The sequence below is a fragment of the Cardinium endosymbiont cBtQ1 of Bemisia tabaci genome (assembly GCF_000689375.1).
GTDB lineage: Bacteria > Bacteroidota > Bacteroidia > Cytophagales > Amoebophilaceae > Cardinium.
On the sequence record NZ_CBQZ010000004.1, the window covers coordinates 1 to 57,671 of the forward strand.

The following is a 57,671-nucleotide window of genomic DNA, read 5'->3' on the forward strand; positions in this document are numbered from 1 at the left end:
AATTGTCTTAAATACTTTATGAGCATAAGCTCTTTTTATATTACAAACCTTTATAGCGGTTGAATCCATAAAATAACAGCCTGTTCTCGTTTTAGAAAGACTTTGAAGAAAAAAAGTAAAATGGAACTACTGTTCTTTGAACTAGGGATATAAATCTACTATAGCTTACTAACTTGCAAAAGTCATTAGAATGAAATTGTTGTAAATGAATATAATACAACTTAAAATTTCTAAAGCCAATTACATGAAAAGCAATTAATATTGTCATTATTTCGCTCAAAGTCAGTGAACATGTTCTAGTAGGTTTTCTATCTGAAGTAGGTAACAAATGTGATTCCATATAAGGCATAAATTTTATAAGAAATTCATCAACAGCGTAATATATTTCAACTAATTTTGATACATTCATATCCGGCTCCTTTGGTTTTTATGATTATTTTTCAATCCCACAAATTTAAAACACAAAGGAGCTTTTTATACTCTTTTCTTAATTTCTAATCCAAAACTGACGTTATTAGCAGTCTGTTCTGTTATTAATAAATCATTTCCTTGCTTATAAAGCATAATATTTCCTATATCTATATCAATTACCATATGTTTTTCTATACCTGTAAAGGTAAAGATACTTTTATGTAAACTTTTATGACAAAATGGCATCAATGTTATTCCATTTTCTATCGCAAATGGGATAAAAGTATTATTATTTTGATCCATTAATACGATATGCTGATGTTCTTTACTTCTAAAATAATCTAGAATAGTAATATCCATAACTGGCGATATATGTAATATCAGATCATCAGTATCTTTGATTAGAATTATATCTATTGATATGAATGGCACACTCAATATATCAAGTTTGAAATCTCTAGCATAATTGTTAATGGATAAATTTAAATCCTTCTTTGTTTGAGTTACTACATATAAATCACTACCTTCTCCTCCTGATATAAATATGGTATTATCATCATTTTCTATGATATCATCAGCTACAGAACCAAATTTCCATAAATCATTATTTGGATATCTTACTTTACCAAGAATATTATAGTTATGTTCTGTATATGTAATATTATGATAATGGTTTACCAGCTCTTCAATTTGCATATTCCTATCTATACCAGCATTTATTAAAAAATTCTTTATATCATGGCTTGTTGTAAGTTTATCTAATATTAGTACAATATTATTACCATACCTATCTATTAATACATAATTTGTTATATTAGTAGTATTTGTAAGATAGTTTTCTAACGCTAATTCGTACTGATCATTTTTTGATAAAGGTATATTGATTATCAAGCGATTGCTTGAGGAATTGTATTTAATGCTTGTGGCGTCGTTTAATAACGATATTTCAGGAAATATTATGTTTTTTGTGCCAATGCCAGGTATATTTATATTAGACTCAGCATAATCGAGGTTAGAATTTTTCGATTTTATATAAATATTATAATTGGTATCATCTCCTGTAACTATAGTATTAGGTGATACAATTACATTTCTACATCCTTTTATGGTATCTTTTTGAGTATAGCTGATTCCACCACCACTATCTACTGTAATATGGTTATGCGATATATTAGCATCGTATATAGTGGAATCAGAATCTTTTTGATGCAATAGATTATTGCATACGATTTTATCTACTTTATTTGAATCACTATTATACCTAATCGTTACATTTTCTGACTGACCATATATCTTTGATACACTATTACTGGATCTGTCGCATCTACATTGAATTTTTCCTAGTTCTCCGGTTTGTCTTAAAAATTGGATATTATGCGGCCATAATCTTGGCAAAGTTTTCAAAAGTAGAATTCTGTTTTTTAGTTCCGATTAATTGTCCTTTTTGAATGATTCTAATATTTTCTATCCCTTTTATAGTAATGGCAGCAGCATGGAAATTCTTAAACCCTAGCATAGTCTTTATCCGTTTTTTGATAAACCTGTGGTCTTGCTCGACTCTATTATTCAGGTATTTGTTTTGAAATATTGGAATTTTATGATCTTGATCTAGTTCTGTATTTAAAGCATCAAGCGCAGCCTTATTACTACCGCTTTTATCAACTACCACTTTAGAAGGAATATTATTACAGCTGATAGCCTTACGAAAAAAATAAAGAGCTGCAGACTTGTCTCTACTTTCACTTAGAAAAAAGTACAACTGTATCTCCATAACGATCTACTGCTCTATATAAATAGATCCACTTACCATTCATCTTTACGTAAGTTTCATCCATTCTCCAACTACTACTAACTGGGCGTTTTCGTCTTCTTACTTCTTGATCTATGAGGGGAACAAACTTAATAACCCATCTTTGTAAAGTGGAATGATCAATCTTTGCGCCTCTGATATGCATCATCTCTTCCAGATCTCTATAGCTTAACGAAAAACGACATTTCATGTACACAAATAAAAGAATTAACTCCGGGGATGAACAAAATCCTTTAAAATATGGCAATAATCGAGGCGTAATACTAAACATCTAAACTAAAGTTTTAAACTAAAAATCTAAATTTAAGGCTTTCTTTACACACATGCGACAGAACCGACAAGGGGGAGAGATAGACAAAATTAAAGGTAGACGCGACAGAACCGAAAAAACTATCAATTAAATAAATTTATATAAATATAATATTTCAAGGTCGACTACTTAAACAGCCTCGTATACAATCGATTAATTTTTTTCTTTATGGGTAAAAAATGGATCATCTGAAAGATATTGTTTTTTCTTGTGCATCGCTTGTAATAAGCTATAAGCAGATCGATATTTTTTTAAATAGTAATAACTATAGTACAAAGCTTGTCCAACTGCTTGGTCTTTTTTGTCTTGTCTACGGGCTATTTTTAGGTAATCCATAGACTTTTTTAGATATTTTTCTAATTTTGATACCCTTTGTGCCCACTGATTACAGGCCAATATTGCTGCTTTTTTTTGGTTTATGTAGCTATATAAAGGGCTTGTATAGGATATATGGCCTGTTTTTAACAACAGATTTAAGATGTTTATTTTACTATGTTGAACAAGTTGATAATCATATACTACGCAGGTAGGGCGGGCAAATAGAAGTGGTTTAGAGAGCCAACGCCTTACATTAAAAATGGGCCATATACCGTGATGCGATACGGATCCCATACCATCGGGCAATGTATAGCTAAGCGTCACATGGATTAAGCCATACCAATCAGTCAACCTAGGATGGGCTAACGGCTCTTTTTGTCCAAATAATTGTACCGTATCGCTATGCAATTTTATGGCTTTATTGTAAAATACAAAACCTATTTGACACAACGCATCATATTGATGGGGCTGATCTTTTAAAACTTTCTTGTAATAAAAAACGGCCTCTTCTATACGTCCTTGATATTCTAGGAGATAAGCATATGCATAATAGGCATGGATTTCTTTATTTTGGAGCCCAACGGCTAAGCCATCTGCATAACTATCTAATTTGCCAGCAGCATCATAGATGCAACATTTTTCTTCTAATAACTCATTATTAAAAGGAAACTGAAGGAGTGCTTCATTGAGAATAGCTATAGCTGTATCAAAATTTTTAAGTTTATAGTAATGAATAGCAGCTATAGCACGCAAAACAGCAAAGTGTGGGCCTTCCACTCTTAAATAGTCTTGATAATAACGCAAGGCTTCCTCTGGCTTATCATGGCTATGATAGGCAATAGCCATATACAACAATGGCGTAGTTTCTTTAGACAAAATACGTCTGCAAATAGCAAATTGCTCTATGGCTTGATCAAATGCTTCTTGTCTATAGTAACCTATCCCTCTGTTTAAAAAATAACTCCATAGAGCAGTTAAGTTACCAACGGAAAAGCTATGAAATTGTTTGTGTTTAGATACACTTAATTGCTGCGCTTGAGCATAGGCGGTAAGAGCCTGATCCAATAAAGCGGGTGCTTCTTCTGAAGCCACATGATCCCTTAAAAGTCGATCATAAATAACCCCTCTATAATACCAGGTCGCAGGATGGCCTGCGAGCTTGCTATCTTTAATAGCTGCATCAATAGCCAATCGAGCTTGTTGTACATTAGACAAAGCAGTGGCTTGATCTGATGGAGGGTTATTATCTGTATCATCTACTGATGGAGATGGCACTTCACTATGCTTTGGCTTAGCACTCTTCTGCTTATTTTGACCCTCAAAGGTACGTAGAATCTGCGCTATGGATGGAGGAATCGCCAAAAGGGAATGGGGAATTACCAACCATACCAGTACACAAGAAAATCTATACCTACCTACTTTATAAAGAATCATTCTATATTTTTTATCCATATTTTAATCTACTATTGCACTAATTAATGGTTAAACAGAAGCTATAGCAGCTATAGCTCACTACTCCTTGGACGCATTTTTATATACCACAAGAACAAGGCAAAATAAAAGGCGTAAATGATCTGTTACCAGTTGCAAATTAAAGGCCTATTTTGAAAAATACAAATAAAGGAACTGTTTAAGGACAATATAGTCTGCTAAGCCATACGATACATTCTGACGGGTTCTGTCGCATGTGTGTAAAGAAAGCCTTAAATTTAGATTTTTAGTTTAAAACTTTAGTTTAGATGTTTAGTATTACGCCTCGATTATTGCCATATTTTAAAGGATTTTGTTCATCCCCGGAGTTAATTCTTTTATTTGTGTACATGAAATGTCGTTTTTCGTTAAGCTATAGAGATCTGGAAGAGATGATGCATATCAGAGGCGCAAAGATTGATCATTCCACTTTACAAAGATGGGTTATTAAGTTTGTTCCCCTCATAGATCAAGAAGTAAGAAGACGAAAACGCCCAGTTAGTAGTAGTTGGAGAATGGATGAAACTTACGTAAAGATGAATGGTAAGTGGATCTATTTATATAGAGCAGTAGATCGTTATGGAGATACAGTTGTACTTTTTTCTAAGTGAAAGTAGAGACAAGTCTGCAGCTTCTTTATTTTTTTCGTAAGGCTATCAGCTGTAATAATATTCCTTCTAAAGTGGTAGTTGATAAAAGCGGTAGTAATAAGGCTGCGCTTGATGCTTTAAATACAGAACTAGATCAAGATCATAAAATTCCAATATTTCAAAACAAATACCTGAATAATAGAGTCGAGCAAGACCACAGGTTTATCAAAAAACGGATAAAGACTATGCTAGGGTTTAAGAATTTCCATGCTGCTGCCATTACTATAAAAGGGATAGAAAATATTAGAATCATTCAAAAAGGACAATTAATCGGAACTAAAAAACAGAATTCTACTTTTGAAAACTTTGCCAAGATTATGGCCGCATAATATCCAATTTTTAAGACAAACCGGAGAACTAGGAAAAATTCAATGTAGATGCGACAGATCCTAAAATAGACCATACTTTGTCTGAAATATCATGACGGTGAATCCATTTAGACATCTTAGGAATATAATTGATCCTATTAATTTAAAAATATAATACGAACTACAAACCTAATATACAAAATATTTCATGACGACACTATCTAGACTCCCGAAATAGACAAATTAGGGATCTGTCGCATCTACATTGAATTTTTCCTAGTTCTCCGGTTTGTCTTAAAAATTGGATATTATGCGGCCATAATCTTGGCAAAGTTTTCAAAAGTAGAATTCTGTTTTTTAGTTCCGATTAATTGTCCTTTTTGAATGATTCTAATATTTTCTATCCCTTTTATAGTAATGGCAGCAGCATGGAAATTCTTAAACCCTAGCATAGTCTTTATCCGTTTTTTGTATAAACCTGTGGTCTTGCTCGACTCTATTATTCAGGTATTTGTTTTGAAATATTGGAATTTTATGATCTTGATCTAGTTCTGTATTTAAAGCATCAAGCGCAGCCTTATTACTACCGCTTTTTATCAACTACCACTTTAGAAGGAATATTATTACAGCTGATAGCCTTTACGAAAAAAATAAAGAAGCTGCAGACTTGTCTCTACTTTCACTTAGAAAAAAGTCAACTGTATCTCCATAACGATCTACTGCTCTATATAAATAGATCCACTTACCATTCATCTTTACGTAAGTTTCATCCATTCTCCAACTACTACTAACTGGGCGTTTTCGTCTTCTTACTTCTTGATCTATGAGGGGAACAAACTTAATAACCCATCTTTGTAAAGTGGAATGATCAATCTTTGCGCCTCTGATATGCATCATCTCTTCCAGATCTCTATAGCTTAACGAAAAACGACATTTCATGTACACAAATAAAAGAATTAACTCCGGGGATGAACAAAATCCTTTAAAATATGGCAATAATCGAGGCGTAATACTAAACATCTAAACTAAAGTTTTAAACTAAAAATCTAAATTTAAGGCTTTCTTTACACACATGCGACAGAACCCAAATTAGAGTCTGGGGACTTGCACCCCATTTGTTTCACAGCTGTACCGGCGTGCAGTCAGATAGAATATTACAGACATAGAAGTATACCTAATTTTATTGTCAATTTCATTGCTGGAATTACAGCTTATGGACTAAAAGAGAAAAAACCGGCTATAACTAATATATATGACTGGTTTACAATAACTCTAATCCAGAATTGACGTTAGTAGATTATCTCCCTCATCTACTTTTACAATGGTGCTGGAAAATAACCTAAGGGTAAAAGCATCTATCCAATTTAAGTTTTCTGCTGCATTAGACCTGTTATACAGAGGAGATAGATCCGCAAATCGTAACTTTTTTCGATTCGGTACCGATGGTCCTAACTTTAAGAAAAGTTAAGTCCAATTATTGATACTATTAGAGTAGTAATAAAGAATAATCGTAATATAGATATTGGTTCATTAAAGATCAATATACCTAATATTGCAGTGCCAGCAGAACCAATACCAGTCCAAACCGCATATGCTGTACCTATAGGAATTTTGTTCAAAGTTTTTGAAAGACATATAAAACTTAATGCTCCAAAGAAAATAAAAAAGATCGTTGGTTTTAGTTTTGTTAAACCATTAGAATATTTTAATGAAATAGAAAACGCTATTTCAAAAAGTCCTGCCATAATTAAAAGAATCCAGTACATAAGGTGAAGTATTAATACAAAATATGTTATTACAATAGGGTATTAAGGGTATTAGGCAAAATAGTACGTAAATACACGCTAAGGGTCTTACCATTTAAGGGCATATTCCTCCATAACATGTGCATCAGTAAAATTAAGGTAAATATTCCTTTTAATGTATCATTCCATTATGGAACAATAAAACTACTAAAATAGGAAACATTTTAACTCATTTTTTGTCCAGTTTTTTCGGTCCACTATAATTTTGATCTGTTACATCTTTAAGCAGTCCTTCTAAGATATTTGCTTTCGTAGGCCATTTTTCACCAAACCAAACAAAACCAGGTAATTTCATTTGCGCTTCTTTTAAACTTTCTGCTGGATAAAAGACCCCTATTGGTTTGGGCTGGCAAGTCATTTGCGCTAATGTGTTATCAACCATATTCATTTCCATACCATTACATTTGAGATGGTTCATACCTACCAGCTCATTGTTATCCCCAAGCGCAAAATATATACTCTCACTATTACCACTTATCGACATTTTCTCAATTACACCTTCTTTAAAAAGCCCAACTAGTTTATTCCCCTTTACTTGATTGTAGTGACCAACTAAATTTTCTGAGGCCATAAATAGATTTTTATCTACAAACATACGCACATGCTCTCCTTCCTCTATAGCCAAGTGTACTGCTTCTCCTGTAATTTGGTATTGACCGCACCAAATAATCGGCTTATTATGTAAATAAATTGTGTTTTTACTGGTATTGTAAACAGCGCCATCTGCAACACCCTGTAAAACTTCTTGGTAGAGCCTAACATGGTTTAAAGCATGAACTTCTTGCTCAGGTGGCTCATTTTTTTCCAAAAAAATAAAAGTATCTGCACGCAAATAGATCGTCTCATTATTTAATACTTTGGTTAATAATGGGCTATCTGTTATGACGCTTTTTTTCTCTTTTCTAGTATAACTAGCCTTACCACCGGTTATTAAGGCATCATGCTTTTGCGAATGAAGTGAGACATGGCCAGTAGCTGCGCAATCCTCTCCATTAACAATCTCTAAGTGGTCTGCAGCAAGCCTTATATTTTCTGTGGTAAGTACTCCTTGTTCAAAAGCAAGTTGTTTTTTAGGCAATGAATAATATCCCCCCTTAGGGGTCTTAAGTACTCCATCACGATAAATAATTTTGGTAGGGCCTCGAAAGTAAGCAACCTCTGATTCAGTCTTATAATCCAGCTGATCGGAATGGAAGGTATAACTAGGGTCTACTAAGACTACCTTATCGCAAAAGGTAACTTGATGATGGGCACCATCATAAAGACCCATACTACTGGTTAAAACCATTTGATCTTGTACCAACTTTCCCCCTTGCAAAAACTTACCTTGTTTTTTTTCCACATCGTAGATTAATTTAGGAGTATAAAATGTAGCTTTTCTAGATAAATAGCGTACATTTTTTTCGAAAACAGCTCGCTTTTGTAGTAAGTCATAGGTTAAGAAAACACTTTCTACAACGTTACCTTCTTGATCCATAATTTTGACATTGCCCTGCGCTTTTATAAGCTCTTGATCATCATATTTATAGGCCTTATCTGCAGTCAATACCATACCGTTCGTATGGAAAGTAAAGACCACATTCCCTTCTAGTTTCTTACAAGGCTTATTATCTATCACATCGCTTTCTAACCGATCCGCTTTATAGGTCATCGCTTCAGCCCAAATAGAAAGGGGGAAGGTAAGTAGATATGCCGCAAAATAAATAATTCGTTTACACACTTTTCTATCTTTTCAAAAACAAATCATCCAAACTTAATAAAAAGCAAGATAATGACCTCAGGGTTTGTTAAGTTGTGTTAGGTACACGTTACATCAGATCTGTTTTTTGCGCTCTCTTGTGTTTGTCGTTGATTGTGTATAGGCCTCTCTGTGGGGTATGGTGATCCACTTTTGTCCCTTTGATATGCATCATTTCTTCCAGGTCTCTATAGCTTTACAGGGAAACGGTATTTCATGTAGACAAAATAAGAAAATTACCTTTGCTGATGGGCAAAATCCTTTAAAATAGGAGCAATCTTGGCCTAATGGCAAACATTCTTATTAAGTTTTAAAACAAAACCTTAATTTAATGGTTTTTTTTAAATAGACGCGACAGAACCAAAGTTTGTCCTAATTTTTCGGGTTACTATATTTTTCAGTCCACTATACTTTTTATCTGCATGCTTTTTTTATTAAATTTGGTTCTTCGTGTAATGGCTACATGATGATACCTAACTAGTCATTTGTTATATTCTAGATATATATCCATCACGAAGATTTTATTGTCTAGCTTTGGAAGAAAAACCCCGCACTTGCAGTGCGTTGTTTCAACATATAGAATTTAGAGATGCAGTATAAAATGATAAAGAATCATATTGATAAATATAAATCGAAAGAACACAAACTTGGATATTTTAAAGTTGAAAACTAGTTGTGGCTAAGCCATTCATGCCGTAATCTTAAGCCCTGTATTTGCAATCGAGGGCGGGTTAACTTTTTATTAATCAGAAAGCACAAATATGAAAGTAATAGAGATTTTAGGGTATAAAAGAGCAAATCTCGGTAAGGCCGAATCTAAAAAACTAAGAACAGCTGCACAAGTCCCAGGGGTATTATATGGTGGTACCGAGCAAGTACATTTCCATGTACCTATGGTGCTTTTACGTGATTTGATTTATACACCTCATGCCCATTTTGTAGACCTCAATATTGAAGGATCCATCTACAGATGTATTTTACAAGAGATGCAATTCCATCCAGTAAGTGAAATGATGTTGCATGTGGATTTTTTGCAAATTTTTGATAGTAAAAAAATTAAAATGGATATCCCAACCGCATTTGTTGGGAAAGCAATTGGTGTAGCCAAAGGAGGGGTGCTTGCTAAGAAGCAAAGAAAATTGCCTATCTCAGCTTATCCAAAGAATATGCCATCGATCGTGGATATCGATGTTTCTCATCTTGATTTGGGACAAATTGTACGGGTGCATCAAATTCCAATGGCAAATTATACTATTTTAGCCTTGCCTAATACACCAGTCGCCTCTATTGAGATTCCAAGGGCATTGCGTAGTGCAGCTAGTAAAGAGGAGAAAAAAGGGAAGTAATCATAAATTGCCTTTTGGGGTGGTTTTGAAGCAGTACCATCAATAGCCATAGCGTCTAAAATAACCTATGAAATTACTACTAGTTGGATTGGGAAACATTGGTTCAGAATATGTTCATACTAGGCATAATGTAGGATTTTTAGTAGTGGACCATTTAGCAGCTCAACAAAAAGTTACTTTTCAAGTAAGTCGGTTGGCTGCTATCTCTTCTTTTGCCCACCATCCATATCAAGTATATATGATTAAACCTACCACTTATATGAATAATAGTGGTAAATCCGTTCGCTATTGGTTGCACTACTTAAAAATACCAGTTGAACAAAGTTTGACGATTGTAGATGACATCGCCCTTCCTTTTGGTAGAATGCGTTTGCGGACGAAAGGTGCTGATGCAGGCCACAATGGCCTAAAAAGCATTGCCCATGCTCTGGCTTCAAACCACTACCCACGTCTTCGAATAGGTATTGGAAATGATTTTCCCAAAGGTAAACTTTCGGATTTTGTTTTAAATAATTTTAATGAAAAAGAATTACAAACAATAGATGACCACTTGGATAAAGCTTGTGAAATATTAATGGCTTGGTGTAATAAAGGCATTGTAGATGCTATGAACCTGTTTAATTAAATAAAATATAGCGTATCTATTCAGATTAATTCGGTGTATCAAAAAATAAAATATAAATCAAGCCCTGTTAAAAAATTTTGAACCCAGTGCTTATAGATAGCACGCCAAGCCATTTGGTACGGAACCTAAGGAGTGGATTTTTCAACTCTAAGCAGGGCTTTCAAAACTTTTTATACAGGGCTATTTTTGTACTTCTTAAGAAGATGATGTTTACAGGTGATTGAACAAATATACCCTAAGCGCTACTAAAGTCATCAGGTTTATTTATGGTTTTTAGCGCCTAATAGGCCCACTATATTCACACCACCTTTTGCTTCATCAAAGCCACTGACCAAGTGAAAAGTAACACTAAGACTTAATCTTCTTTTGCAATAGCGTTTTGCAAATTTGTAAAGCATTGCAAGCTTAAAGCAAATACTATTTTCGTATTTAACACACTTCTTCACCTGACTAAATACCATGACATTTTTACATTATATTTCTTTATCAAGTTATCTTTCTCATATTAGAAAAAAAACTTGATCATTGTCTATCATTACAATAATGATGGTGTTATGTATCTAGCCTTATAAAGGTTATGTAGCACCAGCTGCTTTAATTTTTGCTGCAAAAAACTTAGAATGCTTAAAAAATGGAATATAGTGTTCCTCTACAACAATAGCTGTATTGGTACTAATGTTACGCCCAATTTTTTTAGCACGTTTCTTTTTAGAAAAACTACCAAAACCACTAAAATGTACGCGATGATCATCTATTACAGCATCTTGAATAACACGAAATAATTCATCGATCGTATTTTTAACATCTTCTTTATCAATCCCTGTTTTCCGAGCGATTGCTAAAATTACTTCTGATTTGGTCATGGTATATACAGATTTAAAAATTATATAGCCATTTATGTAGATGGGTGGGTTAGTGTTAAACCCATTCACACTATGCTATGATAACAAGTTCATTATTATGCTGTGAATTTACATGAGACAGTTTGAACTTGCAATTATTTTCCTGTATAAAACGATTATTATTTTTGATAAATAATAATTTATACATTAAATTTGTACTTCACCGTAGGAGTTTGTAGAAGTTTTACGGTCTGGTAGTTCAGTTGGTTAGAATGCCTGCCTGTCACGTAGGAGGTCGCGGGTTCGAGTCCCGTCCAGACCGCTTTTATCCGAGGTTAAGATAGAAAAATTGTTCTGCTAATACCTATAAAAGGTTGCTTATATAAATAAAATTATACGTAGATCTACTATAGAGCTATACATTAATAGCCTAATCGATGGATAAGGTGGTAGTTAGTTGTCTAAATATTTGGATGGACTATACGTATCGCTGTTTGACCTGCTACTTTCTTAGCTTTTTCTATTTTTATACCATTGCACATGATTCAAAGAATTCAATCGCTATATTTAGGTATAGTTTGTATCGCTATGGCTGCTTTTTTGAACGTTTCAGTTTGGGTAAAAGTAAGCTTAGACCGTATTTGTACCATGAAGTCCTATGGGCTTATTCTTTCTACAGATCAATGTATTATATTCCCCTATGGTTGTTGTGCTTTATACTGCTGTTGGCTTATGGGAACAGCAATGTATGCCATCACCCAGCATAACCATAGAAAGTTACAACTCCATTTAACTACCCACATCAGCTTGCTATTAATTGTACTAGGGGTGGGTATTTGGATGTTGGTTAACAAGGCTAATGCTGCCTATTTGCCAGATGGATATAGCAGCTATAAAATAGGCATTCTCTTTCCATTTATCGCTTTGATAGCCAATCTATTGGCACGGCATCACATTCAAAAAGATATCCAATTGGTTGATCAGGATTCCTTGCGCTAGGAGAAGAATATTACCCATTGAGCCATATTGGGCCTATTTTTGGGTTTATCTATACCTTATTTGTTTAGACTACTCGTGTGGCTTTCTTATAATTCGAATTGTGCGCTCGGAAGGATTCGAACCCTCAACCTTCGGAGCCGAAATCCGACGTTCTATCCGGTTGAACTACGAGCGCGTGACCAAAATTTATATATTTACAGTCTATTTTTTGCAGCAGAGTCTTAAATTTCAAGTAAAAATACAAAATTTTATGCATATATATGCTTGTAGCCAAACAAGTCTGTAAATCTTACCATGGATATAAAATCCTGAAACAGATCGATCTATCCATCCATACCGGGGAGATGGTGGCCATTATGGGGCCCTCTGGGGCTGGAAAAACTACCTTATTACATCTTTTATCTACATTAGACAAGCCAGATAGTGGCCTTTTAACACTGGATGGCATAGATCTTATAGCACTGAAAGGCCGTGCATTGGCGACATTTAGAAATAAAAAAATAGGATTTGTTTTTCAGTTTCATAACCTTTTACCCGAATTTACAATTTTTGAAAACATTTGTATACCAGGCTATATTGGTGCTTTTTCTAAAAAAGAGGTAGTCCAAAAAGCCAGTTACCTTTTAGATTTACTCGGTATTAGCCATCGAAAAAATCATTTACCAGAAGCTGTTTCTGGAGGCGAGCGACAGCGTGCCGCTGTGGCTAGAGCATTGATCAACCACCCATCTATTGTTTTTGCTGATGAACCCAGTGGTAATCTTGATTCGAAAAATGGAGAAATGCTACATGCGCTTTTCTTAGATCTTTCTAAGCGGCTCAAGCAAACTTTCGTTTTGGTAACCCATAACCAATCGTTGGCAACTATTACAGATAAAATTTTATTATTGCAAGATGGTATATTGAAGCCCGCTTAAAGCTGCAGCAGGTAATCCCCTAAACCATGGGGCGATTATGATCGCTTAAAAAGAAAAAAATAGTTCATTTTAAATGTAAAAAATCAATCCTATCATGCAATCTCCACAAAAGATTCTAGAAGATTTGCAAAAAAATAGCTATGCGCCTATTTATTTTTTGCAAGGAGAAGAAGTATATTATATCGATGCCATTACGCAATATCTCGAAGAAAAACTACTGACGCCGGCTGAACAAAACTTTAATCTAACCATTGTCTATGGCAAAGAATGCAGCATGGCTACACTGCTTACCCAGGCACGCCGTTTTCCAATGGCCGCTAGGCTACAAGTGGTTATCGTCAAAGAAGCACAAGAGATGGCAGACTTAAAAAGCGCTATGGGCCAACAGCTATTATTGCATTATGTGCACCATCCACAACCTACTACCCTGTTGGTTTTTGCACACAAATACAAAACAATAGATGGAAGAAGTGCTTTTGGGAAAGCGTTAAGCAAACACAATGTATTGGTTACCTCTAAAAAACTATATGATGCACAATTGCCTTCTTTTATCAAGTCCTTTGTACAAAATCTTCAGCTGTCTATCACAGAACAAGCGGTTTGCTTAGTAGAGGCCTATATAGGTAATGATTTAACAAGAATAGCTAATGAACTCCATAAGTTACGTATTAACCTCACCGCAAACAGTACAATTACCGATGATACCGTAGAAGCTTATATAGGGCTGCACAAGCCTTTCAATCTATTTGAACTACAAAAAGCCATTGTTCAGAAAGATTATCCCAAAAGTTACCAAATGATTGGTATTTGTGCATCTAGTTCCAAAGAACATGCTGCGTTACCTATTGTAACCATTTTATACAATTTTTTTGCCAAGCTACTGGTATTGCACCAAACCAAAGAAACTATTCCTACTAAGATTGCGCAACAAGTTGATATACATCCCTATTTTATAAAAGGGTACCTTAATGCGGTTCAAAAGTATACATTGCACCAAACCATGGATAACATAACCTATCTCCATCAAGCGGATCTACAATTAAAAGGCATTAATTCCAATATGAATGATTACCAAATTATGAAAGAATTAATTTTTAAATTAATGCACCCTTAGATTGACTTGTAAAAAGCCAATAAGTTCTATTCCGTAACTGCTATTTTGCATATAAAATGTAAAATAGCTATGCTAGCGTAGCAAGATAAAATAGAAATCCCTATTTTGGAGCTATAGAATGTACGAACCATTTTTATAAATGTAGTCCATTGTGGGCGCTTTCTTATCCAGTTTAGTGGTATACGCATATTGACCAGTTTGCTATAGGACCAAAACTGTTACTGTGGTTTATTGTCTCACTTTGGGAGAAAAACCCCGCACTTGCAGTGCGTCGTTTCAACATATTTGGCAATTAAAGGTTCAATTTTATAAAAAAGTAATCTGTTTGTAAAAAATTCTAGTACTTTTACAGATCAACTGATCAAGGATTATGTTGATAGACATGGATAAATAGAAGATCAACTTGGAGATTTTCAAGTCGAAAACTAGCTGTGGCTAAGGCATTCATGCCGTAATCTTAAGCCCTGTATTTGCAATGCAGGGTGAGTTAACTTTGAACCTAATATACTTATGATACAACCAATATATGCGGTTATGGCAATGGCCATTTTCTTAATGAGTATCCCTTATAAAGGATTTGCTTTAACCAATCATTCGTCTGTTGCATTTCCAGAAGCTATCTTTCATGAAGGGCTGGTGCAGTTTGACGAACAGCAATATGATACGGCTCAAAAGTACTTTGAAACTTATGCAAACCAGCAGTCTAAAAAATATAAGCAAGAAGAAGCTTCCTATTATTTAGTCTTATCTGCTTTAGAAAACAAAGATCCACATATAGTTATGCTATTACAATATTTTATAGTAAAACATCCTACCAGTCCACATCTAGAAACCGTGCGTTATCATTTGGCCCATTGTTTTTCTCAAGCAGGTTTGTGGGATAAAAGCCTCATCTTATATCAAAATATTAATCCAGATCGCTTAGCACCTAAAGCACGCGCAGCTTTTCAATATGCGATAGGACATACCTATTTGCAATTAAAAGATTGGGGAAATGCAAAAAAAAGCTTTTTAGCTATTAACCACAAAACCCATCCTTATTATTATCCTGCACAATTACAGATGGCTTATATAGCTTTTGAGCAAGGAGATTATGATGGTGCGCTGGTCGCGCTACAAATGGCCAACAAAAAATACAGACAAGAAACCCAAAGTTTGATTTTAAAGGTATATCATAAAGCAGGAAATTTTTCATCATTATTAGCCTATGTACAAAATTGTCCGGCCTCATCTTTTGGCAAACAAGATCAACTTCTTATTGCGGATGCCTACTTTTTCCTCAACCAATATCAAGCAGCTGTTCTCCACTATCAGGCAGCCTTAGATAAAGATACCGCCCGTATGACATGGGCTAAGCTGGGCCATGCGTTATATAAAACGGAACAATACCCTCAAGCAGAGACTTGTTTTCAGCAATTGGTAAAAAAGGAGGATCATGCCGGTCAAATTGCTGCCTACTATAGTGGCCTAATCTATGAAAAACAAGGAAATCTTCCAGCAGCAATAGCTGCTTTTTGCCAAGCTGGACGGCTAAAATTTGATCCGGCCATAAGCGATTTAGCAGCTATTAAAGGTGCAGGCTTACGTTACCAACAGGGCGCTATTGCAGAGGTTATAGAAACAATGACGGCTTTTATTCAAGCCCGACCAGAGAGTGAAAATCTTTCGGCTGCACAGACCTTACTGGTAACCTGTTACTATAAAATAAGGGCCTATCAACGGGCCATAGATTATATGGCCGCACTACCCTATAAAACAGAACCACTCTTAAGATTATACCAAAAAGTACTCTTTTATGAAGGATTAGCAGCATACAATGCAGATAGATTTGATGCTGCTATAGCATACTTAAAGCAATCGCTAATTTTCCCTTTTAAACCCGCTTTGGTGTTACAAGCTCAGTTTTGGTTGGGAGAATCCTTTTCTGCCGTTGGCGCATATGAAAAAGCTTTAAGCTTTTATAAAAAATATCGGCAACAAGATGATTTACATACACTTTATTATGCAAAAAACCTATATGGATTAGCCTATAGTTACTTTAACACGGGCCATTATACCACTGCAGCCCAAACTTTTGAAGCCTATATAACGATTACCCAAAAACAGCCTGCTGCTACCCATTATGATGCCATACTTCGGTTGGCTGATTGTTCTTATGTAAAAAAAGATTACGAGGAAGCCCTTAGGCGCTATGCACGTGTCTATACCTATCATCCTGCCCATGTTCGCTACCAAGAAGCTTTGATTTACGAGATATTAGGAGACAAACTGCAGGCAGAGCGTTGCCTACAAGAAATATTCATCCATCATACAGATACCAAGTATTATGAAAAAGCATGTTATCATAAAGCTTGCACTATATTCAACGCAGGCCGCTATGAAGCAGCCATTCAATCATTTAGCCACCTTATCCAACGGAAGCCAACCAGTGATTTACAACCAGAGTTATTAATCAAACGAGGACTTGCTTATGAAAATCTTAAAAAATACCAATCTGCTGCTGCAGACTACCAGGCAATTTTAGACGAATATCCTACTCACCTCCATGCAGAAAGTGCTTTAATGGCGTTATGCAATCTGTTTGCTGTGCAAGGAATCCCTGAAAAATCAGATGTATATTTAAAAAAATATGCCCATGTAACGCAAAAACTGGCTAGCCATTCCGATGAGCAGACCATTGGTGCGGCCAAACGTCTCTTTTATAATCAGGCTTATCATAAAGTGTTGCAAAAACTGGCTGCTTTTGATAAGGACTATCCTTCTAGTCAGTGGCTTGCAGAAGCCTATTTTTTAATGGCAGAAAGCTATTATAGGCTGCAAAAGCAGGACCCAGCTATACGTTATTATAAAAAGATAATAGCTGCCCCCCAAACTACTTTCCATAAAAAAGCATGGTTAAGAATGGCTGATCTAGCTTATCAAGGCAAGCGTTTTCAAGAAGCCATTACCCATTACCAAAAATTACAGAAGATGGAACTGACAAACAAAGAATATCATTATACTTTAATAGGGCTTATAAAGGCTAGTTTTAGCCTAAAAAAATATCAAATTACCACACCTGCTTGTTTACAATTGTTGAATAATCCTAAGGATGCACCAGTTGAAACCATCCAACAGGCTGGGCTTTATCTAGGCAAAATAGCCTTGCAACGGTCAGAATATAAGCGTGCTGCAAGCCATTTTTTAAAAGCTAGTAAGCCATTGCATACCGTTACAGCATCAGAGGCACAATATCTATTGGCCCATACAGCATTTAAACGAAAAGCTTATACCACTTCTTTAGATATTTTGTTTGATCTAGTAGAAAAATATCCGCACAACATGCATTATATAGATGGAGCTTTTTTGCTAATGGCAGACAATTACCTAATGTTGGGGAATCTTATACAAGCTAAAGCTACTTTGGACTCTATGATTCAGCAATCGAAAAATAAAAAGAATATTGCAGTTGCTAAGCAAAAAAAGTCTAAGGTGATCGCTCAGCTCAAAGCAGTAGATAGGGCCACTAAGCAAGCGCCATCACACCCCAAAAGTGCGCCATAGATTTCTAAGAAATTTTGATAGATCTAAAAAATTTTATGTGCCTTGCGTAGGCTCTGTTTCACCTATAAAATAGCTGGATAGCGTAAGGGATCTACTTCATGCATCATGCTATATATTTTACTCACTATTTCCTCTACGTTAGGTTTAGAAAAATAGTTTCCATCGTCTCCGTAGGCTGGGCGATGTGGTTTGCTGCTAATGGTTATCGGTGGTTCGTCCAACATAGCGTAACCTTTCTGCTCTTCCAATACTTGTTGCATCATATAGGCAGTTGTACCGCCTGGGACATCTTCATCTGCAAAAACAATACGATTGGTTTTTGCCAATGATTGTACAATACTATGATGTATATCAAAGGGTAATAAAGTCTGTACATCAATGACTTCACATTCAATGCCTAAACTTGAGAGGCTATTTGCTGCTGCACAAACAATTCGACACATTGCACCATAGGTCACAATCGTCACATCTTTGCCTACACGAAGTAGTTCTGGTACACCTATTGGTATGGTCATGGTTGCTACATTATTAGGCATAGGTTCTTTTAAGCGGTAACCGTTCAAGCACTCAATGATTAAAGCAATGTCATCTGAACGCATCATAGTATTGTAAAAACCAGCTGCTTGGGTCATATTCCGGGGCACTAGTAGGTAGATCCCCCTTATGGCATGCATAATGCTCGATATATAAGAACCAGCGTGCCAGATGCCCTCTAGTCGGTGGCCTCTTGTTCGAATGATCATAGGTGCTTTTTGTCCTCCTTTTGTTCTATATAGCAGCGTAGCTAAATCATCTTGTATAATCTGTAAAGCATAAGGAAGATAGTCTAAATATTGTATTTCAACGATTGGCCTTAGCCCACGCATGGCTGCACCAATGCCTTGGCCGATCATAGTACATTCTCGAATGCTGGTATCGGTTACGCGTAGTGGGCCATATAGAGCTTGTAGACCTGCAAAACCCTGGTTTACATCACCTATTTTGCCTAAATCTTGTCCAATCGCAAAAACACGACCATCACGTTCTAATAACGATTTAAAACAACTACATAATATTTCTCTACCGTCTACCTGTGAAGGATTTTCTGTATAAATAGGAGGTATGCCTTTTACATATAAAGCAGCACTGCTAGAATGGCTATAAAGATGGCTACTGAATCTGTTTGTGTTGTTTCTTATATTTTTGTGCCACCAAGCCAGTAGACCCTTTTTATGGACGTAAGGTATCTCTCGTAATGCATAGAGTGCTTTATCTACTGCTTGGCTGATATCTAAGTGACGGAGATGTGGTTGTGCAAGCGTATGCATAATAGTAGGCCATTCGCTCGTGTCTACTATCTCTTGGGGCAATACGATATCATTTAACAAAGCAAGTAGCTCATTTTTTGCTTGGTTGCGCTCATGGATACAGCTATTCCATGCAGCTTGCTGTGCTACTTTTACTTTTTTATCTGCTTCTAAGGCAATTTTTTGAAGTGCCTCTTCATTGGCTATACCACTTCCTATCATCCATGCTGCCATCTTTGGTAGGCAGTCATATGCCTTTTCCCATCTTAGTCGTTTTGCCGACTTATACCGTTCATGAGAGCCAGATGTAGAATGGCCTTGTGGTTGGGTAAGTTCTTTAACGTGAATCAATACAGGAACATGTTCGGTTCTACAGATGGTTACCGCCTGATGATAGATGTGACATAAAGCTAGATAGTCCCACCCCTTCACAACAAATATTTCATAGCCAGCTTTCCCCTTAGTCCGTTTGAAACCTGCTAAAACGGCAGAAATGTCTCCCTTAGTAGTATGATAGGGTTGGGGAACAGAGATACCATATCCATCATCCCAAATAGAAATACACATAGGTACTTGTAAAACCCCGCCTGCATTAATGGTTTCAAAAAACATACCCTCTGAAGTACTTGCATCACCAATGGTACCAAAAGCCACTTCATTCCCTTTATTAGAGAAATTTTTTTGTATCTTCTGAAAATCAGTAGCTCGGTATAATTTAGAAGCATAGGCTAGCCCTAATAATCTGGGCATTTGTGAGGCCGTACAGGATAGATCAGCAGAAACGTTTTTACGGGTGAGTTGATTCAACCAATTCCCTGCTCCATCTATAAATCTTGTTGCAAAATGGCTGTTCATCATTCTCCCTCCAGAAGCCGGATCAGCCTCTATAGAAGCATGTGCATATAATTGGGCAAAATATTGTTGCAAAGTCAGGGCACCAATCGCAAACATAAAAGTTTGGTCTCTATAGTAGCCGGAACGCCAATCTCCAGCTTGAAAATATTTAGCCATAGCTAGTTGAGCCACCTCTTTACCATCTCCAAAAATGCCAAATTTGGCCTTTCCTGCAAAGACTTCTTTCCGTGCCAAGACACTTGCTGCTCTGCTCTCACAAGCTATTCGGTAGTCATTCAGTATTTCAGTAGGCGTAATGGATAAGGCGTTTAACATATGCTTTTTATAGTGCAAACCGCTTACTAGATTTTAAATTAAAAATATACCATTGTAAATTTAGATGCTTTTTATCCAAAATCATTACGTATCGCTATGAATTATATGGTCACTCCGTAACCTGAAATGCCTTTATAACATGGTTGAATGGATATGGACACAATTGCATGATAGCCAAACGCTGACTAATTGTCACCACCTCTTCATTTATACTTTATAATTTTATCCGTTTAAGGGGTTTGGCATGAAATCTGCTTTAGTACAGGTCAGATTAAAATGTGTGCAACCAAGTTGGCGTGTTGTGCACATAGCTTAATGTAGATGTATACGATCAACCATTATTATAATATATAAGTTATGAGCAAAGTTCATATAAAACCATTAGCTGATAGAGTTCTAGTAGAACCTGCAGCAGCTGAAGAAAAAACAGTTGGCGGAATTATTATTCCTGATAGTGCTAAAGAAAAACCTCAAAAAGGAAAAGTAGTTGCAGTAGGGCCAGGTAAGAAAGATGAACCTATCACGGTTAAAGTAGGAGATCACGTGCTTTATGGCAAGTATAGTGGTACAGAGTTACATATAGATGGTATATCCTATCTTATTATGAAAGAATCAGATATTTATGCTATTACCTAATTCATAGTATACATAATCAATTAAATTCTTATAACCTTATTAAACTAATATACAATGGCAAAGAATATAATTTTTGATGCAGAAGCACGAGAAAAGCTAAAAAAAGGCATTGATACCATGGCCAATGCAGTAAAGGTTACCCTAGGTCCAAAAGGTAGGAATGTTATTTTAGATAAAAAGTTTGGTGCCCCTAGTGTGACTAAAGATGGTGTATCGGTGGCAAAAGAAATTAGTCTAAAAGATCCTGTAGAAAATATGGGTGCACAACTGGTGAAAGAGGTAGCTTCTAAAACAGCAGATAGCGCTGGAGATGGTACTACTACTGCCACACTTTTGGCTCAATCTATTTTTACACATGGTATTAAAAATGTCGCTGCAGGAGCTAATCCGATGGACATCAAACGTGGTATAGACAAAGGTGTAACAGCCGTTGTTAAAAAGTTACAAGAAATCTCTAAAAAAATTAATGATTCCAAGGAAATAGAACAGGTAGCCACTATTTCTGCTAATAGCGACTCTAAAATCGGTAAAATGATTGCAGATGCTATGGAAAAAGTGGGTAAAGATGGCGTGATTACAGTTGAGGAAGCAAAGGGAACAGAAACAGAAGTAAAGGTAGTAGAGGGAATGGAATTTGATCGAGGCTATCTATCCCCTTATTTTGCAACCAATACAGAAAAAATGGAAGTAGAGCTTTCTAATCCTTATATTCTGATTTGTGATAAGAAAATTTCTACTATGAAGGATCTTCTTCCTATTTTAGAAGCTGTTTCTCAAAGTGGAAGACCATTGGTAATCGTTGCAGAAGATATAGATGGTGAAGCATTGGCTACTCTTGTTGTAAATAAAATTCGAGGTATTTTACGTGTAGCTGCTGTAAAGGCGCCTGGTTTTGGTGATAGAAGAAAAGCAATGTTAGAAGATATTGCAGTGCTTACAGGAGGTACCTTAATTGCGGAAGAAAAAGGTTGCAAACTAGAAAGTGTTACTTTGGACTGTTTGGGTAGTGCAGAAAAAGTCAATATCGATAAAGATCGTACGGTTATTGTACATGGTGGCGGAAACAAAAAAGATATCGAAGCCAGGATTGCCCAAATTAAGTCGCAAATAGCACATGCTACTTCTGATTATGACAAAGAAAAACTCCAAGAGCGTTTGGCAAAGTTATCTGGTGGTGTAGCCATCTTGTATATTGGTGCAGCTACCGAAGTAGAAATGAAAGAGAAAAAAGACCGTGTAGATGATGCGTTGCATGCCACAAGAGCTGCTGTACAAGAAGGTATTGTGCCAGGTGGCGGTGTTGCATTGTTGTGTGCAGCAACCTCTGGATCATTGGATCACCTAGCTGTAGAAAATGAAGATGAACAAACAGGTATCAAAATTTTGAGGCTTGCACTAGAGTCGCCTTTGCGCACCATTGTGGCCAATGCAGGCGGTGAGCCATCTGTAGTGGTCCAGCGTGTAAAAGAAGGTACCGATTCTTTTGGATACAATGCCCGTACAGATGTGTTTGAAGATCTCTATAAAGCAGGGATTATTGATCCAACTAAAGTAACCAGATTGGCGCTAGAGAATGCAGCTTCTATTGCCTCTCTTTTACTTACAACGGCTTGTGTAGTAGCAGATGATCCGGAAGATGAAAAACCTGCTCCTATGCCTCAGATGGGTGGCGGAATGGGTGGTATGATGTAATCTATTGCTTGATGGCCATCTATTGGTCCAATCAAGGTGATCGGTTGGATACCGATCACCTTGATTGCTTTAAATATTTCTATTATACCATTTTTTATTTTTAAAGTATAAGCAATAATAGATATATGTCAAATTTATATGCTCTATTGTATAATGCCTATTTTCACATTTAATAGATTACCCCCTTTACTCAATAAGATACTTTCTTATTTCTGCCTTATATTTAGCCTGTTGGAGATACCCTAAATCTAGCAATATATCATCCAGTAGATCTGTTGATCAAGCTAAAAATATTTCACTAAGCTATCTTTTAAAATCCTATCAATGTGGAGATGATGCCTTGTTTGTTAAGGCTCTTCTACCTTCTGGGGCTATATTGTGTACCAATACATATAGAATTGATGTAGCAGTTGCTGGTAACGCTAAACATGATACAGGATATAAAAATATTTTAACAGATGAACGTGTAAGCGATAGCTTGCTTATTGAGTCTATTGGAAGCCATTTTGACCAAAAGGTTACATTTGGTGTAGCAGATGGTGTCGGTGGATGGGGTAAAATTGCAGGCAACTATTCTAGTACATTAGTCCATAATATTGCAGCATCGAGTGCTGAAAGCCCATTAGAAATGATCAGGGATGGTTACCATAAAACAGACAAAGTAGCCAGTACCACTATTTGCGTGGCCACTATTGACCAAGGCCATTTAATATGGGCTAATTTAGGAGACTCTGGGTTAAGGGTCTTGCGCAATAAGCAGTTTCAAGTTAAGACTAAAGAACAGCAACATATATTTAATTTCCCCTATCAATTAGGTAAAAGAAGTATGGATTGTCCAGATGATTGTGACCGTGGAGTATATCGATTGGAAAAAAGAGATGTGATGATTATGGGTACAGATGGTTTATTTGATAATCTCGATGGTTCAGAACTGATTAGTCTAATCAATCCTGATCATTCTGCAAAGGAAATAATAGATAGGCTGGCTAAAAAAGCCATAGAAAATAGTAGAAACTTGAATAAAACGTCTCCTTTTTCAGAAAAATCCATGCATGCTTTAGGAATACAATCTTCTGATTATAAATCATATCAAGGAGGTAAACAAGATGATATATCTATAGTTGTTGCTGTAGTTAAATAGTTTGTATCCCTATAGATATTCTATCATATGCTATAATAAACTGAAAAATTTAAACAAAAAATTATAACTTTGTTAGTATGCAACCTAAATGTAAAATACATATATATTATAATAATCAATTTAAAAAATCAATTTTAGATACATTAAAGCCTAGTAAAAGTAAGTAATATAGTTGTTCAACTAGTATAAATATCAAACCAATAAGTAATATTTTATTTTTGTAAATCAGTAAATAAATAACTACTTTGGGTGATAAGTAAACAAAAAACAGGCAATAAAATCCATCAAGCCTTTTCCCTCATGCCACTGTTATTTGGCTTATACAACTCCATTTAGTAAACGATGCATCTTCCTCATACGCTTGCTTACTTTAGTGACTTAGTAGTGGTTACAGCTGGCCAAGTAGTTGTTCAAGCAGCTAATTCTCCGATTACCGAATTAATCATAGACAGCAGAAATAAAACCACTACTCCATTTCCTATTTTTTTTGCCATTGTAGGCATTAACCACGATGGACACGATTATATAGCAGCAGCTTATGAAAAAGGGATCCGTCAGTTTGTTGTAGCCCACGCATATCATTGTGCTATGGTAGAAAAATTCAATGGGGTCAATATCCTACAAGTAACCAATACCTTAGAAGCTTTACACCAATTTATTGCTTTTTACCGCTCGAAATATCAGTTACCGGTATTGGGCATTACGGGTAGCAATGGCAAAACCATTGTAAAAGAATGGATGCATGAATTTTTATCTAGAAAGTATACAACGGTTAGCAACCCTCAGAGTTACAATTCTCAGGTGGGTGTCCCACTTTCCATAAGCCTATTACAACCCAGCCATGCATATGGCATCTTTGAAGCAGGTATTGGGCAAACAGGTGAAATGGCCAGATTAGCACGACTGATTCAACCGACGCATGGATTGATTACCAACATTGGCCCTGCCCACAGCCAAGGCTTTCAAAACATCACTCAAAAAATTGAGGAGAAAATAAAATTGTTTACCAGCTGTACAACCATTTATTATTGTAAAGACCATCAACCGATTCATCTAGCCATGGTCGATCTATATGGTAGGACAAAAGTACTGGTAAATTGGTCTTTTCATAACCAAAAAGCAGATTATAGGGTTGGTTACAAACGGCTAATCAACCAAACCACTCTACAAATTACTACAACCACCCAAAGCAACACTTTTGTAATTCCCTTTCGGGATAAGGCTTCCATAGAGAATATAACCCATTGTCTGGTCTACCTACTACACAATGGCTTTGAGCCCGGACCATTGCAACGTTCACTCTTGCAGCTTACCTCCATACCGATGCGTATGACCCTTAAAGCGGGGATCTATCGTTGCCAGATCATAGATGATACCTATACCAATGATATGGTCAGTCTAACCATTGCATTAGATTTTATGCAACAACAACAGCCAACGAAACGAACGGTTATTTTAACTGATATATTACAATCTGCTACACCTGATGCCCAACTTTATCAGGAACTAGCTGACTTATTGGTCCAATATACCATCGATCGACTCATCGGTATTGGCCCCCTTATGTGCCAGTATAAAACGCTTTTCCCTATACCAGAAACCATATTTTTTAATGGTATAGAAGAGTATTTGTCAAAAAAGCCATCCTTTAAAAATGAAACCATCTTACTAAAGGGAGCACGTACGTTTCGATTGGAACGGGTGGTGCAAACCATAGAACAAAACAACCATGGAACCATTTTAGAGATCGATATGCATGCGATCAGACATAACCTCTCTTACTTTAGAAGACAACTAAACGTAGGCACCAAAATTATGGCTATGGTAAAAGCTTCCTGCTATGGTAGTGGTAGCAGTAACTTTGAATTAGCTTCTGTACTACAGCGCCATGGCGTGGAGTATCTAGGAGTCGCCTATATGGATGAGGGCATCTCTTTGCGCCAGAAAGGCATTACCTTACCGATTATGGTGATGAATCCAACCGATGATCACTTTGATGCCATCTTAGACCATCATTTAGAACCAGAAATATACAGCTTGCCATTATTAGATGCATTGGCTTGTTTTATAGCAGAAAGATCGGTCGAATCCATATCCATCCACCTTAAATTAGAAACAGGCATGCACCGTTTGGGTATAGCAGCAAAAGAGCTAGACCAACTGATAAAGCAGTTGAAACAAATGCCCGGTCTACATATAGTCAGTATTTTTAGCCATTTAGCTGCTTCACAAGCAGACTTGCACGATGGATATACCCTGTTACAGGCAGAAAAATTTATAAAAATGGCGCAATATATAGAAAAACAGCTGGCCATAAAGCCTTTGAAACATCTTTTAAACACCAATGGTATCTTACGTTTTCCACAATTTCAATTTGATATGGTACGACTAGGGATTGGCTTACATGGTGTAGGGGTTGATCAAACCATACAGCCCCATCTCTTACCAGCCAGCAAGCTTAAAACCACCATTTCACAGGTCAAGTCTATTCAAAAAGGCGATAGCATAGGCTATGATCGCAAAGCCATAGCTACACAAGCGATGACCATTGCCACCATACCTATAGGTTATGCAGATGGTTTAAGCAGATCATTTGGGTGCGGCAAAGCCACTGTGGTCATCCAAGGCCATGAATGTTCTATTATAGGTAATGTATGCATGGATATGGCGATGGTCGATGTCACAGGTCTAGCATTAAAACGTGGTGATGAAGTGATTATTTTTAGTGCAGAACATCCAATAGATAGGTTAGCCCAACGGTTGGGTACTATTTCTTATGAATTACTTACCCAAATAAGCCAAAGGGTAAAACGTGTGTATTATACTTAAATATCTATTTTCTAGTCCATTCCGTTTGGAACGGTATTTATTTTTTCTTATCATGATAATTGCCAGTCAACAAAAAAGGAAAGCAATGCTTCCGTATGATTTGTTTTGTATAATTGGGGGATTTTCCTTTGTTAAGCTTAAGCAGTGGGCATAATTCGGTATAGACCGTAGTCTGCTCTATTGTAATGCTTCTGCTTGGTGTTGAATGGTTTACGATAAATTATCATTCATATTTTAAACATTAATAGCTATGAGAAAAATAAACAGTAGAGTAGGTCTATGCATTGGATTACTAACCGTCCATGCTTTGTCTTCTTGTACCAGCATAAAGCAAGGAATAGGTACCAAGAAGCTTAAAAAGCCGATGCAAACTATGTTAGGTGCCGCTCTATTTTCTAATGTAATTGGTACACCTATGTCTACAACCATGCCATCTGTATCCAATACAACTGGGTTGAGTAATACTACTGCTATGGGTACAACATTAAATCCATACGACCTATCAACCACAGAGGCGTTCAACGCAACTGAACCACATCCATACACATGCAAAGATGCTTCGATTGGTATCGACATGCTGAATGCAAAGCGTGGTCCATATGGGACGACCTCTTTAATGGATGCAGCGGCAGATGGTCGTATAGAAGATTTGAAACAGCTAATACTAAATAAGGCAGCTCTGAATGTTAGGGATAATAATGGAAGGACTGCTTTAATGTATGCAATAGCAAATGATAAAATAGATGTTGTTAAATTATTAACAGAAAACAATTTATTAACAGACAGTACTGCAGATTCCAAGATAGAACTTTTGAACGCGGGAGATAAAGAAGGAATAACTCCCTTGATGCGGGCAATCATAGAGAAAAATATACCATCTATCAAGTACTTGCTAAACCAACAAAATGTAGATCTGAATGTAAAAGATCATGATGGAAAAACTGCTTTAATGCATGGCGCAGTACGTCTTGAGCCAGATACTTACAAGTTATTGGTAGAAAGTCATAGAGTAGATAGAGATGCACAAGATAACGAAGGCAGAACTGCTTTAATGTATTCAGTAACCCACCAAAAAAAAGAGAATGCTGAATTATTGATCAACTACGGGGCATCGATGACTTTAGGAGATTATCAGGGTAAAACTGCTCTGATGCATGTAGTAATATCTAATATACCTAATCAAAAAGACTTGGTCGATTTCTTGATAGACAAAGGAGCAAAGGTAGATCAACAAGATGGTGTTGGAAGGACTGCTTTGATGTATGCAGGAATACATAATAGGGGGGATAGTATAAGGGGATTGGTAGAAAAAGGAGTAAATTTGAATATACAGGATCATGAAGGAAGGACTTTTTTAATGTATATGGCAATGAGCCCTTTGTATACTGATCAACGATCTATTTTAGATTTATTGCAAAATAGACCGTTCGATCTGGAAGTAAAAGATCATAAAGGAAAGACTGTTTTGATGTATGGAGTAATACATGGTGCACCATACTATGTTGCGGCATTGATAGAAGAAAAAGCAGATTTACATGCAAAAGATTATGATGGAAGGACTGCTTACGCCCATGCAATCCGCTCTGAGCAATTTGAAATAGCTGATTTATTGAAAGCAAAGGGAGCAGATCCCAATGAATAAAAGTAACTACTTAAGCATTTATTTAGTCGGCCCTGAAATATTATTTTTGAATAAATTTATTGAATGGATCTTTTTTTACAATATTTATGGTTTAGCAGGCGCTCTATTTTTCCTACCCAAGATATAGGTATAACTGGTTTTGGATTAAGAATTTTAATTATATAGGTTTTAATTTATGTGATTGTGAGTGTGTTAAGAATAACTTTCTTGTAATCAGTCGTAGGTTATGAGCAATAGCACATAAAATAACGTTAAGTTTATCTCCTAGAATACCTTTCAAATAGTTAACAGATAATTTACCATCGGATTTCATATGACCAATATGCGGTTCAATAGAAGATCTTCTTTTTATAGCTTTTTTTAGTAGCAGGCGTTATTCCCCTTTTAGAACCACTTATAAATATATTACATTCACTAACAGGTATATTATTACCCCGGTAGGCTTTATCTACAAAAGCATACTTTACTTTGGTACCAGATAATTGCTCGGCTTGTAATAAACTCTTCTGCAAAGTATGGCCATCGTAAGCATTAGGATGTATTGCTTCTGTTGAAACAATTAAACCTTTTTTATGCGTTACTGTAAATTGTACCTTGCAACCAAACTCATAAGGATGTTTAGACTTACCTTTACTTACACAGTAGACGGATGGTTCATGGATGCTATAAATTTTATCTTTACTTTTTTTGATTGGTTTATAAGTTTTTTACTTATAGATAGTAGATTGGTAAATTGATTCCGTATTAGATCATCAGAGGATTGTATAGAACGTTCTACATCTCTGACTACTCTACCAAGATAGGTTTTTAATGTTTTAATGCCTTTAGATAAACGTTTATACTGTTTAGCATGAGCATAGCAATCAACTTTACGTTTGATAGATAGACCTAAACGCTGATAAGTTTGACGCAGTTTAATACCTGTTTTCTTGGCTATACTGACCAATTTTTCTCTGGATTTATTAAGCAAAGAAGAGTCAGTTGGGTAACAGATATTTTTCTCCATTACAGTAGTATCAGCTATAACTTTTTCAAGTTCTTTTCGGGTCTACTACTTTTTTTTTAGTCGCTAAGTCTATAGTCATAGATAAAATCTTATTGAGACCTTCTTGACCTAATCTATGGCGCCAACGGGTCAATGAACTGGGGTTACAAGGCATCTTAAACTGAAAATAATCATATCCACAAAAGTATTGCCAATAAGGGTTTTCTACCCATCTAACCACTACTTGTTCATCAGAAATATTATACATATGACTGATAATGAGAAGACCTATAATTAAACGAATAGGCAAAGGAGGTTGACCAGGTCCATAGCTAAAACCGCGGTCTAAATCTGATGCTAAGGAGTGAAAAGGAATCGAATCAGATAACTGGAATAATGGATGTTTCGGGTTGAGAAAACTAGATAAGCGTTGCTCAAACAAACGCTCAAGGCTATTATTTATTTTCTTAGATTTCATCCTTATTTTGCAAGCTTTTTATACAAAACAACCTAAAAACTGGTTATTAACCATATATAAATTTAACCATTTATTTGCTGATTAACAAATAATTATATGGTATTTCAGGGCCGACTATTTAGGCTACTTAAAGGTCTTAACTACAGGTTTCCATCTTAAGAAAACCTTTTAAAGACCTATACAAAAAATAGGGAACATTATGTTCCCTATTTTATTATGCTGATTTTGCTTAATGTTGATCCCTATGGTCTATCCACTAGTTTATTCATATTGGTTTGGTGCAACCCTTTTTAATCCAATAAAATGGATTTGTTTAGCCATCTGTCATATTGCATTTCAACCAGTGTAAAAGGGCTCTTGCAAAGGATTGCGGTCAAAGCACCGCTTATTAGATGGCACAATAAACCCTTTATTCAAGGGCACCAAAGGTATACCTTCTATTTTTTAGCTGTACAGTTGCTTTTCTTTCCGTAACTTTGTACACAGGCGATACTTTTGGTCTACTACATTTAGCAAAAAAAGCAGTAGTTCCTTTCTTCAGTCTAAGTTTTTCAGTGCACCTTTTATAGCCATCGTATCGTGCATCGTATATTAGCAGCTAATACAATACAATACAATGATTCATATTTTAATGAATGGTCAAACCAATTCATTTCCCAAAGGGATTACTGGTTTAGCTATTTGCCAACAGCTTGGCACAGCCGTTGATGTCTTAGCCGTTCAGGTAAATGGGGTTGTTTATGATCTTACCCGTCCTATTGAGGTAGATGCTACTCTCCATTTCCTTAGATGGGAAGATGAAGCAGGCAAGCAGCTCTTTTGGCACTCTTCTGCCCACCTTTTGGCTGCAGCATTGACTGTATGTTATCCAAGTGTTACCTTTGGTATAGGTCCTCCTATTGCAGAAGGCTTTTATTATGATGTCGATTTAGGCCCTCATCCTGCCCATACCTTAGATCTAGCAGCCATAGAAAAAGAGATGATTAGACTCGCCCAGCGCAAAGATCCATTTGTGCGTCGCGTCATTTCCAAACAAGAAGCCATTGCTTTTTTTACTAAAAAAAAAGACCCTTATAAATTAGAGCTATTAGAAGGACTAGAAGACGGCACCATCACCTTTTATCAACAAGGTGATTTTGTTGATTTATGTAAGGGAGCCCATTTGCCCCATACTGGATGGATAAAAGCAGTTAAAATTTTAAATGTTTCAGCCGCTTATTGGCGGGGAAATGTAAAAAACAAACAGCTCACCCGCATCTATGGTATCACTTTCCCAACTAAAAAAGAGCTGGCTGATTTTTTACATAGACGAGCAGAAGCCCAAAAAAGAAGCCATGTAAAAATTGGAAAAGCACTTGGCCTCTTTACCTTTTCTGAAAAGGTAGGACTAGGCCTACCCCTTTGGTTGCCTAAGGGGGCACTGTTGTGTGATAAACTGGTCCAATTTCTTAAAAAAGAGCAAATCAAACGGGGATACCAGCCAGTTGTTACTCCCCATATTGGCCATAAGGCACTTTATATAACCTCTGGCCATTATGAAAAATACCAAACCGATTGCTTTCAACCCATTCGTACCGCTGAGGAAGAATACCTTCTCAAGCCTATGAACTGTCCCCATCATTGTGAGATTTATACCAGTACCCCCCGTTCCTATAAAGAGTTACCCATCCGTTTGGCAGAATTTGGGACGGTCTATCGGTATGAATTACATGGTGCCTTACATGGATTGACCCGAACGCGCTGTTTTACCCAAGACGATGCCCATATTTTCTGCCGTTCAGACCAAGTACCAGAAGAGTTTGCCAAAGTAATTGATTTAGTACGTTACGTATTTGGTCTATTTGATTTTAAGGACTATACTGCGCAACTCTCTTTTAGAGATCCCAATAGCAATACCTATATGGGAGATGCACAAGATTGGGATCTGGCAGAAACAGCCATTCAAGCCATTGCCCAAGAAAAAAGTTTGCAAACCACAGTTGTCCTAGGGGAAGCTGCTTTTTATGGGCCAAAGGTTGATTTTATGGTAAAAGATGCGTTAGGACGTAGTTGGCAATTGGGTACAGTGCAGTTGGATTACCAACTTCCCATTCGTTTTGATTTAACCTATATGGGGGCTGATGGCCAAAAGCATCGACCGGTTATGATCCATCGTGCGCCGTTTGGTTCATTGGAGCGCTTTATAGCCATTTTAATAGAGCATACAGCGGGAAAATTTCCACTCTGGTTAGCACCAGAACAGGTAGTCGTTTTATCTCTTTCGGATAAATATGCCAGCTATGCTACAGTAGTTCACCAAAAGCTATTGGAAAAGGAAATACGTGCTACCTTAGATATCCGAAGTGAAACCATTGGCAAAAAAGTTCGTGAAGCTACTTTACGCAAAGTTCCTTATATCCTAGTCGTTGGTGAAAAAGAAATGGCAAGTGAAACCGTTGCCATTCGAAAAGAAAACAACCAAATCAGTATGGCTTTAAATGATTTTATCCAGCAAATTGGTGCAGAAGTAGCTAATATGGGAATTGTAGTATAGGCTAGCTAGTGGGTCTACTAATTGCAATAATCATTCTATGCATCAATCCTAGGTATTGGCAAATGCTTTAGCCCTATTTAGGGGTAATGTTAGAAATTTTTATACCATAAAATGTAAAACCATGCAATGGACCATACCAGAATTGGTAAAGCGATTTGGTGCGAAGCTTATGGGTGGTGTAGATGCGGTCCTCACCCATCTCTGTACATTGGAGGAAGGAAGCTCAGGAGGGCTTAGTTTTTTTTCAAGTCCACAATACACTACTGCCTTTTACCAAACCAAAGCCACTGCTGTTTTGGTCGCCAAAAATTTCAAGCCAGCTCTACCAGTAGCCCCTACTTTGATAGCTGTGGAAGATCCTTACAGCTGTTTTTGTCGCCTTATAGAGGAAGTATACGAAGAAAAAATGGTGCCCAAATGGGGCATAGAATTTCCTTCTTATATAGGCAGGCAGGTTACAGTAGGGGAAAATGTCTACAGAGGCGCTTTTTCCTATATTGGTCACCATGTAGTTATAGGCAAGGGAGTAAAAATTTATCCACATGTATATGTAGGAGATTATGTAACCATTGGCGATGATACCATACTTTATAGTGGTGCCAAAATAGCGGCTTATACGGTAATAGGTAGTCGATGTGTCATCCATGCTGGTGCAGTTATTGGCAGCCCTGGTTTTGGTTTTATAACCCATGCAGATGGCAGTGCCAAACGTATTCCCTCGGTTGGCCATGTTGTATTGGAGGATGATGTAGAAATTGGTGCCCATACTACTATAGATGCAGCTACCGTAGGGCGCACCATAGTAGGACAAGGCACCAAGGTAGATAACTTGGTGCAAATCGCCCATAATGTTCAAATAGGCAAACATACCGGTATTGCGGCACAAGTGGGGATTGCTGGCTCTACTAGGGTAGGGGATTATAGTAAGTTGGGTGGTCAGACAGGTGTGGCGGGCCACCTTCAGTTAGGCGATCATGTTACCGCAGTTGGTCGAGCCGGCATTACGCGCTCTTTTCCAAAAGGAAATATTACCCTTTCCGGTACACCTGCTTTTGAAAATAAAAAATTCTTAGCTTGCTACGCCAGGTTTAAAAATCTCACACCATCAAAAAAGTAGCAAAAATATAAATAATACTTTTTGTGGATCAAAGCGTTTCTTATACAATTTTAAAATATTTAGGATGCAACGGCTACAACAGACCATTCAACGTATCATTTCCTTTGAATCCATTGGCCTCCATACGGGTAAAAAAATTAAGGCTATATTAAAGCCTATGCCCATTGATACCGGTATACAATTTCAACGGATTGATCTGCCCAATCAACCTATTATAGAAGCCTGCGTAGCCCATGTAGTGGCAACAGAAAGAGGTACCATGCTTGAAAAAAATCAGGTGCAAGTGGCTACAGTAGAACATTGGTTAGCAGCGTTAGCAGGATTGCAAGTGGATAATATTTGTATGCAACTAGATGGGCCAGAAGTACCAGATCTAGATGGTAGTGCGTTAGGGTTTGTAACCCTTTTATTAGAAGCAGGGCTGTTGCGACAAGAAGCATCACAAAAGTTTTTTACCATCAAGGAAAAATTTGTCTATGATGACCCTGATACAGGTAGCCATTATGCGCTGTATCCCGATACAGATTATAGCTTGCATGCAACCATTGCCTACAATAGATGGCCCGTCGGACATCAATATGCCAGTTTGTCCACTTTAGCCCATTTTAAAGAAGAAATAGCCCCTGCCCGCACTTTTATCTATTTGGATGAAATCGTTGCCTTGTATCAGAAAGGATTGCTACAGGGAGGAGATCCTACCAAGGCCGTCATTTTCTCTGATCATACTGATCCTACAGAACAGTTGCAGCAGGTCACCCACTTATCGGATAAAAAAGTTGAAAACTTAGTAACCCCTAGTCCTTCCAGTCTATCTGCCCTACGCTATATCAATGAACCAGCGCGTCATAAATTATTAGACCTTATAGGGGATGTCGCCTTATTAGGTAGCCCTTTGCAAGGGAAACTGGTTGCCCATCAGCCAGGCCATGGCGCCAATATACGTTTTGTGGCTGCTTTGAAAAATCACTTCTTGAGACAATCCGTCAAAGCCCCCCCCATTTGTGACTTACAGGCTACGCCCCGGTTGAATGTAGAACAAATTAGTAAGATACTACCCCATCGTTATCCTTTTCAATTGGTAGATAAAATTATTGAATTAGGTGAGGACTACGTGATTGGGATTAAAAATGTAACCATTAATGAGCCCTTTTTTCAAGGCCATTTTCCTGGTACACCTATTATGCCTGGTGTCCTTCAGGTAGAAGCATTGGCCCAAACCAGTGGTATATTGGCCTTGCATAAAGTACCAGATCCGGGCAGATATTTAACCTATTTTCTTACCATTGATGGCTGTAAATTTCGTCGTATGGTGGTGCCTGGAGATACCCTAGTATTACATTGTCTATTGCTGACCGCTATAAAATTTAGTACTACGCAAAAACAGTCTGTAGGAGTTGCAAAGGTAAAAGGACGGATTTTTGTAGGTGAAAATTTGGCGTGCGAGGCAGTTTTATTGGCTCAAATGGTCAAACAACATGAAGCAATCTGATATCCATCCCGGTGCTACACTGGGCAAGTCGGTAACCATAGGCAATTTTGTAACGATTCAGGAAGATGTAGTCGTAGGAGATGGTACCTATATAGGACCTCATGTGACCATTATGTCTGGAAGTCGTATAGGGAAAAATTGCCAAATTTTTCCAGGTGCAGTGATTGGTGCCGTGGCGCAGGATCGCAAGTCAACCACCTTAAAAACCTATGTAGAAGTGGGGAATCATACCGTTATACGTGAATTTGTCACCCTTAATAGAGGCACTTTGGGTGATACGATTATAGGTGCGCATGTATTACTCATGGCGTATGTCCATGTGGCCCATGATTGTATCGTTGGAGATCATGTAACCGTTACCAATGGTGCACAGTTGGCAGGCCATGTCCAACTCCATCACCATGCCGTAATAGGTGGTATGGCAGCCGTTCATCAGTTTATGCGGGTAGGGGCCTATAGCATGGTCGCTTCTAAAAGTATTGTCCGTAAGGATGTCCCACCTTTTATTAAAGTAGGACGAGAACCTTTATGCTATTGTGGCATCAATCTGATCGCATTACAACGGAATGGTTTTACCAAAGAACAATCCGATACGATAGATCATATCTACCGTTTGATCTATCATAGTCAATTGTTGTTGCCGTTGGCATTAGAAGCGGTAGCCAACCAAGTGATCCATTCTAAGGAAAAAGAGATGGTGCTCTCTTTTATACGCAATAGCCCCAAAGGCATTGTAAAAAAGACCAATAGATCTGTAATATGAGTCGAAACAGGAGCTTACGTTCCAAAAAATCTGATAATCTTCTGTTTATAAAGTATAAGCTAAAAAATGGTTCATCGGTTGTTTATTATTGTAAAATAAGTTAAATTGCATAGCATATTATGAATATATTTCTTATGCTTTACAAACTGAAATTTTACTGCCAACGTTTTCGATATCGTTTCGTCATTAGCCATTGGCGTACCAACTTTAAAGCCTAAAACTACAAACATTATACAAAATTATGATTAGTAAACGAACAATATTATTATTGATGGCTGTATGGGTATTTGGTACCATCTACTATCAAGACTATAAAAAAAGGAAGCAGTTGCTTGCTACCCCTACTTTAAACAATATATCAGTCAGTGCCATTAATGGTACTGATCCGGTAAGAATTCATGATTGGAGTTCTTCTGAGGTGGTTGGTAAGCTATATGAAGGGTTATATACCTATCATTGTTTCAAAAGACCGTTTGAGTTGGTGCCCAATCTTGCTGAAGCCATGCCTACCGTTTCTTCAGATGGCTTGATCTATACCTTTAAAATTAAGCAAGGTGTCCTATTTCAAGACGATATATGTTTCCCAAATGGAAAAGGTAGAGAACTCAAAGCAGCTGATTTTGTTTTTAGTTTTAAAAGAATAGTAGATCCTAAAAATACAGTCCCTTATCTTGGTCTGATAGATGGCAAAATCAAAGGATTAGATGGATGGAAGCAAGACTCAAATTATGCGCAAGAGGTAGAAGGGTTAAAAGCATTGGATGATTATACCTTACAGATTACCCTGACCGAACCTTGGGTGCTTTTTTTGAATTTTTTAGCTATGCCGGCTGCTTTTGTCGTTCCTAAAGAGGCAGTGGTGCACTATGGTCCTGAATTTTTAAACCATCCAGTGGGTACAGGTCCTTTTATGCTAGAGGGTGGGTTTAATCCACAAGTTAAGCAATTGACCTTTGTCAAGAATCCTACTTTTAGGGAAGTATTGTTTCCTACTGAAGGAGATGCTTTGTATAGGCCTATGATAGAGGCTTATGCGGGTAAAAGGTTGCCCTTAGTAGATAAAGTCGTCACCGATATTATTGTTGAAGAGCAGCCACGTTGGTTAAAAATGAGAAATGGGGAAATTGATATCCAGCAGGTTAACGGTGCGGGCTTTATATTGGGTCTTACCGGATCAAAAGGTGAGCTCTTACCAGAGTGGAGCAAAAAAAACCTGGTCTTGGATCAAGTTCCCGGTGCTAGAACTGAGTTATTTGTCTATAATCATAATCATGAAATCTTTAAAAATCTTTATGTAAGGCAGGCTATGTCTATGGCTTTTGATAGAGCCACTTATAACCAAAAATTTTACAAAGGTACTGCCCAGGTAGCACAATCTCTAGTGCCACCTATATTAATGGATGATGTCAATGGCTTGGTGGATCCATATGGCTATAATCTTGAGCGTGCCAAGGAATATTTAACTAAAGCAGGCTTCCCAGGTGGCAAAGGATTCCCAGTTGTTACATTGGACACCCGTTCAGAAACAAGTTATAAGGATAAGGCAGAATTTTTTGCCCAATGTATGGCCCATATTGGCATACAAGTTCAGGTTGTAACCAATATTTGGACAGAATTATATAATAAGTTTACTAAAGGGGCCACTATGATGCATACATTCACTTGGTCTGCTGATTACCCTGATCCTTGTACTTTTTTTGATCTCCTTATGAATAAGCAATTAGCTGGTTTGCAATATGAAAACACTACATTTAATGGGTTGTTTCATAACGCTATGAAAACTGTTAACCAAGCAGAAAGAAAGCGCTTATATATAGAGTTGAATAAAATGGTAGCAGCGGAAGTACCTATGATTTGTGCTGTCCATCCTTCTCTTCAAACGTTGCATTACAACTGGGTTAACAATGTGCCCTGTAATGACTTTTCTGCATCTCTAGATGCATATAGGGCAGTAGATATGGCTCAAAAGGTTAAAGCTACCAAGTAGTAATCTTACCTAAATCTAGGTATAGCCTATCTTCGGGTATACAATAGCGCTTCAGTTTTATATATTTATTTTTAATGCTGTATTTATGTAGTTTAGGTAGATAGAAGCGATTATTTACCCGAGGTGTAAATAATCGCTTCTTATTTTTATGATGTCTCTTTTTGTATATCTCTTAAGAAGGTTGCTCTATGCGCTTTCGGTTATCGTAGGTGTTACTTTTTTAGTCTTTGTGATCTTTAACATGCTTGTAGAAGATCCTACGCTTATCTTATTGGGTAAATATGCTACACCGAAAGCTATGGCTGCACTCAGCCATCAATTAGGCTTAGACAGGCCTTGGTATCTTCAGTATTGGGACGTGTTGCAATCTGCTTTCACCTTTAATTTTGGTTGCTCCTGGGCTACTAAGCAGCCTATTTTAAAAACATTTCAACAAGGTGGACTGGTCTCTTTAACCGTTACATTACCTGCTTTTTTGATAGGAAATGGTTTATTGATATATGTTTCCCTTTGGATGACCCAATATAAAGGAACCATTTGGGACCGCTTTCTAGTTATCGGTTGCATGATCATGAGTAGCATTTCTATATTGGTCTATATTCTAGTTGGCCAGGTCTTTTTTTCGTCTAAGTTAAGGCTTTTTCCAATAATGGGTTATAAAAATGGTTTTTGCGCCTGTGTGCCCTATATCATTTTGCCAACCATTATTCTGGTATTGCTTCATTTTTGTTATAACTATCGGTTTTATAGAACCATTATGTTAGATGAAGTTTATCAAGACTATGTACGTACCGCACGGGCAAAAGGATTGTCAGAAGAAGTTGTTTTATTTAAACATGTTTTTAAAAATCTCATGGTGCCTATTCTGACAACCTTGGTAAAAGATTTTCCATCCTTACTATTTGGATCTGTAGTGATAGAGAATTTTTTTGGCATACCAGGACTAGGTAATCTCGTAATAGATGCGGTAAGCCTTTGTGATTTCCCAACCATTAAAGCCGTTACTATAATCGCTGCAGTGCTCAGTATTTTCTGCAACATAGTAGGGGATGTTCTGTATACTTTAGTAGATCCGCGTATAAAATTATAGCATAGGTATGTATAAACGTAATCTGCTCTATCAATTTGGTTGTAGTGCCAAGGCTTTAATAAGTAAAAAATTAAACCTTTTTTGTTTTGTAACCTTATTGGCCTACCTGCTCGTGGCGGTATCTACTAAATTAGGATGGCTGGGTGCTGATTGGCATACAGAAGTGGGGGACGCTTATCAACCACCTAGTGGGCTCCATTATTTTGGTACAGATGTCTTGGGTAGAAGTGTCTTAGCTAAGATTGTACATGGTACAGAAGTAGCTATGAGTGTTGGATGTGTAGTAGCATTAGGTGCTATTTTACTTGGCGCTGCTTTTGGTATAGTAGCTGGTTATTTTGGTGGTATAGTAGATACATCTATAGTTTGGCTCTATACAGTTGTAACAGCTATTCCTACTATAATCTTATTGATGGTGGTTGCCTTAGTGCTGGGAAAGGGTATGCAGACAATTTGTATTGCACTGGTTGTAACAGAATGGACCGAAACTTGTCGCTTGATGCGCGGTGAAGTAATGCGCCATAAATCTAGAGAATACATCCAAGCAGCTTCAGCAATTGGCGCTAGTACTGCTCGTAAAATTTTTGTACATCTATTGCCCAATCTATTACCCTTGATGATTTATCAGTTTTCTTTGGTTTTTCAAACTGCTATAAAGCATGAGGTGGTCCTTTCTTACTTAGGTATTGGCATTCAAAACAAGCCTAGTTGGGGCATTATGATTAATGATGCCAAAACAGGGTTATTAAGAGGTATTTGGTGGGAGCTCTTTTTTGCCACAATTGCCATGTTTTTACTGGTATTTGTCTTTAACATCTTGGCTGATACATTGCGGGATCTATTAGATCCAAAATTAAAAGGTCGGTAACCATGAAGGAACAAGTTCTTGAAGTTAAAAGTTTAGTCACGCAGTATTACACCAGTAATAAGACGACAACAGTGGTCAATAATGTTTCCTTTGGTCTTTGTGCAGGTCGTTCATTAGCCATTGTTGGAGAATCTGGCTCTGGTAAATCGGCTATGGCCCTTTCACTTATGCGGCTTATTGTTCCCCCTGCTGGTACCATTACTGCAGAAGGTATTTTCCTAGAAGGAAAGGATATTTTACAACTTTCGCTCAAGGAGATGGAAGCAATACGTGGCAATCGTATTGCAATGATCTTTCAAGAGCCTATGACGGCACTCAACCCGGTTTTTACCATTGGTGAACAGATTATGGAAACGATTCAGTTGCATCAACAGGTTACACCAAAAGAGGCAAAAATAGGTTCTATAGCCTTATTAACCCTTGTGGGCATACCTGCTCCCCATCAGCGCATGTTAGACTATCCACATCAGCTATCAGGTGGCATGCGTCAACGGGTGATGATTGCGATTGCATTGGCTTGTAACCCCGCCGTATTAATTGCAGATGAACCGACTACTGCTTTAGATGTAACGACCCAGGCTCAGATTATGGATCTCATACAAAGACTGCAAGTAGAAAAAAATATGGGCATTATATTGATTACCCATGACCTTGGCATAGTAGCTGAAACATGTGATGAGGTGGTAGTCATGTATGGTGGTAGCATTGTAGAAAAAAGCCCTGTAAAAACTATTTTTAATGCGTCATTACATCCTTATACACAGGCGTTATTGGATGCCATTCCTCCTTTGTCTGATGGTAGTCGTCCCCAAAGATTACGTACGATTGGTGGAGTAGTGCCCCCTTTATCTGATCTGCCTATAGGTTGTGCTTTTCAAGACCGTTGTCCTTATGTAAAAGACCTATGTAGGGCTAGTAAACCACTGCTTCAAGAAGTCAGTTCTGGCCATTCTGTAGCCTGTTTTTATCCTTTACAAGCTATTCCTAAAGATTAAAGGTATGGAACATAAAGAAATTTTATTAGAAGTGCATCGTCTTTGTAAGACCTTTCCCGTACCGCATCGTCTTTTGGGCCATACCATTGCTAAAGTATCTGCCCTCCATAATGTAAGTTTTACCCTATATAAAGGGGAAACACTAGGGTTAGTAGGAGAATCCGGTTGTGGCAAGACCACACTGGGTAGAACCATTTTGCGGTTGTTTGAGCCTACCAGTGGGCGTATTATTTTTGATGGAATAGATATTACCCATTGTAGTGCGTGCCAGATGCGCACCATGCGGAAAAAAATGCAAATTATTTTTCAAGATCCTTATGCTGCTTTAAATCCTAGGATGGCTATTCAGCAAATCCTAGAGGAACCCATACAGATTCACCATATCGCTAATGGGAAAGTAGCATCTGCCAAGCGCATCTATCAACTATTGGATTATGTACAGTTGCCTAGCACTGTTCTGTACAAATATCCACATGAACTTTCTGGAGGACAACGCCAACGCATTTGCATAGCAAGGGCATTAGCCGTTGAACCTACCTTTATTGTTTGTGATGAAGCTATTGCCGCATTAGATGTTTCTGTGCAAGCTCAGATTATTAATCTTTTAATGGATTTGCAAAAAGAACTAGGGTTAACCTATCTTTTTATTTCACATGACTTAAGGGTTGTAGAATTTATAGCTGATCAGGTTGCCGTAATGTATTTAGGTAAGATTGTAGAAGCTGCCCCAGCAGCAGAAATTTATAAAAGCCCTACACATCCCTATACGAAAGCACTTTTTTCTGCTATACCTACTATGGATCCATCCAAGAGCAGGGAACGAATTATTTTGCAAGGAGACATTCCTAGCCCAAGGAACCTGCCTACCGGTTGCTGTTTTCATCCACGTTGTTGGAAGGCTGTAGAAAAATGTAGCTATATCCAGCCAGAATTGGCTAAAATAGGAGGGGAAAATCATCAGGTAGCTTGTCATTTTCCAGAGATAGATTAGCTATTCAATCTATTTTATAGTTTAAAATCGGACCACCAAAATATATGTATCAACTGTCAGCGCTAAAAAATCTTTCCATTTTAAATCATCAAGAAGTAGTGAGGGTGAGAGGAAGAGTCTTTTCTAAAAAAGATTGTGGCCGTATATTATTTTTGATTCTACGAGATGGTATCGATACCTTGCAGGCCGTTCTATTAAAAAATAAAGAAGGCACTGATGGTCAGCTATCTATAGAAGACTATAATCTATTGCGTAAAATTGAAAATGAATCTTTTATTGAGCTAATCGGTCCAATTAATTGTACAGAGCAGCCTGTATCGGCTTGTTCCCAACAATCGATTGAGTTGAATATAATTGGTTATACCATACTCAGTAAATCTGTATTAGACTTGCCCATTACACTCAAAGAAGCAGCGCTTAAGGAAGATCAAAAAAGCGAAAGTCAAGAATTTTCCTCTATTCAGTATGTAAAGCGATTAAACAATCGCGTATTAGATTTGCGTACCGATTTGGCACAAGCTATTTTTCGAATCAATGACGGCATGCTTTTTTACATACAGTCCTATTTACGAAACCATGGGTTTATAGAGATTAAAACACCTAAGTTAATAGGCGGGGCTTCTGAGGGAGGGGCAGATGTATTTAAGGTAGATTATTTTGGTAAACCTGCTTGTCTGGCACAAAGTCCCCAGTTGTATAAGCAAATGGCGGTTATAGGTGATTTCAAACGGGTATTTGAAGTAGGTCCTGTTTTTCGTGCTGAAAACTCAGATACCAATAGACATCTTACAGAGTTTATAGGGGTTGATCTTGAGATGGTTATCGATCAAAGCTATATCGAAGTAGTCCATTTCGTATATCAGCTATTGGTGGATCTCTTTGATACATTAAGCAAAAAATATGATCGAGAAATGGCCATTATACGATCTTGTTTTGATCTGCCCCCACTAATTTTTCCATCAGAATTGGTCGTTATACCTTTCCCAGATGCCGTTGCCTTACTAAAGTCCTATGGAAAAGCAAAAGGGGATTTTGATGATTTATCTACTGAGGATGAAAAGCAGTTGGGTATTATTGTAAAAGAAAAGTATCATACAGATTTGTATGTAATTACCCGTTATCCATCTAGAGTCCGCCCCTTTTATACCATGGTTGACCCAAATGATGGCCGATATACCCATGCCTATGATTTTATGTTACGAGGTGTAGAAATCCTTTCCGGTGCACAACGGATACATGATTACGTTAGCTTATCTGAGCGGGTTGTGCAGCTCGGCATAGAGCCCACTACCATAGATCATTATTTAAATGCATTTAAATATGGTGCGCCGCCTCATGCGGGGGTCGGCATGGGGCTAGAACGAATGTTAAAATGTTTTTTAGGGTTACCAGATGTACGTTACAGCAGCTTATTTCCCCGTGATCCTAAGCGGTTGTATCCTTAAACAGCTTATCTGTTATGATATGATAAACCATAGCTGCTGTATCTCTATTTTTAACTATTTATAAACTTTAATTCTCTATTTATGGAGCCAACACCAGCCGATCGTATTATCCCAATCAATATAGAGGACGAAATGCGGGATGCCTACATAGACTATTCTATGTCTGTCATTGTTGCTAGAGCACTTCCGGATGTGCGCGATGGCTTAAAACCTGTCCATAGACGGGTATTGTATGGTATGTATGAGCTTGGCCTCAGTCAAACCAAAGCTTACAAGAAGTCTGCAAGAATTGTGGGGGAGGTATTGGGTAAATACCATCCACATGGAGATGTACCAGTTTATGAAACCTTAGCCCGTATGGCCCAAAGCTGGGCACTCCGTTATCCGCTCATAGAAGGGCAAGGGAACTTTGGATCAATCGACGGAGATGCCCCTGCTGCTATGCGTTATACCGAAGCCCGTTTGGTACGCATTGCGGAGGAGCTTATTAAAGAAATAAATAAAAAAACTGTTGATTTTCAGCTTAACTTTGATGCCTCTTTAGAAGAACCCGTTGTATTGCCTGCTAAACTACCCAATTTGCTTTTAAATGGCGCTTCTGGTATTGCAGTGGGTATGGCCACCAATATGGCTCCCCATAATCTATCGGAGACATTAACTGCTATTGTCGCTTATATTGAGGATCACGATATAACCATTCCTGCGCTAATGGAATATATGATTGCCCCTGACTTTCCTACTGGAGGCATAATTTATGGCTACAGTGGGGTACGTGAAGCCTTTGAGACAGGGAGGGGGCGTATCCTATTGCGTGGGAAAGCTACAGTGGAAGTGTCTGCTAATGGCAAAGAGCAAATCATTGTAACCGAGATACCCTATCAGGTTAATAAAGCGGTTATGATAGAAAGGACTGCACAGCTGGTTAATGAAAAAAAAATAGAAGGGATTGCCGATATTCGAGATGAATCCGACAAAGAAGGTATGCGTATTGTTTATGACCTTAAACGAGACGCAATAGCCCATGTTGTACTCAATAACCTCTACAAACAAACCCAGCTACAAAGCTCTTTCAGTGTAAACAATGTGGCCTTGGTAGGGGCTAGGCCTAAAATTTTAAACCTCAAAGCACTTATTGTTCATTTTGTGGACCATAGACATGAAGTATTGGTACGCAAAACTACCTTTGATCTGGAACATGCAAAGAAAAAAATACATCTATTAGAGGGTTATCTTATTGCTTTGGATCATTTAGATAAAGTTATTGCATTGATTCGTAGTTCAAAAGATGCAGAGATTGCCAAATCCGCATTGATGGAAGCTTTTCCTTTGAGTGCGCTACAAGTAAAAGCCATTCTAGAGATGCGTTTGCAGCGGCTTACAGGTTTAGAACGGGCTAAAATCATAGAAGAATACCATCAAGTACAGAAACTGATCGACCATTTATTGGCTGTATTGGCTGATAAACCCCTTCGTATGCAGTTGATTAAAGAGGAGTTGATCGAACTAAAAGAGCGTTATGGTGATGCGCGTAGGACTATAGTCGAATATGAAGCAGATGCCTTTACCATGGAAGATATGATTCCAGATACCGAAATGGTCATTATGATTTCCAACCAAGGTTACATTAAACGCACACCACTGGTTGACTACCGTCTACAAGGTCGAGGTGGTGTAGGTGCTAAAGGCATCACTACTAAAAAAGATGACTGTACCGCCCATCTATTTATCGCTACTACACACCAATATTTGCTGATATTTACTGAATTTGGTAAAATCTATTGGGTTAAAGTATATACCATACCAGAGACAAAAAAAGCCACACAAGGCAAAGCCATACAAAACTTAATCAATATAACTCCTGGAGATCAGGTCCGTAGTATTATTCAAGTTAGGGATTTGAAAGATCAGACCTATGTGGATCAGCATTATGTTGTTATGTCTACTAGACAAGGAATTATTAAAAAAACACCCCTTCGTGCCTATGCTACCCCACGTGCCAATGGCATTCATGCCATTGTAATTCGAGCAGGCGATTCCCTATTAGATGTACAGCTGACCAATGGTGCCCATCATATTGTATTGGCATTGGCCTCTGGTAGGGCTACACAATTTAATGAACAAGATGTACGTCCTATGGGACGGGTAGCTTCCGGCATAAGGGGCATCACCTTGGCCCATGAACAAGATCGTGTAATTGGCATGGCCTGTTTTCCGACATCAGATTGGGACGTCTTGGTAGTTTCTGAAAATGGGTATGGCAAACGTTCCTCCCTCTTAGATTATCGTATTACCAAAAGAGGAGGTAAAGGTGTAAAAACCATGCAAATTACTGAAAAAACCGGAAAATTAGTGGCCATTCATGCTGTAAAAAACCAGGATGAATTAATGATTATGAACCAAGCTGGTTTGGCCATTCGGATACAAGTAAGTACCTTACCCCTTATAGGCAGAGCGACACAGGGTGTTCGGTTGATTCGATTGGGACAAGAGGATAAAGTGGTTTCTGTAGCTAGAATAGATATGTTAGACGAGGTAGATGGGCCAGATCATAAAGTGCGATCCGGTGTAGTGGAAATGGGTATAGCTGAACCATTGGGTGGCCAAGTTATAGAAGAAGATCTAGTCTTACGAGAAGAAATTGAAGGTTTAGATGATCCAATAGAAGGTTAAAGTTTTTATGGCTCAAGTTGCTATTGTTTGGCTGCGGCGTAATCTGCGTTTACAGGATAATAAGCCTTTTGCAGCCGCATTGCGCCATTTCGATAAGGTTTTACCCATTTTTATTTTTGATACAACTATTCTAAAGCAGTTTCCCAATCCTTATGATAGGAGGCTTTCTTTTTTAGCCCATACCCTTTGTTTACTCCATGATACATTAAAAATGCTACAGGGTGCGCTTTCTGTCTTTCATGGCACACCTTTAGAAATTATCCCCAAACTGGTTAACCATTTAAAGGTTGAAGCCATTTATGCCGATGAAGATTATGAACCAGCCAATATAGAACGGGATAGAGCCATTCAAAAGGTATTGGCACCCCATTGCAAATTACATCTATATTGTGACCACCTGCTTATAAAGCCTGGTATAATCTTAACCCAGTCTAACCAGCCTTATAAGGTATATACGCCTTATATGAAGGCATTTAGGGCCTATGTAGTCCATCAGGGGGTGTTGGCACAGAATAGGCTGCTAATAGAATATAAATATGCCTTAGAAGGGAGGTTATTTACCTCTTCATTGCCAGATGGTAACTCTATTGACTTAAATTTAGGAGTGGAAGCAGTGTTAAAACAGATTGGGTATATATATAAAAAAGATGGCCTATGGGATCCCAAAAATGCTTGTAATCGATTAGATGGTTTTCTTATAAACCAGATAGACCATTATAAAGCAAATCGAGACCTTTTAGACCTAAATGGTACCAGTAGATGCGGACCCTATTTAAGATTCGGGCTGATATCTATTCGCTCCTGTTACCGCAAGGCATTTGCGTTGGCCTCAAATGTAGGCGTTACCACTTGGATAAATGAATTAATTTGGCGTGAATTTTATGCAAATATTTTATACCATTTCCCAAATATTATCTATGAAGCGTTTCAAGAAAAGTACCGCAATACCATACCTTGGAATAGCAAGCAAGAAGATTATGATCGATTTGTATGTGGGCAAACCGGTTATCCGATTGTAGATGCAGCCATTCAACAGCTATTGTGCGAGGGATGGATGCATAATAGAGCAAGAATGATCGTAGCCAGCTTTTTTAGTAAAAATCTGCTTTTAGACTGGTCTAAAGGTGAAAGTTTTTTTGCACAGCACCTTATGGATTATGAGCTTGCTTCCAATGTGGGGGGGTGGCAATGGTCGAGCGCTTGTGGGGTAGATGCGCCCCCTTACTTTAGAGTTTTTAATCCTTATCTACAAGGCAAAAAATTTGATCCGGATGGTCAGTATGTCAAAAAATACTTACCAAGTCTACAAAAAGTACCTGGACACATCATTCATACCGTAGATTTTCATACCCTCCATATAGATTACCCCAAACCGATGGTTGACTATAGATTATCTAGAATACGTGCCATAGAAACTTTAAAAAAAATAGGGCCGTAGTGGCCCGAAAAAATGTAGTGGACTAAAAAAATCAGACAACTTGGGAATCTTTCTAAAAGATTGTGTAAAATGTTTTTTTATAGCTATATTAACTAGCTAAATATAGTACAGTTATGCAATTGAAAAAGAAAGACCCAGTAGCTTACACACTTAGATAGACAGAGCGAATCTGATTATTGATATAAAAAATTATCTAGTCTGAAACTTACGTTTCATACATTTAGCTCTGTAAAAAGTGTCCCTCATTTTTTTAGTACTGTTGTCCTCTGTTGCGTAAAGAAGAATAGTTCCATACTTATTTTTTGTATATATATTAGCACCATTATTTAGTCGGCCCTGAAATATTATTTTTGAATAAATTTATTGAATGGATCTTTTTTTACAATATTTATGGTTTAGCAGGCGCTCTATTTTTCCTACCCAAGATATAGGTATAACTGGTTTTGGATTAAGAATTTTAATTATATAGGTTTTAATTTATGTGATTGTGAGTGTGTTAAGAATAACTTTCTTGTAATCAGTCGTAGGTTATGAGCAATAGCACATAAAATAACGTTAAGTTTATCTCCTAGAATACCTTTCAAATAGTTAACAGATAATTTACCATCGGATTTCATATGACCAATATGCGGTTCAATAGAAGATCTTCTTTTTATAGCTTTTTTTAGTAGCAGGCGTTATTCCCCTTTTAGAACCACTTATAAATATATTACATTCACTAACAGGTATATTATTACCCCGGTAGGCTTTATCTACAAAAGCATACTTTACTTTGGTACCAGATAATTGCTCGGCTTGTAATAAACTCTTCTGCAAAGTATGGCCATCGTAAGCATTAGGATGTATTGCTTCTGTTGAAACAATTAAACCTTTTTTATGCGTTACTGTAAATTGTACCTTGCAACCAAACTCATAAGGATGTTTAGACTTACCTTTACTTACACAGTAGACGGATGGTTCATGGATGCTATAAATTTTATCTTTACTTTTTTTTGATTGGTTTATAAGTTTTTTACTTATAACGTCAGTTTTGGATTAGAAATTAAGAAAAGAGTATAAAAAGCTCCTTTGTGTTTTAAATTTGTGGGATTGAAAAATAATCATAAAAACCAAAGGAGCCGGATATGAATGTATCAAAATTAGTTGAAATATATTACGCTGTTGATGAATTTCTTATAAAATTTATGCCTTATATGGAATCACATTTGTTACCTACTTCAGATAGAAAAACCTACTAGAACATGTTCACTGACTTTGAGCGAAATAATGACAATATTAATTGCTTTTCATGTAATTGGCTTTAGAAATTTTAAGTTGTATTTATATTCATTTACAACAATTTCATTCTAATGACTTTTGCAAGTTAGTAAGCTATAGTAGATTTATATCCCTAGTTCAAAGAACAGTAGTTCCTATTTTACTTTTTTTTCTCAAAGTCTTTCTAAAACGAGAACAGGCTGTTATTTTATGGATTCAACCGCTATAAAGGTTTGTAATATAAAAAGAGCTTATGCTCATAAAGTATTTAAGACAATTGCTAGTAAAGGTAAAACTACTACTGGATGGTTTTACGGAATCAAATTAAACTTGATTGTCAATGATTTAGGAGAAATTATGAATTTTTCTCTTACTACAGGTAAGTCCAATGATAGATGGCCAGTAGAAAACTTATGTAAAAATTTGATCGGAAAAGTATTTGCTGATAAAGGCTACTTGAGTAAAGAATTATTTGAAAAACTTATGGGAAAAGGCATAGAACTGATTACTCAAATCAGAAAAAATATGAAAAATGCTTTCATGCCTATCTGGGATAAGCTAATGCTTCGAAAGAGATCTATCATTGAAACCATTATCGATCAGCTTAAAAATATTAGTCAGATAGAACACTCCAGGCATAGAAGTATACCTAATTTTATTGTCAATTTAATAGCTGGTATTACAGCTTATTCACTAAAAGAGAAAAAACCGGCTATAGCTAATATATATACAACTGGTTTACAATAAGTCTAATCCGAAACTGACGTTTATAGATAGTAGATTGGTAAATTGATTCCGTATTAGATCATCAGAGGATTGTATAGAACGTTCTACATCTCTGACTACTCTACCAAGATAGGTTTTTAATGTTTTAATGCCTTTAGATAAACGTTTATACTGTTTAGCATGAGCATAGCAATCAACTTTACGTTTGATAGATAGACCTAAACGCTGATAAGTTTGACGCAGTTTAATACCTGTTTTCTTGGCTATACTGACCAATTTTTCTCTGGATTTATTAAGCAAAGAAGAGTCAGTTGGGTAACGGATATTTTTCTCCATTACAGTAGTATCAGCTATAACTTTTTCAAGTTCTTTTCGGGTCAGTACTTTTTTTTTAGTCGCTAAGTCTATAGTCATAGATAAAATACTTATTGAGACCTTCTTGACCTAATCTATGGCGCCAACGGGTCAATGAACTGGGGTTACAAGGCATCTTAAACTGAAAATAATCATATCCACAAAAGTATTGCCAATAAGGGTTTTCTACCCATCTAACCACTACTTGTTCATCAGAAATATTATACATATGACTGATAATGAGAAGACCTATAATTAAACGAATAGGCAAAGGAGGTTGACCAGGTCCATAGCTAAAACCGCGGTCTAAATCTGATGCTAAGGAGTGAAAAGGAATCGAATCAGATAACTGGAATAATGGATGTTTCGGGTTGAGAAAACTAGATAAGCGTTGCTCAAACAAACGCTCAAGGCTATTATTTATTTTCTTAGATTTCATCCTTATTTTGCAAGCTTTTTATACAAAACAACCTAAAAACTGGTTATTAACCATATATAAATTTAACCATTTATTTGCTGATTAACAAATAATTATATGGTATTTCAGGGCCGACTATTTATTGTCTTACTTTGGGAGAAAAACCCCGCACTTGCAGTGCGTCGTTTCAACATATTTGGCAATTAAAGGTTCAATTTTATAAAAAGTAATCTGTTTGTAAAAAATTCTAGTACTTTTACAGATCAACTGATCAAGGATTATGTTGATAGACATGGATAAATAGAAGATCAACTTGGAGATTTTCAAGTCGAAAACTAGCTGTGGCTAAGGCATTCATGCCGTAATCTTAAGCCCTGTATTTGCAATGCAGGGTGAGTTAACTAATAATTCCGCTATTTCTGTATTATCGCGCCCAATTTTCGAACGATTTTGCCTAGTATCCTTACTATCTAAAATTTAAGACAAAGAAAATATCTATACAAAATTAATAATAGACGCGAGAGAGGTTCTTAACCTACTTTATTTGCCCTTTTCTGAGCGCATACCAAATACAAACAAGCGATTATTAAAGAGTTTATGCACAATAATATACTTCTAACTCACATTCCGCACCAGATAAAAATATTCTTCGCATGAAAAATGTTGAGTTCATTTATTTTCTTTTTTTTGTAATTTTTGGAATGTTTTATTGTATTTGGTTAAGCTGTATAATGACTTAACAACTGTATTTATTGATTGTAAACCAATATTTTTATCTTTTTTTCCAAAAAGGACAGACTTCTCCCCTAAAAAACTACACATTTGTTTTTAATCCATAAATAGCCATGGCTTTTGGTCCAAAATAGCTTATAATCTGTTTAGTTACCTTCTTTAAGTTAATTACATACTTTTTTATATACCCTTTAAATTTCAGGTGCAGTTCATGAATACCATAAAATAGACGAGATACCCATATCATAGTTGGCTTTTGTGTTGGTTTCTTGAGTTGATTAGGAACAGTAGCATTATGCTGTACCAAAGATTGATGTAACCAAAGCTCACTAAAGCTGTAGACCATTAGACATAGCGTCATAACCATCATTAAGGCTTGTATACGACTTGCTTTTTTTAGAAAAACAGAAGATACCTCAAATGCATTTCCTTTAATAAACCTAAATCCTTGTTCTGTTTTGTACTGATCTTTATACTCTAGTAATATGTCATGATCTGTTAAAACTTTGTTATCCAGTTCATTGGTAGCTAAAATAAATCTTCCCTGTTGGGCTTTTAATAGATCTATTTTGGATCTATTGGGTACCATTTCAATAGACAAATTATAGCCTATGATGGTAGGTTGAGCACCTTGCTTAGGCCTGCCTTGGCCATTATATTTAGTAATTTCTTTCACTTGAGTGATGAGCAATTCATGATATTTAATCGATTTACTGATAAAAGTAAGTGCTTTTTCTCCATCAGGTTTACATGAAAATAATTGATTTTCAAATTTATCAATAACTTTACGCATACTATCGTATTCATTATCAATCTTACGCTCCAATGTAGCTACTTCTTTATTATAAGATTGTTCTGAGTATACTAATAACCAGCGTTGGTCTACACCCTTGTATACTTGTCTAAAGGAGCTAATTTTGTATCCGTTCTCCAATATTTGCCACGTGATATCTTTGTCACTTTTTTGTAGATAGACTTTAGATTGGTTAATACTACCAGGAACCCTTGAAAGCCAATGGATAGCTGGATTTTCTATAACACACTTTTCATACATAGCACTATCTGATACAAATAAAAAAGCAGGAGCTGCTTTGAGTTGTTTACAAAATGCGCTCATCCGTTTAGCTGATTGTTGTAAAATAATTTTATCAGAAGCGTTCCCTTTGTGGGCTTCCATCCAAATAGGAAAAGATTTTGCCCCTGTAGTAGCTATATTAAGCACCATTTGTTTTAAATCTGGCCTTCCATCTTTGGAATAACCATGGCTAATTTTAAATTCATTAGTTTGATTATCACTTTTTGAATCTAATGTTGGATGGTCATATTCTCCAAAAACAGTTAAGGTAGTTGTATCTAAACGGGCGGTTTTACCCAATAAGTTAAATGCTGTACCAATCTCAAAAGCTACTTCTGAAAAAAGATTAGTGGGACCATAATCTGAAATAGCATCTAAACATCGACCTAAAGCATGGTCATTAAACATATCTGATCTAACATCAGGTCGAAATAACTTATCAACTGGTTTATTGGATAAGAATTCGGGGAACATATAAAGACGATCGTCCATAAAGCCTAAGCCATTTAGTATCATTGCAGATACACGCTCACCCATAGTTAGCTTAGCTCCTTTTTCTTGGGAGACTGGAAGACGTGCATCTATTTTTGACATCAAGCCAATTTTATCTATTACACTGGAAATGATACCTAAATGATCTAGTACTAAGCTCCCTACAATTTGATCTTCTTGTAACATTACTAAATACTCCTAAAATAAACAAAAGAAGTTTAAACCTAATATCTTACAAAATTTTAATCTAATCTAAAATACAATACTGGTGCGGAATGTGAGTTTACCTTTAGTAGCTATTGATTTAAATACTTTGTTAGAACAAGCCCTTTGTACCTTACAAACTTTAATGGCTGTTGAATCCATAAAATAACAACCTGTTATTGTCTTAGAAAGACTATGCGTAAAGAAATACATAGGAACTAACGTTCTTTTTACTAGTGATATGAATCTATTATAGCTCACTAATGTTCTAAACTCACTTGAGTGAAATTGCTCTAAATGAAGATAATACAACTTAAAATTTCTAAAACCTATTAGATGAAAAGCAATTAGTATAGTCATTATTTCGCTTAAGTTAAGAGAACAAGTTCTAGTGGGTTTTCTTGTGGGCTCTGTTAACAGCTTTTTCTCCATATAAGGCATAAATTTTATTAAAAACTCATCTACCATATAATATATTTCTACTAATTTGAGACCGTTGTTATAGATAGTTATTATAATTTTTGATAAGGTTGTAGTTGTATTTTTTGTAGTTTTTATGGTTAAGGATGCATAAATTTCATTATTTATTGATTTTCAAGTTAATATTTGTATATTTTAGATATACCATCCCCCTAAAAACCCTTTAAAATGATATTTGGAGCTCTATATAAATTATAGGCTATAGATTCCATAACATGTTGCTTATGGGTTTTATCAAGGCCTATATACCTAGCTCCTGAACTACGGAACCACCTCTTAATACTTCCAAATACTCTTTCTACTTTATAGCGCGTCTTAGATACAAATTTATTAAAACGTTTAGCAGCAGGTGATAAGGGATGATTTCTATTACCTTTCTTTTGAATAGCTGATTTTAATTTCTTGTTTTTTAGTAAAGTTTCGTTGGGCAAACCGCTATAGCCTTTATCTCCATAGAGCCTGCTTCCTGCTTTTAGAGATACTTTATCCAATAATATAGGTAAATGGGCACCATCATGACTAGATGCTTTTGTAGGGTTCTGTCGCATTTGTCGCATCTGTTAAGATTTAGGTTAAAAACTTTATTTTTCACCCTAAATTATTTTCTGAAAAATATTACTTTTTATACTGAAAATCAATTATATAGATTTCCATTAAAAATTAATATAAAAAATATATTTTGAAAATCTTTTGACATATTTTACAAACGCGACAGAACCCTAAATCTGATGCTAAGGAGTGAAAAGGAATCGAATCAGATAACTGGAATAATGGATGTTTCGGGTTGAGAAAACTAGATAAGCGTTGCTCAAACAAACGCTCAAGGCTATTATTTATTTTCTTAGATTTCATCCTTATTTTGCAAGCTTTTTATACAAAACAACCTAAAAACTGGTTATTAACCATATATAAAATTAACCATTTATTTGCTGATTAACAAATAATTATATGGTATTTCAGGGCCGACTAAATTAGTGTTTTGTTTAAAACAAACGTAACAAATCCGATTTATATATATGCAAAAAGTTATTAAGTATCCTACTTCTATGCCTAAAGTTATTGAAACGATATAGATCAGATTCTGAGTTAATGTCAACTCAGGATTAGATTATTAAAAACAGTTCTGTAGCGTCTATATTTGAATTTTAAAAGCACTAAAAGGAAAAACACCTTACCACTCCTTACTGGGACTAAACAGTCTTTTTACTCTTGGAAAGATAGGAACACGTTAAACACATAATGAATTGAAAAAATCCTTTGAAAAGTTTATATTTACGATCTGTTGCTAGCCCTGTTGTAAAATGCACATAGCATTTCCCCTGAACAAGTCATAATTCGCATACAACGTAGCAACTAAATACAAGATTAGGTTGTATACCTAAAAAATATATCTATTTGTATCACACTTAGTGATACATTAGATTTATAGATCAACCCAAATTACCTATATCATTTATGGCTATGCAGCATAATACACTTTTATATCACTTTTTTTTTGATCCACTTGCACACGGTATAGCCTGCATGATGGTAGCTTATCTAGTAGCACCTGCTCAATTTATAAAAGTAGTCCACCAAGAAACGGGCGAATCTTATGCCTCTATTATTAATAGATGTATACATAGTAGAAACATCAAATTGTTTTTTTCAGGTGCCCATATTTATGCATTTCGACAGGTTATAGCCGCTTTATCCTTTGGACTTTCGCAATGGCTCTTCCTTTGCTCTATTAATTATTATCCAATAACCTATTTTACCTTATTGGTTAGCTGGGAATGTTTCTTAGCGGGAATAGTTGAAACAATTGTCACCGTATACAGCGAAACAAAAGAAATTGCTGCCAATAAAGGTCCTTTCATGAAGCGAAAAGAAAGGATTATGGATATTTTTACCCCTGTTCTTTTAAGAAATATACTAAGTGCTTCCCCATGCATATTAGCTTATGCATTTACAAAAGATATAAACGGAATAGGAATCAATATAATGGTTAATACTTTATTGGGTATAGCTGCGTCTGCCTTAACAATGCCTTTTGATCTAATCGCCACACAAAATTGTGGTGCCGAGGTGCGTATGACTTGGATAGGTCGCTTAAAACATAACATTACAGTAGAAAAGAAATTTTTTGCCATCTTTAATGGATTAACCATGCGGATTTTACAAATCGTTCCCTATTCTATTGCCCACGGCCTTGTAATGATTTTCTTGGGCAAATTTTAGAGATTACTGTCCATCTGTGATACGACGATTTGAATCGGTGAAATACATTTAATAATCTAAAAATCAATATGAAACAGGAAATCTTCCTATTAAAAAATTCGTATGCTACGCACTGGCCTATGAAGAGCAGTACGCTAAAAAAATTTTTTTCTATGGCTATTTTAATGTTTCTTATTCTACTGAATCAAAATTTAATTCGTAGTATAAAAGATAGTCTTGTCGTTACTTTAATAGGAGCAGAGGTATTGAGTTTTATCAAGCTATTTATTGAAATGCCCTCAGGGATTGTATTTGTAGTGATCTATACCCTCTTATGTAATAAGACGACCACAGAAAAAATCTTTAGAGGTATTATAGTTTTTTTTCTCTTTTTTTTCATCCTATTTGGTTTTTTTTTATTCCCTTATCAAGCGCTACTACAGCCTGATCCTTGTATAGTAGATGGTTGTATTACGCTCCATCCCCATTTTAAATGGTTTTTTATGATGTGGGGGAAATGGACATTGGTGCTTTTCTATGTAATGGGTGAACTTTGGCCTATGATTGTTTTTACCTTATTATATTGGCAGCTGGCCAATACTATAACTAAAACAGAAGAAGCAAGCCGATTTTACTTTTTTTGGAACTTAGTTGGACAAGCTAATCTACTTATTTCCAGCAGTATTATGGTTTATTTTTCTCGTAGTGATCATTTTTTATTGCCTTTTCTAGGGGTACGTAAAACAGAAATAGAACTAAAAATAGCTGCTCTTACGGTGATTATTATGCTCTTGTGTCTCTTTATCCTATTTGTACACAAGTATATTGAAAACCATATCATCTATGGTAAAGGCATGCCCCTTCGTATAAAGACCAAACTACAATTGGGTCTGTATGAAAGTTTTAAATTAGTTTCCAAGTCTAAATACCTCGGCTTAATCTGCATATTGATGATTTCTTACTCCACAGTTGTTCATTTAATAGAAGGACTCTGGCTTCATGAAACCAGTCTTTTTTATAAAAAAGACCCTACAAATTTTATCAATTATCAAGGTAAAGTCTTATTCTGGACAGGCATTTGTACCCTTACTTGTTCTTGTCTGGGCAATACAATTATTCAGAAACTAAGTTGGCTAGGTGCAGCACTGGTTACACCTATTACAACACTGGTAGTGGGCAGTTCTTTTTTTCTTTTTATAGTAGCAACGAATTTGAATTTTTTATCAGAGACTATAATGGGTATATCTACTTTAACAATTATTATAACTATAGGTGGTCTACAAAATGTATTGGCTAAAGGGACTAAATATGCTTTGTTTGATGCAACCAAAGAAATGGTATACATTCCTTTAGACCGTGAGATGGCTACAAAAGGCAAAGCAGCAGTGGATATACTAGGTGGGAAAATAGGAAAATCTATAGGTGCAATTGTACAAGTCATTTGTTATACTATCTTTGCTACAGCACAGCCCAATCAACTGGCGCCATTTTCAATGGTATTATTTATCTTAGTTTGCATCACTTGGATTGCAGCAGTGGCCATACTGTCAAAAAAATACCATAGACTAATAAAAAAGCCCGGTTACCCTACTTTTAACTAAGTGCATATAGGGGATATTAGGATATAGTCCATTACCTATGAAGCAGTTGATTAAAGAAAAAATCAAAGGAGATCCCATTATATGGGGCATTGCTTTTATATTCTCCCACCTCAGTATTCTAGCCGTTTATAGCGCTTCTAGTTCTTTAGCCTATAGACAAATGCATAATACTGAATATTATTTGATAAGGCAGGCGCTGCTTATAGGTGGCGGACTAGTTGCCATGTGGTTAAGCCACCGGATTGATTACCGCTACTATGCGGCTATCGCTAAAGTTGCCCTTTGGGTGTCTATTCCACTCTTGCTTGTAACCTGGCAGTATGGACTAAAATTAAATGAAGCTTCTCGTTGGCTGAATATCCCTTTTATTAATAAATCTTTTCAACCATCCGACTTAGCACAACTTTCCCTTATTATACGGATCGCCCATATGCTAGCTAAGCAACAAAAAAATATTACTTGCTTTACATCTGCCTGTTTGCCCATGTTAATCTGGTCTGGCCTCATTAGTGGGTTAATTGCTTTAACCAATTTTTCTTGTGCGATTCTATTATTTGCCACTTGCTTGACCCTTATGTTCATTGGTAGAATTCCTATCAAGTATTTACTGATTATTCTACTTACTGGTATATTAGTTGCAGGCGGTGCATTAATCTGGGGTCAACGTGGAGGAACAGCCCTG

The 57,671-nt window shown here is 36.6% G+C and carries 37 protein-coding genes, 2 tRNA genes and 11 pseudogenes (1 of these 50 running past the window's edge); 30 read left to right on the forward strand and 20 right to left on the reverse strand.

Features of this window, described 5'->3' with window-relative positions; genetic code table 11:
* The 4 genes and pseudogenes from CHV_RS05345 to CHV_RS03520 form a co-directional block, all read right to left on the reverse strand.
* A pseudogene (locus CHV_RS05345) lies at positions 1-409 on the reverse strand (IS982-like element ISCca4 family transposase); the annotation flags it as partial.
* Positions 410-474: 65 nt separating this feature from the next.
* Positions 475-1,815 (reverse strand): hypothetical protein, encoded by a 1,341-nt coding sequence (locus tag CHV_RS03510; RefSeq protein ID WP_034577414.1) that lies wholly within the window; start codon positions 1,813-1,815, stop codon positions 475-477.
* A protein-coding gene (locus tag CHV_RS05350) for an IS6-like element ISCca2 family transposase (RefSeq protein ID WP_420888360.1) occupies positions 1,784-2,492 on the reverse strand; the annotation gives its coding sequence in 2 pieces (ribosomal slippage) (positions 1,784-2,161 and positions 2,163-2,492; 708 coding nt in all). Before CHV_RS05350 ends, CHV_RS03510 begins: the two co-directional genes overlap by 32 nt.
* 192 nt (positions 2,493-2,684) lie before the next feature.
* Positions 2,685-4,301, reverse strand: a complete 1,617-nt coding sequence (locus CHV_RS03520) for a tetratricopeptide repeat protein (RefSeq protein WP_034577415.1) — start codon at positions 4,299-4,301, stop codon at positions 2,685-2,687.
* A gap of 287 nt (positions 4,302-4,588) precedes the next feature.
* Here CHV_RS03520 and CHV_RS05355 point away from each other — a divergent pair.
* Positions 4,589-5,298, forward strand: a pseudogene (locus CHV_RS05355) (IS6-like element ISCca2 family transposase).
* 287 nt (positions 5,299-5,585) lie between these two features.
* On the opposite strand, the pseudogene CHV_RS05360 reads toward CHV_RS05355, so the two are convergent.
* Positions 5,586-6,297, reverse strand: a pseudogene (locus tag CHV_RS05360) (IS6-like element ISCca2 family transposase).
* A 120-nt stretch (positions 6,298-6,417) separates the two neighbouring features.
* Here CHV_RS05360 and CHV_RS05625 point away from each other — a divergent pair.
* Positions 6,418-6,547: pseudogene (locus tag CHV_RS05625) on the forward strand (IS982 family transposase); the annotation flags it as partial.
* A 2-nt stretch (positions 6,548-6,549) separates the two neighbouring features.
* Here CHV_RS05625 and CHV_RS05865 read toward each other — a convergent pair.
* The 4 genes and pseudogenes from CHV_RS05865 to CHV_RS05630 all read right to left on the reverse strand — a co-directional run.
* Positions 6,550-6,675: a hypothetical protein gene (locus tag CHV_RS05865; RefSeq protein WP_223245683.1), complete on the reverse strand. Its 126-nt coding sequence runs from the start codon at positions 6,673-6,675 to the stop codon at positions 6,550-6,552.
* A 56-nt stretch (positions 6,676-6,731) separates the two neighbouring features.
* Positions 6,732-7,043, reverse strand: coding sequence for a DMT family transporter (locus tag CHV_RS03535; RefSeq protein WP_034577416.1), 312 nt, complete (start codon positions 7,041-7,043; stop codon positions 6,732-6,734).
* A 208-nt stretch (positions 7,044-7,251) separates the two neighbouring features.
* Positions 7,252-8,733, reverse strand: a complete 1,482-nt coding sequence (locus tag CHV_RS03540; protein WP_034577417.1) for an OstA-like protein — start codon at positions 8,731-8,733, stop codon at positions 7,252-7,254.
* Between the two features lie 214 nt (positions 8,734-8,947).
* A pseudogene (locus CHV_RS05630) lies at positions 8,948-9,118 on the reverse strand (IS6 family transposase); the annotation flags it as partial.
* Between the two features lie 463 nt (positions 9,119-9,581).
* Between CHV_RS05630 and CHV_RS03545 the strand changes: the two are divergent.
* The gene (locus tag CHV_RS03545) at positions 9,582-10,166 is read left to right on the forward strand and encodes a 50S ribosomal protein L25/general stress protein Ctc (protein ID WP_034577418.1); all 585 of its coding nucleotides are present in this window, start codon (positions 9,582-9,584) and stop codon (positions 10,164-10,166) included.
* A gap of 67 nt (positions 10,167-10,233) precedes the next feature.
* Complete coding sequence (gene pth, locus CHV_RS03550; RefSeq protein ID WP_034577419.1) at positions 10,234-10,791, forward strand: aminoacyl-tRNA hydrolase; 558 nt, start codon at positions 10,234-10,236, stop codon at positions 10,789-10,791.
* A gap of 260 nt (positions 10,792-11,051) precedes the next feature.
* On the opposite strand, the gene CHV_RS05635 is transcribed toward pth, so the two are convergent.
* Both CHV_RS05635 and CHV_RS03555 read right to left on the reverse strand, forming a co-directional pair.
* Complete coding sequence (locus CHV_RS05635) at positions 11,052-11,189, reverse strand: hypothetical protein (RefSeq protein ID WP_156933600.1); 138 nt, start codon at positions 11,187-11,189, stop codon at positions 11,052-11,054.
* A 177-nt stretch (positions 11,190-11,366) separates the two neighbouring features.
* Entirely contained in the window at positions 11,367-11,654 is a 288-nt protein-coding gene (locus tag CHV_RS03555; RefSeq protein WP_014934458.1) for an HU family DNA-binding protein, read from the reverse strand.
* Between the two features lie 227 nt (positions 11,655-11,881).
* Here CHV_RS03555 and CHV_RS03560 point away from each other — a divergent pair.
* Positions 11,882-11,955, forward strand: a tRNA-Asp gene (locus tag CHV_RS03560).
* Positions 11,956-12,173: 218 nt separating this feature from the next.
* Positions 12,174-12,632, forward strand: a complete 459-nt coding sequence (locus CHV_RS03565) for a DUF4293 family protein (protein ID WP_034577420.1) — start codon at positions 12,174-12,176, stop codon at positions 12,630-12,632.
* Between the two features lie 101 nt (positions 12,633-12,733).
* Here the strand turns inward: CHV_RS03565 and CHV_RS03570 are convergent.
* Positions 12,734-12,807, reverse strand: a tRNA-Arg gene (locus CHV_RS03570).
* Between the two features lie 85 nt (positions 12,808-12,892).
* Here CHV_RS03570 and CHV_RS03575 point away from each other — a divergent pair.
* The 3 genes from CHV_RS03575 to CHV_RS03585 all read left to right on the forward strand — a co-directional run bounded on the left by CHV_RS03575 (position 12,893) and on the right by CHV_RS03585 (position 18,206).
* Positions 12,893-13,549, forward strand: a complete 657-nt coding sequence (locus tag CHV_RS03575) for an ABC transporter ATP-binding protein (RefSeq protein WP_034577421.1) — start codon at positions 12,893-12,895, stop codon at positions 13,547-13,549.
* 94 nt (positions 13,550-13,643) lie between these two features.
* The gene (gene holA / locus CHV_RS03580; RefSeq protein ID WP_034577422.1) at positions 13,644-14,663 is read left to right on the forward strand and encodes a DNA polymerase III subunit delta; all 1,020 of its coding nucleotides are present in this window, start codon (positions 13,644-13,646) and stop codon (positions 14,661-14,663) included.
* A 510-nt stretch (positions 14,664-15,173) separates the two neighbouring features.
* Complete coding sequence (locus CHV_RS03585; RefSeq protein WP_084303107.1) at positions 15,174-18,206, forward strand: tetratricopeptide repeat protein; 3,033 nt, start codon at positions 15,174-15,176, stop codon at positions 18,204-18,206.
* A 62-nt stretch (positions 18,207-18,268) separates the two neighbouring features.
* On the opposite strand, the gene CHV_RS03590 is transcribed toward CHV_RS03585, so the two are convergent.
* The gene (locus tag CHV_RS03590; protein ID WP_034577426.1) at positions 18,269-20,662 is read right to left on the reverse strand and encodes an alpha-ketoacid dehydrogenase subunit alpha/beta; all 2,394 of its coding nucleotides are present in this window, start codon (positions 20,660-20,662) and stop codon (positions 18,269-18,271) included.
* A gap of 357 nt (positions 20,663-21,019) precedes the next feature.
* Between CHV_RS03590 and CHV_RS03595 the strand changes: the two genes are divergently transcribed.
* The 5 genes from CHV_RS03595 to CHV_RS03615 all read left to right on the forward strand — a co-directional run bounded on the left by CHV_RS03595 (position 21,020) and on the right by CHV_RS03615 (position 28,602).
* Positions 21,020-21,298, forward strand: a complete 279-nt coding sequence (locus CHV_RS03595; protein WP_034577428.1) for a co-chaperone GroES — start codon at positions 21,020-21,022, stop codon at positions 21,296-21,298.
* A 54-nt stretch (positions 21,299-21,352) separates the two neighbouring features.
* The gene (gene groL / locus CHV_RS03600) at positions 21,353-22,990 is read left to right on the forward strand and encodes a chaperonin GroEL (RefSeq protein ID WP_034577430.1); all 1,638 of its coding nucleotides are present in this window, start codon (positions 21,353-21,355) and stop codon (positions 22,988-22,990) included.
* Between the two features lie 340 nt (positions 22,991-23,330).
* Positions 23,331-24,131, forward strand: coding sequence for a PP2C family serine/threonine-protein phosphatase (locus CHV_RS03605; RefSeq protein WP_034577432.1), 801 nt, complete (start codon positions 23,331-23,333; stop codon positions 24,129-24,131).
* Positions 24,132-24,473: 342 nt separating this feature from the next.
* Positions 24,474-26,960, forward strand: coding sequence for a bifunctional UDP-N-acetylmuramoyl-tripeptide:D-alanyl-D-alanine ligase/alanine racemase (locus CHV_RS03610; RefSeq protein ID WP_034577434.1), 2,487 nt, complete (start codon positions 24,474-24,476; stop codon positions 26,958-26,960).
* Between the two features lie 250 nt (positions 26,961-27,210).
* Positions 27,211-28,602: an ankyrin repeat domain-containing protein gene (locus CHV_RS03615; protein WP_034577436.1), complete on the forward strand. Its 1,392-nt coding sequence runs from the start codon at positions 27,211-27,213 to the stop codon at positions 28,600-28,602.
* Between the two features lie 56 nt (positions 28,603-28,658).
* On the opposite strand, the pseudogene CHV_RS05365 reads toward CHV_RS03615, so the two are convergent.
* Positions 28,659-30,065 (reverse strand): annotated as a pseudogene (locus CHV_RS05365) (IS5-like element ISCca5 family transposase).
* Between the two features lie 616 nt (positions 30,066-30,681).
* On the opposite strand from CHV_RS05365, the gene thrS reads away from it, so the two are divergent.
* From thrS to CHV_RS03685, 12 genes are all read left to right on the forward strand, one after another.
* Positions 30,682-32,598, forward strand: coding sequence for a threonine--tRNA ligase (thrS, locus tag CHV_RS03630; protein ID WP_034577438.1), 1,917 nt, complete (start codon positions 30,682-30,684; stop codon positions 32,596-32,598).
* A gap of 121 nt (positions 32,599-32,719) precedes the next feature.
* Positions 32,720-33,715: a UDP-3-O-(3-hydroxymyristoyl)glucosamine N-acyltransferase gene (gene lpxD, locus CHV_RS03635; protein ID WP_034577470.1), complete on the forward strand. Its 996-nt coding sequence runs from the start codon at positions 32,720-32,722 to the stop codon at positions 33,713-33,715.
* A gap of 64 nt (positions 33,716-33,779) precedes the next feature.
* Positions 33,780-35,204 (forward strand): bifunctional UDP-3-O-[3-hydroxymyristoyl] N-acetylglucosamine deacetylase/3-hydroxyacyl-ACP dehydratase, encoded by a 1,425-nt coding sequence (locus CHV_RS03640; protein WP_034577439.1) that lies wholly within the window; start codon positions 33,780-33,782, stop codon positions 35,202-35,204.
* Positions 35,191-35,967 carry an acyl-ACP--UDP-N-acetylglucosamine O-acyltransferase gene (gene lpxA / locus CHV_RS03645; protein ID WP_034577440.1) on the forward strand — a complete coding sequence of 259 codons (777 nt, stop codon included), beginning with the start codon at positions 35,191-35,193 and terminating at the stop codon, positions 35,965-35,967. The genes CHV_RS03640 and lpxA overlap by 14 nt, the downstream gene beginning before the upstream one ends.
* A 241-nt stretch (positions 35,968-36,208) precedes the next feature.
* Positions 36,209-37,954: an ABC transporter substrate-binding protein gene (locus tag CHV_RS04960; protein ID WP_051602223.1), complete on the forward strand. Its 1,746-nt coding sequence runs from the start codon at positions 36,209-36,211 to the stop codon at positions 37,952-37,954.
* Between the two features lie 148 nt (positions 37,955-38,102).
* Positions 38,103-39,044, forward strand: a complete 942-nt coding sequence (locus CHV_RS03655) for an ABC transporter permease (RefSeq protein ID WP_034577441.1) — start codon at positions 38,103-38,105, stop codon at positions 39,042-39,044.
* 7 nt (positions 39,045-39,051) lie between these two features.
* Entirely contained in the window at positions 39,052-39,912 is an 861-nt protein-coding gene (locus tag CHV_RS03660) for an ABC transporter permease (protein ID WP_034577442.1), read from the forward strand.
* A 2-nt stretch (positions 39,913-39,914) separates the two neighbouring features.
* The gene (locus CHV_RS03665) at positions 39,915-40,907 is read left to right on the forward strand and encodes an ABC transporter ATP-binding protein (protein WP_034577443.1); all 993 of its coding nucleotides are present in this window, start codon (positions 39,915-39,917) and stop codon (positions 40,905-40,907) included.
* 4 nt (positions 40,908-40,911) lie between these two features.
* Entirely contained in the window at positions 40,912-41,898 is a 987-nt protein-coding gene (locus CHV_RS03670; protein ID WP_034577444.1) for an ABC transporter ATP-binding protein, read from the forward strand.
* Positions 41,899-41,942: 44 nt separating this feature from the next.
* Entirely contained in the window at positions 41,943-43,343 is a 1,401-nt protein-coding gene (gene aspS, locus CHV_RS03675; protein WP_051602224.1) for an aspartate--tRNA(Asn) ligase, read from the forward strand.
* Positions 43,344-43,424: 81 nt separating this feature from the next.
* Positions 43,425-46,013 carry a DNA gyrase subunit A gene (gyrA, locus tag CHV_RS03680; protein WP_034577448.1) on the forward strand — a complete coding sequence of 863 codons (2,589 nt, stop codon included), beginning with the start codon at positions 43,425-43,427 and terminating at the stop codon, positions 46,011-46,013.
* A gap of 7 nt (positions 46,014-46,020) precedes the next feature.
* Positions 46,021-47,451, forward strand: coding sequence for a cryptochrome/photolyase family protein (locus CHV_RS03685; RefSeq protein ID WP_034577450.1), 1,431 nt, complete (start codon positions 46,021-46,023; stop codon positions 47,449-47,451).
* 360 nt (positions 47,452-47,811) lie between these two features.
* Here the strand turns inward: CHV_RS03685 and CHV_RS05370 are convergent.
* Positions 47,812-48,471, reverse strand: a pseudogene (locus CHV_RS05370) (IS5-like element ISCca5 family transposase); the annotation flags it as partial.
* 104 nt (positions 48,472-48,575) lie between these two features.
* Here CHV_RS05370 and CHV_RS05375 point away from each other — a divergent pair.
* A pseudogene (locus CHV_RS05375) lies at positions 48,576-49,455 on the forward strand (IS982-like element ISCca4 family transposase).
* A gap of 18 nt (positions 49,456-49,473) precedes the next feature.
* Here the strand turns inward: CHV_RS05375 and CHV_RS05380 are convergent.
* From CHV_RS05380 to CHV_RS05640, 5 genes and pseudogenes are all read right to left on the reverse strand, one after another.
* Positions 49,474-50,227, reverse strand: a pseudogene (locus CHV_RS05380) (IS5-like element ISCca5 family transposase); the annotation flags it as partial.
* A 793-nt stretch (positions 50,228-51,020) separates the two neighbouring features.
* Complete coding sequence (locus tag CHV_RS03705; RefSeq protein WP_034576500.1) at positions 51,021-52,691, reverse strand: IS1634-like element ISCca6 family transposase; 1,671 nt, start codon at positions 52,689-52,691, stop codon at positions 51,021-51,023.
* A 90-nt stretch (positions 52,692-52,781) separates the two neighbouring features.
* Positions 52,782-53,177, reverse strand: a pseudogene (locus CHV_RS03710) (transposase); the annotation flags it as partial.
* A gap of 164 nt (positions 53,178-53,341) precedes the next feature.
* Positions 53,342-53,722, reverse strand: a pseudogene (locus CHV_RS03715) (transposase); the annotation flags it as partial.
* A gap of 127 nt (positions 53,723-53,849) precedes the next feature.
* Positions 53,850-54,041, reverse strand: a complete 192-nt coding sequence (locus tag CHV_RS05640; RefSeq protein WP_130721339.1) for a hypothetical protein — start codon at positions 54,039-54,041, stop codon at positions 53,850-53,852.
* A gap of 609 nt (positions 54,042-54,650) precedes the next feature.
* Between CHV_RS05640 and CHV_RS03720 the strand changes: the two genes are divergently transcribed.
* From CHV_RS03720 to CHV_RS03730, 3 genes are all read left to right on the forward strand, one after another.
* Positions 54,651-55,409 carry a hypothetical protein gene (locus tag CHV_RS03720; protein ID WP_130721338.1) on the forward strand — a complete coding sequence of 253 codons (759 nt, stop codon included), beginning with the start codon at positions 54,651-54,653 and terminating at the stop codon, positions 55,407-55,409.
* 68 nt (positions 55,410-55,477) lie between these two features.
* Positions 55,478-56,989 carry an Npt1/Npt2 family nucleotide transporter gene (locus CHV_RS03725; RefSeq protein ID WP_034577454.1) on the forward strand — a complete coding sequence of 504 codons (1,512 nt, stop codon included), beginning with the start codon at positions 55,478-55,480 and terminating at the stop codon, positions 56,987-56,989.
* Positions 56,990-57,026: 37 nt separating this feature from the next.
* Positions 57,027-57,671, forward strand: the 5' portion of a protein-coding gene (locus CHV_RS03730; protein ID WP_034577456.1) for an FtsW/RodA/SpoVE family cell cycle protein. Its footprint extends 528 nt past the window's final position; only the first 645 of its 1,173 coding nucleotides appear in the window; the start codon lies at positions 57,027-57,029; its stop codon lies off the right edge, out of view.

Excerpts from the sequence above, each read along its gene's own strand:
- CHV_RS03555 (WP_014934458.1), bottom strand. The coding sequence starts at position 11,654 with ATGACCAAATCAGAAGTAATTTTAGCAATCGCTCGGAAAACAGGGATT.
- CHV_RS05640 (WP_130721339.1), bottom strand. The coding sequence starts at position 54,041 with ATGAAATCTAAGAAAATAAATAATAGCCTTGAGCGTTTGTTTGAGCAA.
- CHV_RS03655 (WP_034577441.1), top strand. The coding sequence starts at position 38,103 with ATGATGTCTCTTTTTGTATATCTCTTAAGAAGGTTGCTCTATGCGCTT.
- pth (WP_034577419.1), top strand. The coding sequence starts at position 10,234 with ATGAAATTACTACTAGTTGGATTGGGAAACATTGGTTCAGAATATGTT.
- lpxD (WP_034577470.1), top strand. The coding sequence starts at position 32,720 with ATGCAATGGACCATACCAGAATTGGTAAAGCGATTTGGTGCGAAGCTT.
- CHV_RS03665 (WP_034577443.1), top strand. The coding sequence starts at position 39,915 with ATGAAGGAACAAGTTCTTGAAGTTAAAAGTTTAGTCACGCAGTATTAC.
- CHV_RS03660 (WP_034577442.1), top strand. The coding sequence starts at position 39,052 with ATGTATAAACGTAATCTGCTCTATCAATTTGGTTGTAGTGCCAAGGCT.
- thrS (WP_034577438.1), top strand. The coding sequence starts at position 30,682 with ATGATTCATATTTTAATGAATGGTCAAACCAATTCATTTCCCAAAGGG.
- groL (WP_034577430.1), top strand. The coding sequence starts at position 21,353 with ATGGCAAAGAATATAATTTTTGATGCAGAAGCACGAGAAAAGCTAAAA.
- CHV_RS03585 (WP_084303107.1), top strand. The coding sequence starts at position 15,174 with ATGATACAACCAATATATGCGGTTATGGCAATGGCCATTTTCTTAATG.
- CHV_RS04960 (WP_051602223.1), top strand. The coding sequence starts at position 36,209 with ATGATTAGTAAACGAACAATATTATTATTGATGGCTGTATGGGTATTT.
- CHV_RS03640 (WP_034577439.1), top strand. The coding sequence starts at position 33,780 with ATGCAACGGCTACAACAGACCATTCAACGTATCATTTCCTTTGAATCC.
- gyrA (WP_034577448.1), top strand. The coding sequence starts at position 43,425 with ATGGAGCCAACACCAGCCGATCGTATTATCCCAATCAATATAGAGGAC.
- CHV_RS03610 (WP_034577434.1), top strand. The coding sequence starts at position 24,474 with ATGCATCTTCCTCATACGCTTGCTTACTTTAGTGACTTAGTAGTGGTT.
- CHV_RS03725 (WP_034577454.1), top strand. The coding sequence starts at position 55,478 with ATGAAACAGGAAATCTTCCTATTAAAAAATTCGTATGCTACGCACTGG.
- CHV_RS03670 (WP_034577444.1), top strand. The coding sequence starts at position 40,912 with ATGGAACATAAAGAAATTTTATTAGAAGTGCATCGTCTTTGTAAGACC.
- CHV_RS03720 (WP_130721338.1), top strand. The coding sequence starts at position 54,651 with ATGCAGCATAATACACTTTTATATCACTTTTTTTTTGATCCACTTGCA.
- CHV_RS03540 (WP_034577417.1), bottom strand. The coding sequence starts at position 8,733 with ATGACCTATAAAGCGGATCGGTTAGAAAGCGATGTGATAGATAATAAG.
- aspS (WP_051602224.1), top strand. The coding sequence starts at position 41,943 with ATGTATCAACTGTCAGCGCTAAAAAATCTTTCCATTTTAAATCATCAA.
- CHV_RS03615 (WP_034577436.1), top strand. The coding sequence starts at position 27,211 with ATGAGAAAAATAAACAGTAGAGTAGGTCTATGCATTGGATTACTAACC.
- CHV_RS03545 (WP_034577418.1), top strand. The coding sequence starts at position 9,582 with ATGAAAGTAATAGAGATTTTAGGGTATAAAAGAGCAAATCTCGGTAAG.
- CHV_RS03575 (WP_034577421.1), top strand. The coding sequence starts at position 12,893 with ATGCTTGTAGCCAAACAAGTCTGTAAATCTTACCATGGATATAAAATC.
- CHV_RS03565 (WP_034577420.1), top strand. The coding sequence starts at position 12,174 with ATGATTCAAAGAATTCAATCGCTATATTTAGGTATAGTTTGTATCGCT.
- CHV_RS03590 (WP_034577426.1), bottom strand. The coding sequence starts at position 20,662 with ATGTTAAACGCCTTATCCATTACGCCTACTGAAATACTGAATGACTAC.
- holA (WP_034577422.1), top strand. The coding sequence starts at position 13,644 with ATGCAATCTCCACAAAAGATTCTAGAAGATTTGCAAAAAAATAGCTAT.
- CHV_RS03535 (WP_034577416.1), bottom strand. The coding sequence starts at position 7,043 with ATGTACTGGATTCTTTTAATTATGGCAGGACTTTTTGAAATAGCGTTT.
- CHV_RS03595 (WP_034577428.1), top strand. The coding sequence starts at position 21,020 with ATGAGCAAAGTTCATATAAAACCATTAGCTGATAGAGTTCTAGTAGAA.
- CHV_RS03705 (WP_034576500.1), bottom strand. The coding sequence starts at position 52,691 with ATGTTACAAGAAGATCAAATTGTAGGGAGCTTAGTACTAGATCATTTA.
- lpxA (WP_034577440.1), top strand. The coding sequence starts at position 35,191 with ATGAAGCAATCTGATATCCATCCCGGTGCTACACTGGGCAAGTCGGTA.
- CHV_RS03685 (WP_034577450.1), top strand. The coding sequence starts at position 46,021 with ATGGCTCAAGTTGCTATTGTTTGGCTGCGGCGTAATCTGCGTTTACAG.
- CHV_RS03520 (WP_034577415.1), bottom strand. The coding sequence starts at position 4,301 with ATGGATAAAAAATATAGAATGATTCTTTATAAAGTAGGTAGGTATAGA.
- CHV_RS05635 (WP_156933600.1), bottom strand. The coding sequence starts at position 11,189 with ATGCTTTACAAATTTGCAAAACGCTATTGCAAAAGAAGATTAAGTCTT.